Below are 52,292 nucleotides of genomic sequence, written 5' to 3' on the forward strand. Positions count from 1 at the left end.
TCATCTGTAGGACCGCGGCCGGAATAATTGAGAGGATGCCTTTGGGTGTGGATCAGAGGAAAAGTGTCGGGAACACCAACAGTGATAACTTTTGGGCTGCTTCCGGGAACTGTGACGGAACCGGGAGCAGGTCCGTAGTTGCCGGCAGAGACAACTACGACGAGCCCAAGATCCCAGAGGGATTCTACAGCATTCAATAAAAGAAGTTTTTGATGAATGGAAAGATCCGGTCGTGTACCTACAGAAATGTTAATGATCCGGATATGGAATTGCGTGTAGATATCACGGATCCATTGAATTCCATTTATGACATTTTTGATAGATCCGTTTCCATTCTGATCCAATACTTTCCCAATAATAAGATTGCAGAAGGGAGCGATTCCGGCATAAGTTCCGGAAGAGAGAAGTCCGCTTCCCGCAAGAATTCCGGCTACATGGGTTCCGTGTCCACTATTGTCGATGAGAGGGGAGAAATGAGAGAAAGAAAAAAGAACTTTTTCGGAAGAACCAGTGGTACTGGAAAAATCCCGAAAAGAAAGGATACGACCTTTAAAATCAGGATGAGGAGAAATTCCGGTATCAAGAATAGCAACAGTGACATTTTGTCCGAGAAATTTGTGTTCCTTTGTGTCCGGACACCAGTAGTGAATGGATTGTTTTACCCATTTCATGAAGGAAAAGCCTTTGTTTTTTCTTTATTATATGCCTGATACTAAATTAGTGATAAAGATGTCTACACTGAGATGACAAAACATCCGTTTGCCATGTGGTAAGCTCAAGAGCAAGCTCTTTCGCTTAAGGGCGTCCGCCCTATGATAAAAAAGTTGCCGGCTCTCTTATATAAGCGAGCTTATAACGTGAGCCATCAACTTTTTTATCGCATGGCAAACTGTAAAGAAAAAACACTTGACACCATCTTGCGTTTCGTGTATGATAGCAGAGGTGAAGATAATGAATAAGTTTTTAGAGCAGGCATTATTGTTTGATTTCTACGGGGAATTGCTTACAGATCATCAAAAGGAGATTTATGAGCAGTTCGCGCTGGAAGATCTTTCGCTCAGTGAGATTGCTGAAATGAAGGGGATCAGCCGCCAGGGTGTACATGATCTTGTGAAGCGGTGTCAGAAGACACTGGAAGGATATGAGATGAAGCTTCATCTTGTAGAGAAGTTCCTTTCCGTGAAGGAGAAGGTCAGTAAGATTGATGATACACTTGCAGAGTGGGAATGCGAGAAGAATGACCCGGAAGAGATGGTGAAGCGGATCCGTAAGATTGCGGATGCGATCATAGAGGAGTTATAGAATGGCATTTGACAGCTTAAGTGAAAAACTTCAGAATGTATTTAAGAACCTGCGAAGCAAGGGAAGACTGACAGAGGATGATGTTAAGGCAGCTCTGAAGGAAGTTAAGATGGCGCTTCTTGAAGCAGATGTAAACTTCAAGGTTGTTAAGGGCTTCATAAAGGATGTTCAGGAGAGGGCTGTTGGTCAGGATGTGATGAACGGACTGAATCCGGGACAGATGGTGATCAAGATCGTTAATGAAGAGCTGGTTAAGCTTATGGGATCTGAGACAACAGAGATCAAGCTTCAACCGGGCAGTGCGATCACAGTGATCATGATGGCAGGTCTTCAGGGAGCAGGTAAGACAACAACAACTGCAAAGCTTGCAGGAAAGTTTAAGTTAAAAGGTAAGAAACCACTTCTGGTAGCATGTGATGTTTACCGTCCGGCTGCAATTAAGCAGTTGGAGATCAACGCAGAGAAGCAGGGCGTAGAGATGTTCTCCATGGGAGACAAGAATAAGCCGGCGGATATTGCGAAGGCAGCAGTTGAGCATGCATCAAAGAATGGTAACAATATTGTGATCCTTGATACTGCAGGACGTCTTCATGTAGATGAAGATATGATGGCAGAGCTTCAGGAGATCAAGGAAGCTGTGGAAGTTCATCAGACCATCCTGGTTGTCGATGCGATGACCGGACAGGATGCGGTGAATGTAGCAAGTTCCTTTAACGATAAGATTGGAATCGACGGTGTGATCGTCACAAAGCTTGACGGAGATACACGAGGCGGTGCTGCGCTGTCTATCAAGGCAGTGACAGGAAGACCGATCCTTTATGTCGGCATGGGAGAGAAGCTTTCAGATCTGGAGCAGTTTTATCCGGACAGAATGGCATCTCGAATTCTGGGAATGGGAGATGTCCTTTCCCTGATTGAGAAGGCAGGCGCTGAGCTTGATGAAGAGAAAGCCAAGAAGATGGCTGATAAGATGAAGAAAGCTCAGTTTGACTTTGAAGATTATCTTGACAGTATGGAACAGATGCGTAAGATGGGCGGTTTGTCCAGCATCATGGGAATGCTGCCTGGAATGGGTAATCTCGGAGGTAAGATGCCTGATCTTGATTCCGAAGAGAATGAGAAGAAGATGGCTCAGATGGAAGCAATCATCTACTCCATGACTTTGGAAGAGAGAAGAAACCCGGATCTGCTGAATCCATCCAGAAAGCACAGAATTGCCAAGGGTGCAGGTGTGGATATTGCAGATGTGAACCGTATGGTAAAACAGTTCAACGAATCCAGAAAGATGATGAAGAAACTTCCTGGAATGATGGGTGGCAAAGGTGGAAAAAGGGGCAAATTCAAGCTTCCCTTTTGACATATAAATGAAACAATAACAAAAAATTAAGAAAAATTATGAGGTGAAAAAAATGGCAGTAAAGATCAGATTAAAGAGAATGGGACAGAAGAAGGCTCCTTTTTACAGAATCGTAGTAGCAGATTCTAGATCTCCAAGAGACGGAAGATTCATCGAGGAAATCGGAACATACGATCCGAACCTTGAGCCAAGCGCAATCAAAGTAGACGAGGAAGCAGCTAAGAAATGGCTCAACAATGGTGCTCAGCCAACAGAAGTTGTTGGAAAGATCTTCAAAGCAGCAGGAATCGAGAAATAATCGAATCTGTATGAGTAATGTCTGTAGCTGAGTGATCAGCTACAGATAAATAACGATGTCTCCGCGGAGGGCGAGTATCATGAAAGAATTAGTTGAAGTTATTGCAAAGGCACTGGTAGATCAGCCGGATGAAGTCTCAGTTACTGAGAAAAAGGAAGGCAGAACTACTGTACTGGAACTTCATGTAGCAGATGGCGACATGGGTAAAGTGATCGGTAAGCAGGGTCGTATTGCAAAAGCAATCCGTTCTGTTGTTAAGGCAGCAGCAACAAAGGAAGACAAGAAAGTCGTTGTCGATATTGTTTAAGAACAGTATCAGGACGAAAGAAAAAAGTAACAGAGTCATTGCTTGGTAAAGCAGGGCTTAAAAAAGGGACAGCCTTCATAAAGAAGAGACTGCCCCTTTCTTTTTACGTGAGCAACGAGTCAAAGTCCGTGCTTGCACGAGACCTTGGCGACTGCCGCGATAACTTGAGAAACTCGCGAAGTGTGTTTCTCATAGTTTCATAAGAAAGGAATCAGGAATGGAACAATTTCTTCAGGTGGGAGTGATTTCTTCCACACATGGTCTGCGTGGTGAAGTTAAGGTATTCCCGACAACGGATGATGCTGCGCGTTTTCAGACATTGAAAAATGTTGTCCTTGATACAGGAAGGGAAAAGTTGGATCTTGAGATTCAGTCTGTTCGTTTTTTCAAGCAATTTGTAATTGTGAAATTCAAGGGCATTGATAATATCAATGATATTGAGAAATATAAAGGAAAAAGTCTCTTTGTAACAAGAGAAAATGCTGTCGAACTGGAAGAGGACGAGTATTATATCGGTGATCTGATCGGTATGGAGGTCTATACAGATGACAGTGAGGAACGCTTTGGAGTACTCAAAGACGTGATGGAGACAGGAGCAAACGAAGTGTATATCATTACTTCAGAGAATCATGGAGAAGTGCTGCTTCCTGCAATTCACGAGTGTATTCTGGATATTGATGTAGAAGCGAAGAAGATGAAAGTGCATCTGATGGAGGGATTACTGTAATGAATTTCCATGTATTGACTTTATTTCCGGAGATGATCGAGCAAGGTGTGAATACAAGTATTACAGGCCGTGCAATCAACAATGGACTTCTTTCGATCAATGCAGTGAATATCCGTGATTATGCATTTAATAAGCATAACAGTGTGGATGATTATCCATATGGCGGCGGTGCAGGCATGTTGATGCAGGCAGAACCGGTGTATCTGGCTTATGAGGCTGTGAAAGAGCAGATCGACAAGAGAAAGCAGGAGAACATCAAGTCGGAAGAAGTCACGTCAACGGAACCAGCGGATTGTTCTGAAGTGCGCAACAGTGATTTGCAGGATGAAAATTCGAAGAAGCGTCCACTGCGTGTAGTCTATCTCTCTCCACAGGGAGATGTATTTAACCAGAAGATGGCAGAGGAGATGGCTCAGGAGGAAGACCTTGTGTTGCTTTGCGGTCATTATGAAGGAATCGACGAACGCGTTCTGGAAGAAATCGTGACAGATTATGTTTCCATCGGAGATTATGTACTGACCGGAGGCGAGCTTCCGGCAATGGTCATGATCGATACGATCTCAAGACTGGTTCCGGGAGTGCTTCACAATGATGTCTCAGCAGAATTTGAGTCATTTCAGGATAATCTTCTGGAGTATCCGCAGTATTCCAGACCGGAAGAGTGGAGAGGGAAGAAAGTTCCGCCCATCCTTCTGTCCGGACATCATGCGAATATTGAAAAATGGAGAAGAGAGCAGTCAATCCTTCGTACAATGGAGCGGCGCCCGGATCTTCTCAAGGAGAGCAATCTGACGGATAAAGAGAAGAAATGGATTCGCCAGGTGAAACGGGAACGCAAAGAAGCAGAAAAAATGAAATAGGGACTTGAAAAAATCCCGGAGATATGGTAAACTACAAAAGTTGTGAAAAGAAGCGCGATGGTCCTCTGGCACAAAAGTGAAGTGTTAAGAACGTCAAATATTAAGGAGGTCACACAAAATGAACGAAATCATTAGAAAAATCGAAGCAGAACAGTTAAAGGAGAACGCACCTGAATTTCATGTTGGTGATACAGTAAAAGTATATGCCAAGATCAAAGAGGGTAACCGCGAAAGAATCCAGGTTTTCGAAGGAACAGTCCTGAAAAGACAGGGTGGCGGAGCAAGAGAGACTTTCACAGTAAGAAAGACATCTAACGGAATCGGTGTTGAGAAGACATGGCCGGTACATTCTCCACATGTTGAGAGAGTAGAAGTTGTTCGCAGAGGTAAAGTAAGAAGAGCGAAACTGAACTACTTAAGACAGCGTGTTGGTAAAGCTGCTAAGGTAAAAGAATTAGTAAAATAGTAACTATGAGAGGGACAATTACAGAACTTGTATATTGTCCCTTTTCTTATAGCTTACGCGAGCAACGAGCCAAAGTCCGTGCTTGCACGAGACCTTGGTGACTGCCGCGATAATTTGAGAAACTCGCGGAGCGTGTTTCTTATAGTTGGGAAGGAAAATAAGGAACCTATGGGGCAGAATCTGAGTTTTCGAAAGAATAACAGAAGAAAGAAAAAGAAGAAGCCGCAGATGAAGAAGAAAAATCATCTGAAATTTACAAACCGAAGTAAGAAATTAAAGTTTGAAAAGAAGAATTATCATATAACAAAGAATTCTTTGATTCTTGCAGGAGAGATACTGTGTGTTTGTCTGGTGGCAGTACTTTTGATTGCATTTTTCGGGCATCGTGTAAGCAATGCGGGCGATGCCATGAGTCCGACAATTGAAAATGGAGAGGTTGTTCTTGTAGATCGTCTGATCGTGGATATGAAGACACCTTCCAGAGGAACTGTGGTGGCATTTCGACCAGACGGAAACCGCGAAGTTCATCTTTTAATTAGAAGGATTGTCGGTCTTCCGGGAGAGACTATCCAAATCAAGGATGGAACTGTTTATATTAATGGAAAAGAGCAGAAGAAACATATTCATGTATCAGAGATAAAAGATGCGGGGATAGCTTCTGATGAGATAAAGCTTGGCAAAGACGAGTACTTTGTGCTCGGAGATAATGAAGAGTCAGGCGAAGACAGCAGATCTGAGACGGTCGGAGTGGTAAAGGCAGATGAGATCTATGGAAAGGTCTGGTTCAATGTAAGCTCCGGGGAACATTTCGGATTTGTAAAAAGATAAAATAGAATGAAAAAATAACAGGAGGAATGCAATGCATTTTCAGTGGTATCCTGGCCATATGACAAAGGCCAGAAGAATGATGCAGGAGAATATTAAGCTGATCGATCTGATTATTGAGTTGGTTGACGCAAGAGTGCCGCTCAGCAGTCGTAATCCGGACATTGATGAGCTTGGAAAGAATAAGGCGAGACTGATTCTTTTGAATAAGGCAGATCTTGCGGAAGACAGAAGAAATGATGAGTGGATGGAATATTTCAAGAAGCAGGGATATTCTGTCGTGAAAGTGAATTCTAAGAAAGGCGGCGGAATCAAGTCGATCCAGTCTGTGATCCAGGAAGCATGTAAGGAGAAGATGGAACGTGACAGAAAGCGTGGAATCCTGAACCGTCCGGTACGTGCCATGGTGGTAGGAATTCCGAACGTAGGAAAATCTACCTTTATCAATGCGCTGGCAGGAAAAGCCTGTGCAAAAACAGGAAATAAGCCTGGAGTGACAAAGGGAAAACAGTGGATCCGTCTGAATAAGAATGTAGAACTTTTGGATACACCGGGAATTCTCTGGCCGAAGTTTGAAGACCAGACAGTAGGTTTGCGTCTTGCGTTTATCGGTTCGATTAAAGACGAGATTCTTCAGACAGAAGAACTGGCAAGTGAGCTTGTGAAATTTTTAAATCAGTCATATCCGGGAGTTCTTGAAGAGAAGTACACGATAGAATCTTCAGAAGATAATTATGAAGTATTAAGAAGAATTGCAGAAAGCAGACACTGTCTGGTCAGAGGAAGCGAATTAGATGTGGAAAAAGCAGCGGCAATTCTTTTGGATGATTTTCGTAATGGCCGCCTTGGAAGGCTTACACTGGAGCTTCCAGAGGAGAACTGATGCGATATGAAAGAAATTATAAAAGAACTGGCTGGATGGCTTCTGTATATTGTACTGATCATTGCTCTTACCTGGACCGTGGTTACCTTTGTGGGGCAGAGAACAGAAGTCAGTGGTTCTTCTATGGAAACTACACTGTCAGATAAGGATCAGCTGATTGTTGATAAAATGACTTACCGCTTCAGAGATCCGAAACGATATGACATCGTAGTATTTCCATATCAATATCAGGACAATACCTATTATATTAAGCGGATCATCGGGCTGCCGGGAGAGACAGTACAGATTTTATCCGGAATGGTTTACATTGATGGGATGCGTCTGGATGAACATTATGGGAATGAAATAATGGAGAATCCAGGCATTGCAGAAGAACCATTAACACTGGGTGAGGATGAATATTTTGTACTTGGAGATAATCGGAATAACAGCAGCGACAGCAGAGCATCCGATGTTGGTTTAATCCATAGAAAAGATCTGATCGGAAGGGCATGGATTCGCGTGTGGCCATTGAGTCAAATTGGGGTGATACATCATGAGTAAAAGTATTAGCGAGATCAAGATAGAATTTGAACAGGCAGGAGAACAACAGTGGGAAGCACTTTGTCAGGAATACGAGACGGATTCCAGAACAGGTGTAAAAAATCTGACAGCAAGATATCGGAAGAAGCAGCAGGCACTTGTTCAGGAGAGAGAACGCCTCGAGGTAATGAAAACATTCGAGAGAAAATATGCGGATTATAGTTTTATCTGTGGAATTGACGAGGCAGGAAGAGGTCCTCTGGCAGGACCGGTAGTAGCCGGTGCAGTGATTCTCCCAAAGGATTGTGAGATTCTCTATCTGAATGATTCAAAAAAACTGTCTGCTGCGAAGAGAGAAGAGTTGTATGATGAGATTATGGAGAAAGCGGTTGCAGCGGCAGTAGGTATGGCAAGTCCGGCGAGAATCGATGAAATTAATATTCTACAGGCAACTTATGAGGCAATGCGTGAAGCAATTTCAAAGCTGGCAGTAGAACCAGGGATTCTTTTGAATGATGCTGTGACGATTCCGGAGATGGTCATTCCGCAGGTTCCGATTATTAAAGGAGATGCGAAGAGTGTGTCTATTGCAGCGGCAAGTATTCTTGCAAAAGTGACAAGGGATCGGCTGATGGTAGAATATGATAAAGTGATGCCAGAGTATGGATTTGCAGGCCATAAAGGATATGGATCCAAAGAACATATTGAGGCAATCAAGAAATATGGACCGACACCGATACATAGAAAGACATTTATCAAGAAGTTTATTTAATGATATCAGGGTTGTATAAAAGAAAGAGCTGCCAATGGCAGCTCTTCTTAAATCCGAAAGTTTGACGGATTAGAAGTGGGGAATCAGGTAGATGAAGGATCCGAAAAAAGAAAAGAATAACCGCAAGACAGGTGGAAACTATGAGCAGGCAGCAGGTTTTTATCTGGAACAGCATGGCTATCAGATACTACAGTACAATTATCGCTGTCGCATAGGAGAGATTGATATTGTTGCAAAAGAGGGGGAGAATCTGGTATTCTGTGAAGTGAAGTACAGGACGGGTCCTGGCAAGGGGAGTCCGCTGGAAGCTGTAGATGCAAGAAAGCAGAGAAAGATATTTCAGGCAGCAATGTATTATCTGACGGAATATCATATTAGTGATGTCCCATGCAGATTTGATGTGATCGGTATTGAAGGGACAAGGATCCAGCTGGTGAAGAATGCATTTTGCGGATAGAGAAGAAAGGACAGAATATGAGTTTAGGATTGATTTATAAGAACGCGGCACATATTTTTGATGAAGTAGAAAAGAAAACTCCTTATCTGGAATATCCATTGTTTCAGGAGACGGGCATTGTAACGAGTGCTTTTTCTACACGACTTGGAGGAGTCAGTGAGGGCTATTATTCTTCTCTGAATCTAAGCTTTGATCGTGGAGATGACCCGGAAAGGGTATTAGAGAATTTTAAAAGGATTGGAGCATCAATGGGTGTTAATGTCGAAGATATGGTTCTGTCGAAGCAGACACATACAACGAATGTACGTGTAGTTACAGCGGAAGATAAGGGAAAAGGTGTTATGCGGGAACGCAATTATACAGATGTGGATGGGATGATCACGAATGTTCCGGGAATCTGTCTTGTGACTTCCTATGCAGATTGTGTACCACTTTACTTTGTAGATCCGGTGAAAAAGGCGATCGGGCTGAGTCATTCCGGCTGGAGAGGAACTGTTGGAAAGATTGGAAAAAATACTGTTCAGCTGATGCAGGAGAATTTTGGATCCAAACCGGAAGATCTGCTTGCAGCAGTAGGACCATCAGTATGTATGGATTGTTATGAAGTCAGTGAGGACGTAATTGAGCAGTTTAAAGAAGCTTTTGAAAAAAAGTACTGGGAGGATCTTTTCTATAAGAAAGAGAACGGAAAATATCAGTTGAATTTATGGAAGGCAAATGAGCTGATCTTCCTGGAAAGTGGAATTCTGCCGGAGCATATGGCAATCACAAATGTTTGTACACATTGCAATAGTAAGATCCTATATTCTCACCGGACGATGGGGAACAACAGGGGAAATCTGTGTGCATTTCTTGCATTAAAATAAGGAGGTTAAAAGTATGTATCTGACAACAGTGAAAGAACTTGGAACAGCATTACTGACAAAGGGGACAGCCTTTGCACTGGCCCAAACAGCAACGCAGACGAATAACAGCTCCGTCAATGATGTGCTTGATTCTGCACAGGAAGTAACAGCAAGCACAGCAGATGAAGTGAATCGCTTTGTACAATATTTTAATGATAATATTCCGAATCTGATTGCCTTTGGGTTGAAGGTGATTTTCGCGATAGTATTTTACCTGATCGGATCTAAGGTGATATCTGTTATACGTAAAGTGGTAGGCAAATCAATGGAGAGATCCAATGCGGATGTTGGAGTTCGTCAGTTTGTTGATTCTATGTTGAAATTTGGGTTATACGCACTTCTGATCTTTATGATCGCAACAAAATTTGGCGTAGAATCTTCTTCTGTAGCAGCGATCATCGCTTCCGCCGGTGTGGCAATTGGTCTGGCATTACAAGGGAGTCTGTCGAACTTTGCAGGAGGTATCTTGATTCTTCTTCTCAGACCATTTGCAGTTGGAGATTATATTATTGTGAATTCAGAGGGAATCGAAGGAACTGTAAAGGTAATTCAGATCTTCTATACAAAGATGACAACAATCGATAATAAGACGATCGTTGTGCCAAACAGTATTCTGACAAGTAACAGTCTGACAAATGTAACAGCAAGACCGGAACGTCAGCTGGATCTTAAAGTAGGAATTTCTTATGAATCTGATCTGAAGAAAGCAAAAGAGATCGTAGAGAATCTTCTACTGAAGGATGAAGATGTTATTCAGGATGAAGAGATTAAAGTGTTCATATCAGAACTTGCAGACAGCAGTGTTGTGATCGGACTTAGAGCCTGGGTGAAGACAGAAGCTTACTGGACAACGCGCTGGAGAATCCTTGAGGAGATTAAAATGTCTTTTGATGAGGAAGACATTGACATCCCATATAATCAGTTGACAGTTCATATGGCAAATCATTAGTTATTATTTATTAGAATGATAAAAGTCTATAGAAGTTGATTAAAAAAGAGGTTGAAATTTATATCCAAACGCGATATAATAACAAAGGTCGTCAGAATTGACGACCATATGCCGAAATAGCTCAGTTGGTAGAGCACTTCACTCGTAATGAAGGGGTCGTCGGTTCGAGTCCGATTTTCGGCTGAAGAGTAAAGACCGTTGTTGATTTCAGTTGTATCTGGAATCAGCAGCGGTTTTTTATATATTAGGAAAGTTCTTTCCTAATATATAAAAAACGCTCCGCTCAGGATGCGCACTTATAACGAACTTAGAACGGATACGAAAAAGCATCTTGACGAAGGAAATGAAAATGGATACAATATTGTTACGAGTTTATAAAAAAAGATGAAAAATTTTCTCTAATAAAGTAAAAAGAAATAAAATTAATTCTTTTAAAACAAGATTAGATAGAAGCAGAGAAATAGAAAAAATACAGAGGGTGAAAATATGGCATCAGTACAGACAAAAGATTACATTGTGCAGTTAATTAAAGAGGAGATTCTTTCAGGAGTTATGAAACCGGGAGAAGAGCTGGCGCAGGAAGCACTTGCAGAGCGTCTTGGTGTTTCAAGAATGCCGATCCGTGAGGCATTACAGAATCTTGTTCAGGAGGGATTTGCGGTACGTCTTCCAAACCGTCATATCCAGGCAGTAGTTTTGAGCGCACAGCAGATTCATGATGTATTTCATGTGATTGCAGCGATGGCAGCAGAGAATACGATCTTAGTTGCAAAGAAAGAGCAGATGCTTCGAAGGAAAAATGTGGAACAAACGAGTCAGACAGAATTCGAAGAAGATGGACAGAGCAAGCTTTTCCTTGAGCAAGAGAATGAGAAAACTCCAAGCGAGCAGCTTTTTCAGATACTTTCCGGCATGGAGAATGCATTGAGACCAGAGAAGAAGGCAGAGTGGGAGATGGTTTATCAGGAGAGACTCATCAGTTTGTTTGAGAATCCATATCTGTCACAGCTTCAGGGGAAGACGATGGATGGTTATGTAGCTTATGCAATTGAGAAGATGGGAGATAAGCAGCAGAAGTTAGAGCAGCTTCGCCGTATCACAGAAGGTATTGCAGAGAATAATGAGCAGAAGATCCGAATGGGACTTCGAGAATACTATCTTTCTTATGCTGATGCTTTTGTAGAAAGATGGGAGAAGAAGGCAGAAGAAACAGAAAAATAGGTTGAATTGTTATAGGGGTGATTACATACATATGTAGGTTGTAATCACCCCTTTTTCTATAAACAAAGTCTTATCTAGATTTGTTAGTGAGCGATTGCTATGGTGGCAAAGGCACCTCATGTTCGTCATTTTGTACAAGCTGTGTTAAAAAAACACTGGATTATATCGCAAATATGATGATAAAATATAAATCAGATGATGGGTTAGAAAATTGGAAAGGGAGGACGATGGAAAAAGCACGACAAGTAAAAAGAGTCCTGCTGCAGGCAATTAAGATCGCGGTGGGCAGCAGTGTAGCAATTTATCTAGCGCATATACTGGGATTGGAGTATGAGGCATCTGCCGGAAGTATCACACTGCTTACGTTGGTAACAACAAAATGGGAGACGGTGAAATTATCTTTTTATCGTATGGCGACATTTGTTTTGGCGGTAGTTCTGGCGGCGTTGACATTTGGACATATGACGAGTTCCTGGCTTGCGTATGGAATCTATGTATTTCTGATCGTTGCGGTCAGTCATAGTCTTGGATGGTCGGCAACAATTTCGGTAAATGCCGTTATCGGCACACATTTTCTTATGACAAGAGATTTTAGTCCGGAGTTTATTCGCAATGAGCTGTTTTTAGTAATGATTGGAATCACAATCGCGATTGTACTGAATTTGTTCTATGATTATGAAGGACAGAGACAGGATTTGATTCGTTATATGAGGGAGACAGAGAATCAGCTACAGATTCTTTTGTGTGAACTTGCAGCGTATCTTTATAATAAAGATATGGAGATCAATGTCTGGGATCGGATCATCGCCTTTGAGGGGAGAATGCATGAATTTATCAAGGCAGCGTATGATTACCAGGATAATACATTTCATTCGCATCCGGGATACTATATAGATTACTTTGAAATGCGTCTGGCGCAGCTGCAGGTACTTCATAACCTGCATTATGAGATCAAGAAGATCCGTAAGATGCCGAAGCAGGCACTTGTGATCGCAGATTATATCATGTATATGGCAGATTATGTTGTTGAGATGAATATTCCAGATCAGCAGATCGAGAAGTTGGAAGAGATTTCGGAGCAAATGAAGCAAGAAGAACTTCCAAAGACGCGCGAAGAGTTCGAAGGACGAGCACTTCTGTATCATATTTTGATGGATCTGGAGGAATTTCTTGTATATAAGAAGCGATTTGTGAATGGATTGGATGAGAAGAAGCTTCGTATCTACTGGAAACAGGAGATGGAGCAAAAAGATAGTGCAAACGAGTTGCAAAAATGATGAAAAGAAACGGATTAAAGTCAGAAGAAACAAAAACAAAGCATTTTCTGATTTTAATCCGTTTTTATTAATTATAATATGTTACTGAAAGAATCAGATTTTTCCCGGGAATAATGTGCCGGCTCTTCCGCCTTTTACAATATCATAAAGGACTTCCGGACGCTTTCCGTTTGTAACAATTGTGTTTGTTCCCTGGGAAGTGGCAAGGGATGCGGCCTGAAGTTTTGTACGCATTCCGCCTGTTCCACGTCGGGAACCTGCGCCACCGGCTAAAGCATAGACGCTGTCATCAATTGTATCAATCTGATCGATTAGCTGTGCATTTGGATACAATCTTGGATCGTGGTCATAAAATCCATCAATGTCGGAGAAAATGACCAGATGCTTTGCGCGGCAGAGTACTGCAACGACAGCTGAGAGCATGTCGTTATCACCGAAGAGACGATCTTCGGATTCGATTTCTTTATAGCTTACGGAGTCATTTTCGTTTACAATCGGAATTACACCCATCTCGAGAAGCGCATTGAATGTATTGATCAGATTTTCCTTTTTTTCTTCTTCTTCAATATCATCTGCATTGAGCAGGATCTGGGCAACTGTCTTGTCATAGTCACCGAAGAACTTGTCATACAGATACATCAGACTACACTGTCCAACTGCAGCAGCAGCCTGTTTCATACGCATACTGTCTGGTTTAGCAGTCATGTTCAGTTTATTTCTTCCGACTGCGATCGCTCCGGAGGAAACGAGTACAACTTCATATCCCATGTTCTGGATATCAGAAAGTACACAGGCAAGACGGTCTGTTGTACGAAGATCGCTCTTTCCGGCGTCATTGGTAAGTGTAGATGTTCCAACTTTTACTACGATTCGATTATTATAAAGTCCCATAATACATAACTCCTTGCTGAATATCTTTTAAAATAATTTCCGGATGTCGGTTTAACAACCAGCCTTGTCTCATCGACTGTTTTATAGTATCATACAGTTATCAATTACAAAAGCGAATGTTTCTCATGGATTACATGATAAAATCAAATATAAAGTAAGTGAAGAGATTTTTCGTAGCGAAAACAGATGGGAAAATGTAAAGCGAAAGGAGTGTTAAATTCATGGATGGAAGTATTCAGAAATACATGGCATTTGTTAAGACAGTAGAGTGTGGAAGTTTTACAAAGGCAGCGGAACAGTTGAGTTATTCCCAGTCCGGGATCAGCCGAATGATCAATGATCTGGAAAAGGAATGGAAGGTAGTTCTGCTTGAACGAAGCAAGTCAGGAGTAAAGCTTACAAGCAGCGGGATGAAGTTACTTCCTTATGCGGAACGGGTTTGCAGAGAATACGAGAAACTTCAATTGGAAGTTGATGAGCTTCAAGGGTTAAAGTCAGGATTGATCCGTATCGGTACATTTTCCAGCGTAGCAACACATTGGCTGCCGAATATTATCAAGGAATTTCAGAAAAATTATCCAAACATTGATTACGAGATGCTTTTGGGTGATTATACGGATATTGAAGAATGGATCATGGAAGGGCGAATTGACTGTGGATTCACAAGATTGCCGGTAAGGGATGAGATGGATACAATTTTCCTGGAGCAGGACAGGCTGCTTGTCGTGCTTCCGGAAGGACATCCGCTGACAGAACTTCAGAAGATTCCGGTCAGTGCGCTTTGTGAGGAACCGTTTATGCTATTGGAGAAAGGTGCTAAGGCAGAAGTTTCTGAGATCTTTGAAAGAAGTAATTTAAAGCCGAAAGTACATTTCACAACATGGGATGACTACGCGATCATGGCGATGGTTGAGAGTGGGCTTGGAATCAGTGTTTTGCCGGAACTGATTTTGAAACGGATTCCGTATCGAATTGTTACACGAGAACTGGAAATCCCGGCGTATCGTAATATAGGACTTGCCATGCGTAACAGAAAAGGTGCAACTCCGGCGGTGAAGCGGTTCCTGGAGTATCTGCAGTATAGATAATAAGAAATGTGAAACTTTTAGTTACTGTTCACTCCCGTGTCAATCACTACGCTGATTGGCACGGAGGATGCACGTTTTATCTTGAATGGCATCTCGCCCATCGCCAAAGGCGATTTTAAATGGCGAGATGCGTTGCTGGTCACAGGTACTGTGAACAGTAACAACTTTTATGAAGTGGCATGTTCTGAATGATAATTTGCTTGATAGAAGGAAATATATGAGAGTATAATGTTACTATTATGATAAAAAGGGCTTATTCTATGACCGACATTATAAGAGTCATCAGCAATCAGAGAAGAGCACAAAGATTGAAAGAAGGAGAAAAAGATGGCGATTAAACATATTTTATTTGACTTAGACGGAACACTTTTACCGATGGTACAGGACGAATTTGTCCGTTTTTATATGCCGCTTCTTGCAAAGGCATATTTGAAGAAAGGCGTGGAAATGGATCCAAAAGGATTCATTGGTGCAGTATGGAAAGGCTATGAGGCGATGGTGAAAAATGATGGTTCCAGAACAAACCGAGAGGCATTCTGGAGTTATATTGATGAATTCCTGCCGCTTTCTGTAGAAGAATCAGAGGCAATCGCAGATGCATTTTATGAGGATGAATTCAATCAGGCCAAGTGTACGACACAGCCGACACCACTTTCAGATATGGTTATAAAAGAGGCGAAGAAGAAAGGCATTGAAGTTTATCTTGCAACGAACCCGATCTTTCCAAGATGTGCAACAATGAATCGTATCGACTGGGCGGGACTGGATCCGGAAGATTTTAAGATTATTACAACATATGAAGATCATGTATATTGTAAGCCAAATCCGGAATATTTCCGTCAAATTTTGGAACAGTTTGAGCTTGATCCGTCAGAGTGTCTGATGGTTGGAAATGACGTGGAGGAAGATCTTGCGATCCGTGCGCTTGGAGTTCCTGTATTTCTTATCACAGATACGATGGAGAATAAGAAAAACCTTCCGATCGACTCCGAATATCAGGGCTCGATGGAAGAGTTACTGGAATTTGTAAAAGAATTGCCGGAAGTGTAAGAGCGCGGTGAGAATGTAAAATAAGAATGAAAGATAATCGTTTAATATTGCGAAACACCTTGAGGAGGTATTAGTAAAAAATCTCTTCAAGGTGTTTTGTGTTTATAGGAAGCTGAAAACAAGCGTAAGAAAGGCGCAATAGAGAAATTTGTTTTACATGGATTTAACATAAATCATATCAGAATGTAAAGCAGCATTTGTAAAATAGAACGGAAAAATGGAAAAGAATGTTGTCAGCTTTGTATTTAAGATGACAACAAAGACTCAGAGAGGGCATTATTATATGATTAAAATTTATGTGATGGATACCAATGTTCTGATTCAGTCCCCAAATGCGCTTTTTAGTTTTGAGGATAATCTGGTCGTTCTCCCGATGGTTGTATTGGAAGAACTTGATCATTTGAAAAAAGCAGATGGCGAGACAGGAGCCAATGCAAGAAAATGTATCCGTCTGCTTGAAGAACTGCGTCAGAAGGGGAATCTTCTGGAGGGTGTATCCCTTGAGAATGGAGGAATCTGCTGGGTTGAAAAGAATTTTGTAGATGTTGAACTTCCGGTAGATTTATCTCTGGAGGTCGCAGATAACAGAATCTTAAAGGTTTGCCTTGGATTAAAGAAATCAAGAAAAGAACAGGTTGTTCTTGTGACGAAAGATATCCTGCTTCGAATTAAAGCACAGGTGTTGGATCTGTGTGCAGAAGATTTTATTTCCGAGCAAGTGATAGCTCATGACAGACAGTATACCGGAAGATGTGAAGTTTATGCACCGGATGAATTGTTTAAGGATTTTAAGAAAAAGGGAATACCGGTGGATGAAGTTTATCAATTAGATGAGAATGAGAAAGCATTTTGTCCTAATCTTTTGGAAAATCAGTTCGTGATCATTAAATCAGATCAGGCAAGAAAGAAGACACATCTTGGAAGAGTGGAGCATGGAATCCTTCGGAAACTGGAATTTAAAAAGAGTTCTCCGTATGGAATTTCTCCAAGAAATGCAGGACAGTATTTCTTACAGGAAGCTTTGATGCAGCCAGCAGAGAAAGCACCGCTTGTTATTGTCAAAGGAATGGCCGGAACAAGCAAGACATTTTATTCTCTTGCAGTAGGTCTGGAAAAATTGATGAATCATCCGACAGGCGAATACAGAAAGATTCTTGTCTGTAGACCGAATGCGCAGTTTGACGAAGGAATCGGATTCCTTCCGGGAGATGAACAGGAAAAGATTTCTCCGTTGATGCGCCCGGTCCTTGATAACCTGGAGCAGTTGCTTGATTCGAATGAGGACGAGCGTTATAAAGACGAAGAGGTATTGCGGGATAAAGTGGAGGAAATTTATTCCAGAGGTTTCATTCAGGCAGAGGCACTAAATTTTATCCGTGGCCGGTCGATCGTCAAGACGTATCTGATCATTGATGAAGCGCAGAATACAACGCCGGATCAGATCAAAGGCATTATCACAAGAGCAGGAAAGGATACGAAGATCATTCTTTTAGGAGATCCGAATCAGATAGACCGTCCGTTCCTGGATGAGAGAACCAATGGTCTGAGTTATGCGGCAGAACATATGAAAGGAAGTCCATTGTGCTGGCAACTGACGATGACAGCAGAAGAATGCGAACGTTCAGAACTTGCAATGGAGGCAGTAAAAAGACTTTGAAAACAACATATAAAGAGATTCGGGAGATAGAAGAAATAAATCTGTTGATCGAACAGGGAAATGCTACTTTAAAAGAGCTTGGATATACAGAACATTCCAAAAAACATGCCGCAAAAGTATCAGATACTGCAGGCAAGATTCTGACAGAGCTCGGATATGGAAAACATAAGATTGAACTTGCAAGAATCGCAGGTTATATGCATGACATCGGAAATAGTATTAACAGGCATGATCATGCACACAGCGGTGCACTGCTGGCATATCAGATATTAAAGGATACAGAGATGTCATTGAAAGATGTTCTGGTAATTATGACAGCAATCGGTCACCATGACGAGGCAACCGGAGATGCTGTGGATCCGGTATCAGCTGCACTGATACTGGCAGATAAGACAGATGTAAGACGAAACCGTGTACAGAATCCGGTTCCGGCAACATTTGACATACATGACAGGGTAAATTATGCAGCCCTGTCAACGAAGTTGACAATTCAAAAAGAGAAGAAAGTAATTCAGATGGAACTGGAGCTAGATGATGAAATCTGCACCGTTATGGATTATTTTGAAATCTTTCTGGAGCGTATGATCATGTGCAGAAGAGCGGCAGAACGCCTTGACTGTAAATTTAAGCTAATTGCAAATGGCAACAAAATGTGTTAAAGGATGGAGAAAATTAAAATGAGTAATGTATACATGAACCGTGAATTATCCTGGTTGAAGTTCAATGAAAGAGTATTGGAGGAAGCAGAAAACCCGGAAGTACCGCTGTGCGAGCGTATGACATTTGTGTCAATCTATCAGAGTAATCTGGATGAATTCTTCCGTGTGCGTGTCGGATCACTTCAGGATCAGATGCTGATCAGTACAGAGATCAGAGAGAATAAGACAAAGATGACTTCAGCAGAACAGATCCGTGCAATCATTAAAGAAGTTAAGAAGCTGAATCAGAGAAAAGATAAGGCTTATGAGAAGCTGATGAAGAAGATTGAAGAGTACGGAATTACATTGATTAATCATGCTTCTGCAAAATCAGAGGAGAAAAAATTTCTTGAGAAGTATTTTATGAAGGAGATCATGCCTTTAAGTTCACCGACAATCGTCGGCAAGAGACAACCATTTCCTTTCTTAAAAAATGGAGAAATTTACGCAGTCGTTGTTCTTGAGACGAGAAATAAGAAGGAAAGAATCGGAATCATTCCATGCTCCAACAATATGCTGACAAGAATGGTTGAACTTCCCGGTGGAAAAGGAAGATATATGCTCATTGAAGATCTGATTCTTCATTATATTGGCAAAGTCTTTAAGGGATACAAGGTAAAGGGGAAATCTTTATTGAAGGTCGTAAGAAATGCGGATATCGATGCCGATGCGGCTTATGATGAGGATCTTGATTATCGTGAGTTTATGGAAGATCTGATGAAGCAGAGAAAGAAACTCTCTCCGGTGCGTATTGATCTTTCCAGAGAGATGGATGAAACTGTTGTAGACGCATTGTGCAGATACCTGGATGTAACTCCGGATAGAGTATTCCGTAGTGAAGCACCACTGGATGTTTCTTTCGTGTTCCAGCTTCAGGATCTTCTGCGCAGAAATACAGAGCTCTTCTATGAAAAGCGCGTGCCGCAGAAGAGTCCGGAATTCAAGGATGGACAGAGCATTTTACAGCAGATCACACAGGAAGACAAGCTGTTATCCTATCCTTATGATTCTATCAGACCTTTCCTGAAAATGCTGACAGAAGCAGCAGAGGATGACAGTGTCATTTCCATTAAGATGACATTGTACCGACTGGCAAAACAGAGTAAGGTCATCGAGGCACTTTGCGAGGCGGCAGAGAATGGAAAAGAAGTAGTTGTTCTCGTAGAGCTTCGTGCACGTTTTGATGAGGAGAATAATATCCGCTGGTCCAGAATGCTCGAAGAGGCCGGATGCCAGATCATCTACGGACTGGAGCATTATAAAGTACACTCCAAGCTGTGCCTGATCACACGCAGAGGGGAAAATGGAATCCAGTACATCACACAGATCGGAACAGGAAACTACAACGAGAAGACCGCAAGACTTTATACAGACTTCTCTCTTATGACAGCGAATGAGCAGATTGGAATGGATGCCGCAAGAGTTTTCCAGGCACTGGCTAAAGGTGAAGTAGTTGAAGATATGGAACATTTACTCGTTGCACCAAAATGCCTTCAGTCTAAAGTGATCGAGAAAATCGAGGAACAGATCCAGAAACAGAAAAATGGAGAGACTGCATACATCGGCCTGAAAATGAATTCTCTGACAGATAAGCGTATCATTGATAAATTAATCGATGCGTCTAAGGCTGGTGTGAAGATTGACATGATCGTCAGAGGTATCTGCTGTCTGATCCCAGGTGTGGAAGGTGAGACAGAGAATATTCATGTGATCAGTGTTGTCGGAAGATTCCTGGAACATTCCAGAATCTATATCTTCGGAAATGGAGAAGAGGCACAGTATTATATCGGATCTGCTGATTTCATGACACGAAATACAGTGAAGCGTGTAGAGGTTGCAGCGCCGGTTTATTCTGAACGATTAAAGAAACGTCTGCAGGATTTTTTTGATCTGATGTTAAGTGATAACAAAAAAGCACGAAAGGAGGATGCAAAAGGAGCCTATTCTGTGGTAGAATGTAAGGGACAGCCAATTAACTCACAGGAACTTCTTTACCAGGAAGCCTATGCGAAAGCAGCAGTGAACAGTAGTAATCAGTTGGAGGCGGCTGTACAACAGACAGAAAATAAGGTGATAGAATGATCTATAAATTCGGGGAACGTCTGACAGAGATCAGTCAGGAAGAATGGGAGAAAGAAAAGTGTCCTGCTGTGTTCCTCACAGATTCCAATCATGCGGAGGAGACATTGGCAACAGCAGGGATCATATATGAAAGTGAGATCCAGATTGCAAAGATCGGATTCTGTAAGATTGAGAATCAGCAGGAATGTATGGTAGGAACTTTCTGCATTCCAAAGCTTCTTGATGTATTAGGAAGCAGATACCGAATGTACATGTTTGTAAATGAAAATAATGTTGTTATCGTAGATGACGAGACATTTTCAGAGCGGCTTATTAGTAGGATTAAGAGGAAACGAATGCATCAGGGTGAGACGAAAGAGAGATTCCTCTATAATTACATAGCAGAATTCATGAGTAGGGATCTGGAGATCCTTGTGGCCTATGAGCGTAGACTTCTTCGTATGGAAGAGGATGTGTCCCAGGATCATACAGATACGATCCAGAACCGACTGATGCCGATCCGGAGGGAACTTCTGAATCTGAGAAGCTATTATGATGAGATGATGGACTTGACAAAAGAGCTTGAAGAGAACGAGAATGGATTGTTTTTGAATGATCAATTGAAATACTTCGGAACACTTACTGACCGTGCAGACCGTCTGATGAGCCGTACTTCTCATCTGTTGGAATATGCCCGTCAGGTAAAGGAGGCTTACCAGTCTCAGATTGATAATAGACAGAATAACAACATGCAGTTTTTAACAGTGATTTCTACGATTTTCTTCCCACTGACATTGATCACGGGATGGTTTGGAATGAACTTCAAAGATATGCCTGGACTTGAAAATGGATATCCGGCGGTAATGGCACTTAGTATTGTCATTATCGTGATCTGTATTTTGATCTTCAAGAAAAAGAAGATCATCTAAAAAACTGAAAAAACTGTAAAAATAGCGTTGACAATCCTCGATTGAATGCTATAATGATGGTCAGAAGAAGTTAAGGATTATAAAGCAACATAGTTCTTAGCCGATAACACGATGACGAGACGAGTAGGATGTGGAATGTTACAGAGAGAGATACATTTGCTGGAAGTATCTTAGCAGGAATCATTTGAAGACTACCTCTGAGTGGCCCCAATCCGGTCCGGTGATTCCGTTATAATCATGAATGAAGTGGTTTTAAAGCAGTACATTTACTGTGATCTTGAAAACAAAAAGGGTGGAACCGCGGATAGTAAAGTAATTGATAATCAGACTTTATCCGTCCCTTGCATGTGAGTGCAGGGGATAGATAGAGTCTTTTCTTTTTCCATAGAATCCCCGAATGAAAGCATGCATAGTTACTTGAAGAAAATAGGAGGAAGCGAAAATGATTATTACATTAAAAGATGGATCAAAAAAAGAATATTCAGAAGCAAAGTCAGTGATCGACGTTGCATTTGACATCAGTGAAGGACTTGCACGCGCAGCCTGTGCAGGAGAAGTAGATGGAGAGGTTGTAGACCTTCGTACAGTTCTTGATAAAGACTGTGAACTGAACATCCTTACAGCAAGAGATGAGAAGGGACTGGCAGTACTTCGTCACACAGCATCCCACGTAATGGCAGAAGCAGTTCAGACACTTTTCCCAGAGGCAAAGGTTGCAATCGGACCTTCTATTGATACAGGATTTTACTATGATTTCGAATGTCAGTCATTTTCAAGAGATGACCTTGACGCTATCGAAAAAGAAATGAAGAAGATTATCAAAAAAGGCGCAAAGATCGAAAGATTTACAAAATCAAGAGAGGATGCGATTGCATTTTTCAAAGAGAAAAATGAGCCATACAAGGTTGAACTGATCGAGGATCTTCCGGAAGGAGAAGAGATTTCCTTCTATTCTCAGGGAGACTGGGTTGACTTATGTGCAGGCCCGCACCTGATGAGCACAAAGGGAATCAAAGCATTCAAGCTGTTATCATCTTCAGGAGCTTACTGGAGAGGTGATGAGAACAAGCATATGCTGACACGTATTTACGGTACAGCTTATGCAACAAAGGATGAACTGAAAGAGCATCTGACACAGTTAGAGGAAGCAAAGAAACGTGACCATAATAAACTTGGTCGTGAGATGAAGCTTTTCACAACGGTAGATGTAATCGGACAGGGACTTCCGCTGATCATGCCAAACGGTGTTATTATCATGCAGGAACTGCAGCGCTGGATTGAAGATGAAGAGGCAAAACGTGGATATATCCGTACAAAGACACCACTTATGGCAAAGAGCGATCTTTATAAAATTTCCGGACACTGGGATCACTATAAAGAAGGAATGTTCGTTTTAGGAGATGAGGAGAAAGATAAAGAAGTATTTGCTCTTCGTCCGATGACATGTCCATTCCAGTATTATGTATACAAAGCAGAGCAGCACAGCTACCGTGATCTGCCACTTCGCTACGGTGAGACATCTACACTGTTCCGTAACGAGGATTCCGGAGAGATGCATGGTCTGACACGTGTTCGTCAGTTCACGATCTCTGAGGGACATTTAGTAGTAAGACCAGATCAGATGGTAAAAGAGTTCAAAGATTGTATCGCACTTGCACAGTATTGTCTGCAGGTTCTCGGAGTAGAAGAGGATGTAACATATCACCTTTCTAAATGGGATCCAACAGATACTAAGAAATATATTGGAGCACCGGAAGTATGGGAAGAGACAGAAGGTCATATCCGTACAATGCTTCAGGAACTCAACATTCCATTCGCAGAGGATGTCGGAGAAGCAGCATTCTACGGACCGAAGGTTGATATCAATGCGAAGAACGTATATGGTAAGGAAGACACAATGATCACAATCCAGTGGGATGCGCTTCTTGCTGAGCAGTTTGATATGTACTATATCGATGAGAATGGTGACAAACAGCGTCCGTACATCATCCACCGTACATCTGTGGGATGCTACGAGAGAACACTGGCATGGCTGATCGAGAAATATGCAGGAATGTTCCCAACATGGCTGTGTCCGGAGCAGGTTCGTGTGATTCCGATTTCTGATAAATACAATGATTATGCAGCGAAAGTGGAAGCACAGCTTAAAGAAGCTAATATCCGCTGCTCAGTAGATGGACGTTCCGAGAAGATGGGATACAAGATCCGTGAGGCTCGTCTGAACAGAGTTCCATATCTCTTAATTGTTGGAGCGAAGGAAGAGGAAGAGCAGAAAGTATCTGTAAGAAGCAGATATCTTGGAGATGAAGGTTCTAAGGATCTTGGAGAATTCATCGAAGCAATCAAGGATGAGATTGCAAAGAAAACAATCCGTAAGATTGAAGTAGAAGAGTAAGAATAGTTACCCGAAACAACAAAAATAAGAATCTCCCGAAGAAGTTCAAGTATGAAAATACTGATTTCTACGGGAGATTCTTATTTTATGCCATGTTGTAATATCCGGCATAAATACCATTTTTCTCAAGCAGAGTTTCATGTGTTCCGCGCTCTGCGATACCATTTTCTGTAATAACAATAATCTCATCTGCATTTTTGATCGTGGACAGACGGTGTGCGATTGTGATGGTCGTTCTGTTCTTGGACAGTTCTTCCAGACTGTGCTGGATCCAGCGTTCACTCTCGTTATCAAGAGCACTGGTTGCTTCATCAAGGATCAGGATCGGTGGATTCTTTAAGAAGACACGGGCAATCGAGATACGCTGTTTCTGACCACCGGAAAGTCTTGCGCCGCGCTCGCCGACGAATGTATCGTACTGATCAGGCAGTTCCATGATAAAGTCATGGATGTTTGCACATTTTGCTGCTTCGATGATTTCTTCTTCTGTCGCATCCGGCTTGCCATAGGCAATGTTGTCGCGGATGGAACCGGAGAAGAGGTAGACATCCTGCTGAACGACACCAATCTGGCTTCTAAGACTCTTCAATGTAAGAGAGCGGATATCCTGTCCGTCTACTGTGACGCGTCCGCCAGTTACGTCGTAGAAGCGAGGCAACAGGGAACAGATTGTTGTCTTTCCACCGCCGGATGGACCGACCAATGCAACTGACTTCCCAGCAGGAATCTCGATCGATACGTGAGAGAGAACAGTCGTTTCATCGTCGCTGTAATGGAAGGAGACATCTTCGTAGCAGACACGGCCTTTCACATCTTTGAGTTCTACTGCATCCGGTGCATCCTGAATCTCAGGTTCGGTTTCCATAACATCAAGGAAACGGCGGAAACCGGAAAGCCCTTTCTGCATCATTTCCATCAGCTCTACGAGAATCTGGATCGGGCTGATAAAGATTCCGATATAAAGAGCATACATCGCAAGATCAGCAGCTGACATTTCATTGTTGGCAATCAGATAGCCGCCGTATACAAGTGTGACTAGATACATCATTCCCTGGAAAAAGAGATTGGAGCTCATGAATTCGCCCATGCATCTGTAATTGTCTTTCTTGGAGACAAGGAAGGCGTGATTGCTCTTCTGGAATTTTTCCTTTTCGATCTCTTCATTTGTAAAAGACTGGACAACGCGGATCCCGGATAAAGTATCTTGAAGGCTCGCATTGACATCACCGATTTTTTTTCTGTTTTCCATAAAGGTGCGCTGCATCTTCTGATTCTGTCGGAAAGAGAAGAGGAACATCAAGATCACAAGTACGATCAGCGGAAGAGCCAGCTTCTTATTAATTAAGAAAAGGAAAATAAAGGATCCGACGATCTTAACTAATGAGATAAATAAGTTCTCCGGGCCATGGTGTGCAAACTCGGAAATGTCGAACAGGTCACTGACCAGCTTACTCATCATCTGACCGGAGTTGTTCTGACTGTAATAGGAAAAGGACAGCTCTTCATAGTGTTCGAAGAGTTCCTGACGCATATCCCGCTCCATCTTAGCGCCCATGATATGTCCCTGACAGCTGACATAATATTTGCAGAAGCTTTGGATGACATACATCATAAAGAGTCCGATCGCAATCCACGGAAGCGCCTGCAGGATAATTGCTTTATCCTGAGTAAAAAGTGTCTTGGTCGCACTTCGTAGAATCTGCGGATAAGCAAGATCCACAAGACTGATAATGGCTGCACAGAGAAGGTCAATAAAAAAGACCGTTTTGTATGGGCCATAGTAGTGGATGAATTTTTTTAGTGTATTCATAAACAAATAAATCCTCCTTCGTATTTTTTCTTATATACATTAGTTTAGCATAAGTAAATATTCTTGACAAGAAAGTCGGGGTATGATAAAAATGTTATTACTGTTAAAAACAATGCAAAGAAGTGGAAAAAGTCAGGAGAACGATCAATGAATTTATATCTTGCCCCATTGGAGGGGATCACAGGACATATTTATAGAAATGCATTACATCAGTGCTTTGACGGATTCGATAAGTATTTTATTCCGTTTATCAGTCCGAATCAGAAAGGACATTTCAGCACAAGAGAGAAGAAGGATGTGATGCCGGAGCATAATCAGGGAATGTATGCAGTGCCGCAGATTCTTACGAATAACGTGGAAGATTTCTTGTGCACAGCTCAGAAACTTGGAGATTACGGATATAAAGAAGTGAACCTGAATCTTGGATGTCCGTCTCGAACTGTTGTGACGAAGGGAAGAGGAGCGGGATTTTTGGATGAGCCACAGAAGCTGGATCGATTTCTGGATGCGGTTTTTGAGAAATGTAATCTGGAAATCTCAATCAAAACAAGAATCGGAATGGAAGATCCGGAGGAGTTTGAGACAATCCTTCCTATCTATAATAAATATCCGCTGAAGGAGCTGATCATTCATCCGCGTGTGCAGAAGGAGTTCTATAAGAACACACCAAAGCTTGATACATATGCATGGGCAGTGGAACATAGCGAACATCCGCTTTGCTATAATGGGGATATCTGTTCTGTGGAGGACATGGAACAGTTGAAAATAAGATTTCCACAGACAGATACTGTGATGATGGGGCGCGGCGTGCTGGCTGATCCGGCACTTGGAAGAAAGCTAAAAGGCGGAAGTGCCGCAACGATAGAAGAGCTAAAGAAATTCCATGATGTTCTCTATGCGGCATATTGTGAAGAAATGTCAGGAGACCGAACGATTCTTTATAAGATGAAAGAAATGTGGTTCTATCTTCATCCCATCTTTACAGATGGAAGGAAGTATTTCAAGAAGATTAAGAAATGTGAGAAATGTGTAGTATATGAATCTGTAGTGAAGGAATTGTTTTTGAAAGAAACCGTTCTGGGAAAATGATTTGAAAGAGGTGAAAAAAGGAAATGGACACTATTTTACAATTAGATCAGAACATTCTGCTTTTTATTCAAGAATATATCCGTCATGACTGGATGGACTGGTTCTGGAAAGGGATCACGCATCTTGGAGATTTTGGAATCTTCTGGATTCTTCTAACGATTGTTCTACTGATTCCTAAGAAGACGAGGAAGGCAGGGCTTGCATCAGCGCTTGCACTTATTATAGGAACACTGATCACAAATGTGGCGATAAAGAATGTGGTTGCCAGAATAAGACCGTATGAAGTGATACAGGAATTAGATCTTATGATTGAGAAACAGAAGGATTTTTCCTTCCCTTCCGGTCATACATGTGCATCTTTTGCATCAGCATTTGCAATCTACAAGTGCAAGGAAGTGTTTCCGAAGAAATGGAGAACTGCGGCAATGGTATTGGCTACTTTGATCGCATTATCGAGATTATATGTAGGGGTACATTATCCGACCGACGTTCTCGGCGGATTGATCGTCGGACTATTCTCGGGCTGGGCAGGATGGAAGATTGAAGAGCTGATCATGAAAAAGAGAGCAGAGAAAAAGAAATCTGCTGATAATAAGTGAAGGACAGGAATTTAAGAATCTGTCGTCAGATAGAAAAAGGATTTGATTCATCTGGGTTTTGCCAGATACGATCAAATCCTTTTTTGAGTCCACTTTAGAGTGTGACTTTTAAAATTTTGCTATTTATTTTTCTCTTTCTGATTCTCCAGTGCAGCTTCAACGAATCCCTTGAACAGTGGATGCGGTCTGTTTGGTCTGGATTTCAGCTCCGGATGCGCCTGAGTTGCGATAAACCATGGATGAGAAGGAATCTCAACCATCTCTACAATACGGCTGTCCGGTGAAAGTCCGCAAAGGGACATTCCGTTTTCTTCAAGAACTTCACGGTAGTCATTGTTTACTTCATAACGATGACGATGACGCTCTTCAATCTCTTTCTTTCCATACAGTTTATAAGCAAGGGAGTTGTCTTTAAGTACACATGGATAAGAACCAAGTCTTAAAGTACCACCAATATCTTCAATACCAATCTGATCGGACATGATGTGGATGACCGGATGAGTTGTATCTGGATTGAGTTCCATGCTGTGTGCGTCTTTGTAACCGATGACATTTCTTGCAAATTCAACGATAGACAGCTGCATACCAAGGCAGAGACCAAGGAACGGAACGTTGTGTGTACGGGCGTATTTGATCGCTGTGATCTTACCTTCTACACCACGATGGCCAAATCCACCAGGAACAAGAATACCGCTTACGTCAGAGAAGAGTTCTTCAGCATTTTCTTCTGTTACAGTTTCGGAATCGATCCATTTGATATTTACTGTTGTGTGTGTGTAAATTCCTCCGTGCTTTAACGCTTCTACAACACTGATGTATGCGTCATGAAGCTGGATATATTTTCCAACCAGTGCTACAGTCACTTCCTGTGTTGGATGACGAAGGTTTTCAACCATCTCAGTCCAGTCTGTAAGATCCGGTTCCGGGCAGTCAAGATGCAGAGACTCGCATACAACCTGTGCCAGATGTTCTTTCTCCATGGCAAGTGGTGCCTCGTAGAGATATTCTACGTCCAGGTTCTGAAGTACATGGTCAGCCGGGAGATTACAGAACAGAGAAATTTTGTTTCTCATTGCATCATCCAGTGGATATTCGGAACGGCAGACAATGATATCCGGCTGGATTCCCATTCCCTGAAGTTCTTTTACACTTGCCTGTGTCGGTTTTGTCTTCATTTCCTGAGATGCTCTTAAATAAGGAATCAGCGTAACATGGATCAGGATAACATTTTCTGCTCCGCGTTCATGCTGAAACTGACGGATGGATTCAAGGAAAGGCTGGCTTTCAATATCACCAACAGTTCCACCGACCTCAATGATAGCAATCTCAGTATCTGTTGCAGCCGGATTACGGTAGAAACGGCTCTTGATCTCATTTGTAATATGAGGGATTACCTGAACAGTTCCTCCACCGAAATCTCCGCGGCGTTCTTTCTGAAGAACGGACCAATAGATCTTTCCTGTTGTAACATTGGAATTCTTTGTCAGGCTTTCATCGATAAATCTTTCGTAATGACCAAGGTCAAGGTCAGTTTCTGCACCGTCATCTGTAACAAAAACTTCTCCGTGCTGTACTGGGTTCATTGTACCAGGGTCAATATTGATGTAAGGATCGAATTTCTGCATAGTTACAGTGTAACCACGCGCTTTCAAAAGTCGTCCCAAAGATGCAGCTGTAATTCCTTTTCCAAGACCGGATACAACTCCGCCTGTAACAAATACATATTTTACTGCCATAGTGTCTTTCCTCCTCCGTGAATAGTTGTTATCAAAAAAAATACTTTCCAAGTATACACCTATTCAGAAAAAAATTACAATACTTTTTTGATAAAAACATAGAAAAAAGATGGGATGAAGTGATTTTGACGAAGTAATGTAAAGAAGGAAGGCGAAAAAGCTTTGTAAAATGGGAGAAATGCAGAAAAAAACCTCTCAGACAGCAGGTGGTTATACCTGAAACCGCAGAGAGGTTTTTGTGATATCTTTCTGTATTGGTAAGGATTTGTCTTTAGCTTAAAATCTGACGTTCGTTCACAGCTTCACTTGTGAGCTGTACACCAAGTTTTTTAAATGTCTTGATATCAACACTTGAAAGCATTACGGAAGTATGAGCCTGGCATCCTTTCAGTTTTGGAAGCTGGGAGAGTGCAAGCTCAGCGATCGGATTGACAGCAGCACTTGCGGAAAGTGCAATCAGGATCTCGTCTGTGTGAAGACGAGGGTTCTTGCTGTTCAGGTAATCCACTTTCAATTTCTGAATCGGTTCAATTGCTTCCGGAGAGATGATATGGACATTGTGGTCGATGCCGGCAAGTTCCTTCAGTACGTTTACAAGAAGGGCAGCGCTCGCACCGAGCAGGTTGGAAGTTTTTCCGGAGATGATGCGTCCATCTTCAAGCTCCAGTGCGGCAGCAGGTCCGCCTGTCTGCTGAGCACGCTCCAGTGCTTTGACAGCAACTTTTCGGTCAGAAACAGTAATTCCTTCCATATTCATAAGAAGCTCGATCTTCTCAGCTTCCTTCTCAGAAGCATCACCTTTCAGAAGCGCATTGAGTGCTGCATAGTAGCGTCGGATGATCTCCTGGCGGGAAGCTTCACGGCAGGCTTCATCATCACAGATACAATTTCCGGCCATATTTACCCCCATGTCTGTAGGTGATTTGTATGGGCTGGAACCGTAGATCTTCTCGAAGATTGTATTTAAAACAGGGAAGATCTCTACGTCACGGTTGTAGTTTACAGTTGTTATACCATAAGCTTCAAGATGATATGGGTCGATCATATTTACATCGTTAAGGTCAGCTGTAGCAGCCTCATAAGCGAGGTTTACCGGGTGCTTCAGCGGCAGATTCCAGATAGGGAATGTCTCGAACTTCGCATATCCGGCTTCGATTCCGCGCTGGTGCTCCTGATATAACTGAGACAGGCAGACAGCCATCTTTCCACTTCCAGGTCCCGGAGCTGTTACAATAACAAGCGGATGTGAAGTCTCGATATAATCGTTCTTTCCGTAACCATTCTCACTGACAATCAGTGGAATGTTGGATGGATATCCCGGAATGTTGTAATGAATGTATACAGAGATTCCAAGGTTCTCAAGACGGTTCTTGAACAGAAGTGCACTTTCCTGTCCGGAGAACTGTGTGATTACTACACTTCCAACGAAAAGTCCCTGCTCACGGTAAGTACCGATCAGGCGGATCACGTCTGAATCATAAGTGATACCAAGATCCCCACGAATCTTATTCTTTTCAATGTCTTTTGCACTGATTGCAAAGACAATCTCAGCCTGGTCGCTGAGCTCCTTTAAGAGACGCAGCTTGCTGTCAGGTTCAAATCCCGGAAGTACACGGGAAGCGTGATAGTCATCAAAAAGCTTTCCACCGAATTCAAGATAGAGTTTGCCACCGAATTTTCCGATACGCTCGCGGATATGTTCGGACTGCATTTTCAGATATTTGTCATTGTCAAATCCAATTTTCATCATTTTATCTTCCTTACTATAAATTTTGCCGAACTGTTATTACTATTATTAACAGATAAATCTGTTATAAACAGGCATTACTTTTCTAGTATACTATGAAACGGCACGTTTTTACAATATTTTCATAATCTTTTTATTGATTTATGGAAAACCACTATTTATAATGGTAGGAAGTAGTTGTTTTTTTACAAATAAGGTAAAAGATTTGCTGGAAAATAACCACTATTTAAGTTTTGGAGGAAAAAAATGGAGAATAACAATAAAAACAAAGGCCCGAACAAGAACCGACAGGGTTGGGGAATTATTTTGTTCACTACCTTGGTGGTTACTTTTGTTGTTATGGGCCTATATTCTATGATGCAGGGCGGAAGCGCTTCTGAGATCAGCTATGATAAATTTCTGAAATTAGTTGATAATGGAAAAGTAGAGTCTGTCACATTTACCAATTCAAGGATCAATATCGTTTTGACAGATGACGCCAGAAAGGAAAAGGCAGAGGGAAAACTTACAGAAGTAAAGGATAATGAGAAAGCTTCTGCAGACCAGAGTGATAGTTCAGATTCTAAGGAAAGCGAAGATCAGGAAAATGTTATGGACAGTCTGCTTGGCCAGATCAGTCAGATGCAGGGTAGCTCCAAGAGCAAGGAACCGGATTATTACACAGGAAATGTATCAGATGACACACTTGTAAAGCGTTTAGATAAGGCAGGGGTAGAGTTTAAATCCCAGATTCCGGATACGGCAAGTTCACTGATCATGGATATCTTCATCACAGTGATCCTTCCGATCGTACTTCTTGTATTCATGTTTAATTTCCTTATGAAGAAGATGTCTAAGGGCGGCGGCATGATGGGAATCGGCAAGAGCAATGCCAAGATGTATATGGAGAAGCAGACAGGTGTGACATTCTTAGATGTTGCAGGTGAAGATGAAGCGAAGGAGTCCTTACAGGAAGTTGTTGATTTCCTGCACAATCCTGGAAAATATACAGGTATCGGAGCGAAGCTTCCGAAGGGAGCACTTCTTGTAGGACCTCCGGGAACAGGTAAGACACTTCTTGCGAAAGCAGTTGCAGGAGAGGCGAAGGTTCCGTTCTTCTCTTTGTCAGGATCTGCATTCGTAGAGATGTATGTCGGTGTAGGTGCTTCCCGTGTGCGTGACCTGTTCAAACAGGCACAGCAGATGGCTCCATGTATTGTATTTATCGATGAGATCGATGCAATCGGTAAGAGCCGTGACAGCGCACTTGGCGGTGGCGGTAATGACGAGCGTGAGCAGACATTAAACCAGCTTCTTGCAGAGATGGATGGATTCGATACGAATAAGGGACTACTTGTTCTTGCAGCAACAAACCGTCCGGAGGTACTTGATCCGGCGCTGTTGAGACCGGGACGTTTTGATCGCCGTATCATAGTAGATAAGCCGGATCTGAAAGGTCGTGTCGAGATTCTTAAGGTTCATGCGAAGGATGTTAAGATGGATGAGACAGTCAATCTGGAAGAGATCGCGCTTGCAACTTCAGGAGCAGTTGGATCAGATCTTGCCAATATGATCAATGAGGCTGCAATCACTGCAGTTAAGCATGGCAGACAAGTTGTCAGCCAGAAAGACCTCTTTGAGGCAGTGGAAGTTGTACTTGTAGGTAAAGAGAAGAAAGACCGTATCATGAGTGCAGAAGAGCGAAGAATCGTATCTTACCATGAAGTTGGACATGCGCTTGTCACAGCACTTCAGAAGAATACAGAACCGGTACAGAAGATCACAATCGTTCCTAGAACAATGGGAGCACTCGGTTATGTAATGCAGACACCGGAGGAAGAGAAGTTCTTAAATACGAAGAAAGAACTTGAAGCAATGATCGTTGTTGCACTCGGTGGACGTGCAGCAGAAGAGATTGTATTTGACACTGTTACGACAGGTGCATCGAACGATATCGAGCAGGCAACGAAGATCGCCAGAGCGATGATCACACAGTATGGTATGTCAGAGCGCTTTGGTCTGATGGGACTTGAATCTGTTCAGAGCCGGTACTTAGACGGTCGTGCAGTTCGTAACTGTGGAGAAGCGACAGCAGCGGAGATCGATGAAGAGATCATGAAGATGCTCAAAGCTTCCTATGAAGAAGCAAAACGCCTCTTAAGTGCGAACAGAGATGCTCTTGATAAGATTGCAGCCTTCCTGATCGAGAAAGAGACGATCACAGGTAAGGAATTCATGAAGATCTTCCGTGAAGTGAAGGGAATCCCTGAACCGGAAGAAGCAGATGGAGAAAAGAAAGAAGAGCAGGAGTCCGGAAGAATCCTGATGAAGCCGACAGAGGCACAAGCAGCAGAGCCAGAAACAGTGAAAGAACCGGAAACAGAAAAAGAGCCGGAAACACAGGCAACAGAAATACAGTCACAAGAAACGGTGGCAGAAGAAAAGTCAGAGTAAGAGCTGATGATCAATATTAAGAGTTTCGCAGATGGAGAGGAAAAGTCATTTGCGAAACTCTTTTTCTTTGATGAAAACATGTTATAATGAAATGAGGCAAAATGTGCCAGGGTATATCAGATGTGAGATGACTCCCATCTGATATAGCCTCCGGCAGGATTGCAGAGATGCGCAGAAGAAGTATGTCATGCATTGCATGACGCGCATCTCGCAGCAAGAATGCAGAGGCATTCTTGAATGCAAGGCACAGAAGATGCAAAACATCAATCAAGACAGTAGCAAAAAAACAGGAGACATTGGGATGACAAAAGCAGTATTTTTTGATATAGATGACACCATTTATGATTACATTGGAGCGCATAATAATACGATGCCGGTGATGAAAGAATGGGCATATGAGAATTTAGGCATAGCAAAAGAAGACTTGGAGAAATATGTTGCCGAGGCAAGAGTGAAGGCAGATGACAGAGCTGGAAGAGATTATGCGGTGAACCATAATCGCCTGGTGAGATTTCAGTGTATGCTGGAGACACTTGGAAAGCCGGTTTTCCCATATGCGTATGAGATGTATAATCTGTACTGGGATACATTGATCGATCAGATTATTCCATCTCCTGGAATTGAAGAGTTGATGAAAGAATTGAAACAGCGAGGCATTTATATCGGTATAGGATCCAATATGACTTCAGACGTCCAGTATCGGAAGATATTAAAGCTTGGATTAGGTAAGTATATTGATGGAATTGTGACAAGTGAAGAGGCTGGCGAGGAAAAACCGCATCGAAAACTTTTTGATCTCTGTGTTGAAAAAGCAGGAGTGATGGTGGAAGAAAGTATCTTTATCGGAGACAGCATCGCACATGATGTGACAGGAGCACAGAATATAGGAATGCCGGTGATCTTGTATCGGCCGAAGGAAAATGTGAATGAGATCGAGTGGCTTCAGACAGAGAAGGGAAAATGTCCGGTCATTGCACATTTTTCTCAGTTTTTTGAAGCAGAGAAGATGTTATAAGAAATGAAAAAGATGTAAAAGAAACTTTAATAGGAATAAAAAGGAGACATAAGAAAAAACATGAAACTGGTCGAAAAAGTTCCAAAGGATCTATATAAAATATTTGGAAGTAAATATATGGAATTCTATATGCAGTTTCTGGTAGCGCTTTATGAGGAGAGCAGTCAGTCTTATTCTCTTCTCGGGCTTACGGAACGAGAGTGTCAGATGATCATGAATGAACGACTGGCGAAGATGGCACTGGACTGGAGTGAGGCAAGAGTCGATGAAGAAGGAGAACTGATCACCAGAGCCAACATGGCATCAGTCAGTCTGAAGCATTTTGAAGACTGGGGATGGCTTAGAAGGGATTATGATGAAACGTTGAACAGTTATGTCGTTTCATTTCCGGAATACAGTCAGCTGTTTGTAGAATTATTTCAGAAATTATACAGTGAAAATGACGGTAAGGAACGAGAGAGTGTGCTTACGGTATACAGTCATCTCTATACCTACAGTTTAGACAAAGAGAAGAATAATGAGATTTTAAAAAGTGCGCTTCATACATCAAGAGCACTTCTGCAGATGCTCGCGAACATGCAGGAGGGAATGCGAGGTTATTTCGATGAACTGTCAAAGCAGAGAAGTTTTCGAGGAATCCAGGAAGTACTTGTGAAAGAGATCAATAACAGTGACAGCAAAAAATATGCGATACTGACTACAACAGACAGTTTTTATCGATATAAGGAAGCTGTAAAAGAGTTGATAGAGGAAAATCTGGAAAAGACAGAAGCAAGAAAATACTCATTTGAAACCGAGCTCTTAAGCGAAGAGGAAAATACGAGAAAATCTTATCGTCTGCGAAGAATGATTGAGATCTGTGAAGAGGCGACAGATATGCTCTATAAGATTTCGAGAGAGTTTGATGCGATTGAGCGAAGATATAATAAGCTGATTGAACAAAAGACAGTATTTGCAAGCCGTGCCGCAGCAAGAATCCGGTACATTATGATGGAAGGTGTAATGGAAGAAGATCAGACAGTCGCACTGATTAATCTGATCAATGAAAGTGGCAAGTCGGAAGAGATTCTGGATAAGTTATCTTCAAAACTTAGGTTTTCGGAGCCATATAAGATTATGACAGAGAAGAGTCTGTATCAAAGACGTGAAAATCAGAAGGAAAAGTTCACTCCACAGGCGGTAACACCTGAGAAATCACAGGAAGAGAATATGACAGAATTTGTCCTGGAACCACTGTATACGCAGAAAGAGATCAGAGATTTCCGAAAGAAAAATGAACAGAATGGAAAATTCACAGTGACAAAAGATACTGTAAAATCAATAGAAGATTTGGAGAAGTTATTTATGGTATGGCAGCATGCAACAGAATCTGCGGACAGTAAGGCACAGATTGAAGTGGCGCAGGAGATGGAGAATGAGGCTGGTTTCCGATTTTCAAAACTTACGATAGAGGGAGTAGAATCAGATGGTTAATTATATGGAAGAATTGTCAGTGACAGAAGCTGATAACCTGAAGAAAACAATTGCTGCATTATTCAGACAGACATGTATTTTACAGATGAAATATGATCCTGTAACACTTGTCCCAAGAGACAATATGCATTATGAGATCTGTACAAGACACAGAAAGTTTATTGAAGACTATCTGTCTGTTTTAAGCTGTGAATTAGTGCATGACCCACAGGAACACATTTACCGTTTACATGGAGATGGAATCGCGATAGAAAAGATAAATGCCACCGTTACAAAAGTAATCTTACTGGTTAAATTAATTTACAGAGATAAGATTTTAGGAGAAGGCTTGAAAGCTACAGTGACGAATCTGGCGGAGATTCGTGAATATGGAAAGAATACGAATCTGATTAATTATAAGCTTACGATGGGTGAGTGGAAAGAAGCTTTATATGTGATGAGCAAGCATCAGATCATTGAAGTGCCGGGAGCAATCCAGAATGTTGAGGATGAGACTCCGATTTATATCTACAGCACGATCAATCTATATTGTGGAAGTATGGATATTACTGCGTTGATCAAAGAATATCAGGAAGATCAGTACGCAGAGGAAGAGATTACAGAAGAAGTTTTTGAACAGGAAATCCAGGAAGAAGCAGAGGGAGGTGTGGAAGATGAAAGAGAAGCAGTCGAAGAAAATATTTACTAGAATGTTAATGAATAACTGGGGCGGTATCAGTCACAAAGTGATGGAGTTCCATGAGTATGTGAATCTTTTCAGTGGGAAAAGTGGATCTGGTAAGTCTACTGTTATGGATGCGATCCAGGTTGTTTTATATGGAAGTATATCTTCCACATTCTTGAATAAAGCGGCAGATGACGCGAAGAACAGGCGTAGTGTTCTAAGTTATCTTAGAGGAGCGCAGAAAGACGGTTCCTTTAACCGAGAAGACCAGGACTTCTGTTCCCAGATCGTCTTGGAGATTAAGGATACAGGAAAGAATATACATACTTGTATTGGTGTTTCATTTGAGGTTGGAAAGGCAGATACAGACATCAGGAAATATTGTTTCTTCAGTCATTCCGGAAAGATTCCGGAGGATGAATATTTGACAGAAGAAGGTGTTCCGTATACAATCGCGAAACTTAAAAAATTGGTAGAAGCAAGGATAGAATCGGCTGACAACAGAGGTCGCGGAGATGTGAACCGTGTATATCCATCGAAAGAAGCGTATTTGAAAACGGTTTATGATGCAATCTTTGGTTATGTAGAGCCGGGTCGTATGATGACAATGGAGAAAAGCGCGATTGCACTTCGTATGACGAACGGAACGGGACAGTTTATCAAAGATTATATGTTCCCAAAGAGCAAGGAAGACACAGTTGCAACAATCAGTGATCAGCTTGGCGCTTACCGTGAGATCAAGGAACGCGTAGAAGACCTGGAACAGAGAATTAAAATGCTTGACGAGATCAGTCAGCATAATCTAGCCTTGCAGAAAGCAAGAGCTGATAAGATCTATGTGGAACAGATCTTAAAATATATTGAAATAGAAAATTGTAAGGCACATTTGCAATCGAAAGAGGATGATCTGCAGGATATTCTCAAGAAGATTGAGGAAAAAGAAGAAAAGAGAAAATCTTATTTGGCAGAGAAAGATGCTTATACGAAAGAACAGGTAGAAGTCGAGGCAGAACTCAAAGCCAGCGATTATGGACAGAAAGAGAAGGAGCTAAAGGAGATTGAAAATACGATTCAGCTCCTGGCAACAAATTCAGAACAATGGAGAGATATCGTAAAAGGTCTTTCAGCCTGGGAGGAAGACGATGAAGTCAGTGCTTATGTGAGCAATCAGGCGCTGCATAGAATTGATGATATCCGAGATGGTGTTGTGAGTGAAGATTCGATTGAAAAGCTAAAGCAATATTTAAGTGATGCGCTTGACAATATTAATACAGAATTAGGCGATGTTCGCGAAAGAATTCGTGAGAATCAGAAAGAACTTCAAGAGAAGCGGGAGATGGTAGAAGACCTTAAAAATGACAGAAAACCATATCGTGCGGAATTGAAGCGTGCAAGACAGGAATTGCAGAATATACTTAGTACTCAGTATGGAAGAACGATCCATGTAAATATCTTTGCGGACTTGTTTGATATTACGGATGAAGAGTGGAAAAATGCAATCGAAGGACGTATGGGACGTGTGAAACACAGTCTGGTGACAGCACCTGAATATACGTTAGATGCTGCGAAAGCATTTCGCAAAATGAAGCAGATGAAGGGGATCGAGGATGTCGAACTCATGGATACTGCGGCAATCGTGAGAGACAAGCCGAAGGCAGATGAGAATACACTGTACGAGTGTGTGCGCGCAGAGGAAGCTTATGTAGATACTTGTCTGAAGCGATACTTAGGCCGCATTAAGAAATGTGAGACGGTGGAAGAACTTCATGAGACGAGAGATGGTGTCACAAAGGACTGTTATTCCTACAGCAATTACATTTTCAGACATTTAAGAAAGAATGATTATGAGAAATATGCCTGTATCGGAACGAAAGTGTCAAAGGCGAAACTTCTTGAGTTGGAAGAAGAAGCAGCGAAGCTGAAACAGGAAGTGGAAGAGGACTGCCGTGTTGAGATGGCACTGCGTGCAGCACAGAAATTCGAGTGTCTGAACCAGAGCACAGAACAGATCTTACATCTTTCAAAAGCAGCGGAACAGCTTCAGGATTATTACGAGAAACAGGAAAAATTACGTCTGGAAGTAGAAGAATTGAAACGAGGCGACCGGACAGTCGAACTGAAGAAGAAAAAGCAGGAATTACTGGAGTTGCTTAAGAAAAATGCAGAGATTCTTGATAGCATTCAAAGTGAAGTAGTACAGTATGCGAAGACACAGGGACAAATCGAGAGCAATATCAAATCATTTTCAGAAAAGATAAACTTCCTGACAGAGGGATTTGTTGTCAACGAACAGCTTCAGAGTGAAGTAACAGATGCGTTAAAAGTACAGAGTGAAGCAGCTTATAAGAGAGATAAGACAAAAGAAAAAGATGCTTTGGAATCATTGGAAGAGACGGAGAGAGAAGAATTGCAAAGAAGCAGAAATAAGTTCAATAATGCTTATCCGGCCTATGGTTTTACAGGAATAGAACATGAAAATGATGTGTATGACAAAGTGCTGAATCAGTGTAGGAAAGATTTTGAACCGAAGTATAAGGAAGAATTCGATAAGCAGTATAATCTGGTTTACTATACATTGCGTGAAAATGTGATTGCTTCCATTCATGGTGAAATCAAGGCAGCTTACAGACATAAAAAAGAGATCAACCGTCTGCTTGCGAAGATCAAGTTTTCAGATAGTATTTACCAGATTGATATCATACCGGCTCAGAATGAAAACGGACAGTTCTATGAGATGCTTACAGCACCTGAACTAGACAGTAAAGTGTTCGATGACTACGGATTTGAAGGTCAGTTAAGTCTTGGTGAGGATGAGTTCTATCAGAAGTATGAAGAAGATATCAAGCGTCTGACTGAGAAGTTCATGCCTCCGAAGGAGGAAGATGCAAGATCCTTAAGCCAGTATCGTCAGCAGATGGAACAGTATGTGGATTATCGTAATTATCTGACTTTCAGTATGTATGAAAAGGTGGAAGATGAGAATGGAAATATCCGCAAAAATGCAGTCGATGATATGGCGGGCCGTGACTCCGGAGGAGAGGGACAGAACCCGAAATATGTCGCACTGCTTGCAGGCTTTGCGATGCTCTATATGCAGCAGACAAACCGTGATTCTAAGATCCGTCTGGTGCTTCTTGATGAAGCATTTTCCAAGATGGATAAGGAGCGAAGCGAAGTATGTCTGCATTATGCGAGAGAGCTGGAGCTTCAGCTGATCGTATGTGTACCGGATGAACGTCTGCAGTCGCTGATACGAAATGTAGATTGTGTCTATGGATTCCGAAGACATCAGAATCAGGTGTCTATGATGCACATTGATAAAGGTGATTACCTTGATATGGTTGAGGGAAATGAATAAGGAAAGAGTATGGAATTGAATAAAAAGAATCTGCCGTTGGCAAAATGGCTGATCGATAAGACGAATACAAAGGACTATCGCATAGGAAATCTCTCAGGAATGAAACATCCAAAGGTGGATGGGAATCTTTTGAAAACAGTAGGTGGCAGAGATGAACTGGTCAGACAGGCAAAAGTTCTGGAACGGATCCCAGCATTGGGTGGAGAAAAGTATCTGCATTTTGACTGGAGAGAAATGAATACAGATATTACGAGGATTGATTATCGGGTAGAAGTGATTCCAAGATTATGTGAGCTGATTGGAATCATGGATCCAAGAGAGCGTCAGTTACAGGCAATTTCAAGAATATGCAAACTGCAGGTGGATGTATCTGAAAGCTGTCTGTGCGCTTATTGCGATCATGTGTTAGAACAGCTGAATAAAGGAAATACAAAAGAGTTATCCAAAGCGGAGGATGAAGAATTTCTTAAATGCCTGAAAGCATTAGCTGCTCTGAAAGAACCGGAATGGAAGCGTGTGTTCAGCTCCAAAGTATTTGAAAAGAAAAATGATATCACACCATCTAAAGTTTTCGAACGTATTTATCAAGGTGCAGTTATTGAAACTTTGAAATACTCTCCGCAATATGAAGAGGGCATGTCAGATGATGAGATACTGGCAGTACATGGAATATTGAGTTATTCTCAGACATTAGAATGGAAAGGTGCTGTGGAGTATTGTCTGACAGATCAAAATGGCATAGCGAGCGAGGAGAAAATTGACACTTCTTCGAATTATTATGGAACAGTAATTAATGCACAGACATTAGAGCATGCTATTCCAACTTTACGAAATGGTGTTGAAAAAATCATTGTGATTGAGAATAAAGCGAATTACGAAAGCATGGAATATGATCCAAAAGTTTTATATATCTTTTGTCATGGCTACTTTTCGCCCAAAGAAGTTCGTTTTTTGCAAATGTTAATGAAGACAGCACCGGAAGAAATCCAGTATTATCACTGGGGAGATATGGATTACGGTGGAATACAGATCTTTTTATACAATGAGAAAAATATTTTCCCAAATCTGACTCCATGGAAGATGGATGTTCTTTCTTATGAGGATGCTTTGAAAAATGGAAAAGGCATTAAACTAAACAGTGAGAAGAAGAAAAAATTAGAGGCATTAAATGCTGGACAATTGGAAGCGTTGAAGCAATGTATCCTGGAAAGTGAAATGGAGATTGAACAGGAGATGTTAATAGGATAACTTGAGAAACTCGCAGAGCGTGTTTCTCATAGTTCTATTTTATTTTCAGTTCTCCAATTTCTTGGTGACATCCCATAGACATTTTTGAATGCACGTGAAAAATGCAACTGATTCGGATACCCTACGGCATTCCCAATATCTGCAATTGACAGTGAAGTGATCTTCAAAAGCTCTGCAGCCTTAGTCATACGATAACTGATCAGGAATTCCTGTGGAGAACGTCCAATCGTATCGTGAAAAATCTTTCCGAAATAACTTCGATTCAATCCGCAGAATGCGGAAATATCTTCTACAGAAATATCATTCTGAAAATTCTGTTCAATGTACGAAAGAGCTTCTTTAATATAAAAATCCCGGATACTTCCGTTTTGCTTCACATGAACTGTCGCAGCAGAACGCATGAAATAATCTAAAAATAAATAGAGATGTCCAATTAGATGAAACGGAGATTCTTCGGGATGACGGCTCAGATAAAGCATTTCTTCCATCATCTGGTTGCGAAGTTCCTTTGAACTTGCATGATAAACGGGGTGATTCAGGCTCAGACCTGCGGTTGTGACAATCTCGCGGGCCCGAAGACCGTCGAATTCTACCCACGTATATTCCCACGGAAGCTTAGAATCAGCAATATAAGTATTGACCTGTCCCGGAAAAAGCATGAAGCCTTGTCCACTTTTTACCTGCCAAGTGATGGTGTTTCCGTTTTCATCATCTGCAAGTAATGTTCCTGTTCCGGAAATTACATAATGGAAAATGTAATGATTTCTTGCTGCAGGACCGAACGAGTGAGCCGGTGCACATTGTTCCCATCCATATTGATATAATCCTAGATCAACAAAATTTTCATTTGGAAATACAGAAAAAAGTAAGTCGCTCATATAAATCACCTCTGATAGCATTATATATCAAAATGCTAGATGACTTCAATATATGAATGAAAAAATTGCATTTTGCTATAAAACTAAAAAAACTCTGATATTTATAGTGGCATAAAGATATGTTAGAATTTGATTATCAAATAGATAACCTGAATAAAAGGACAGAAATATTCCGGAATGTGTCAAAATGAAAGGTGTATGGTAAAGGAAGGAGTAAGGAAATGTATAAAAAAAGCAATCGAATCATTTGCATGGGATTGATGCTTTGTATGACTTCGGCAATGGTACTCGGAGGTTGCGGACAGAAGAGTGAAAATAGCGGAAAGATAGAAATCGAGCTTGTACAGTATAAACCTGAGGCAGTGAAAACATTTGAAAAGATTGAAGAAGAATTCAATGCAACTCATGATGATATTCATTTGACGATCGAATCTCCAAATGATGCAATGACAGTACTTAAAACACGTTTTATCAGAGAAGACGCTCCAGATATTATCGGAATCGGTGGAGATGTCAATTTCTCTAACTTTATAGATTCTGATATGCTTATGGATATTTCAGATTATGAAGGCCTGGACTCTATTAAACAGGCTTACCTGGATATAGACAAAGCGCTTGAATTTGTACCGGAGGATGGCGTGTATGCCGTTCCATATGTGGCAAATGCAGCAGGAGTTCTGTACAACAGAGCAATGTTTGAGGAATATGGCTGGGAAATTCCGGAAACCTGGGATGAATTTATAGCCCTCTGTGAACAGATCCAGAGTGAAGGAATCCAGCCATTGTATTTTGGATTTAAAGATACATGGACTTGTCTTGCACCGTGGAATGCGATCGCCGTTGATCTTGCACCGGCAGATGTCTGCAGCCAGGTGAACAAAGGAGAGACAACATTTTCAAATGAATATAGAGAAGTAGCAGAAAAGACAAAGGCACTGCTTGCATATGGACCGAAAGATCCTTTCGCTTATGATTACAATGGAGCTTGTACAGCATTTGCAAACGGAGAATCTGCAATGTACACGATCGGAAGTTATGCAATCCCACAGATTCAGACAGTAAATCCAGATATGGATATCGATTCTTTTGTAATGCCGGCTAATAATGATGCATCAGAGAACAAGCTGAACTCTGGTGTGGATCTTCAGTTCAGTGTTATGAAAGATTGCGAGAACAAAGAGGCAGCGTATGAAGTGCTTAATTTCCTTTTGAAAGATGAAAATGTACAGAGTTATCTGGATGAACAGAAAGCGGTTCCTTGTAAGGAAGGAGATTTTGAACTTGCTTCAACACTTGATGGAGTGAAATCTTTCATAGAAGAAGGAAGAATGGCAGATTACCAGGATCATTACTATCCTTCAGAGATGTCAGTAGATGCACAGATCCAGACATTTCTTATGAAAGGGGATGTGGATGCATTCTTAACAAAGTTTGATACAGACTGGAAGAGATATAACCGTGATATCATCCGCAAAGTGGAAGATTACGAGAAAGAGCATGCGGACGAAGATTAAGGAAGGGGAATTCAAGCATGGGAAAGAAATCAATGAGTGGAAGAAAAATGACCTTTCTTCTGATAACAATTCCGATCGTGGCACTGTTTTTCTGTTTTAATACATTGCCACTGATCAAAGGTGTGATTTACAGTTTTACGAATTTCAAAGGTTATGGAAGCTTTGACTGGGTAGGACTTAGAAATTATCAGGATCTTTTTACAGACAGCAGAGTCGGAGGTTCTTATCTGTTTACATTTAAACTTGCAATTGTAGCTACGATTGTGACAAATGTAATCAGTTTGATCCTTGCACTTGGACTGAATAGTAAGATTAAATTCAAGAGTGCGTTTCGTGGTGCCTACTTTATTCCAAATGTTCTCGGAGCGTTGGTTGTAGGATACATTTTCAATTACTTTTTTACATACATTCTTCCGGCTTTCGGAGAAATGCTTGGAAGCAAGCCCCTTTCTTCCAGTATGCTGTCTAGTACAAAACTGGCATGGATCGCAGTTGTAATCGTGTGTGCATGGCAGTCGATTGCGATGAATACAATTATTTATATTTCAGGACTGCAGACAGTTCCGGAGGATGTTTACGAAGCAGGAGCGATTGACGGTGCAACAGGATGGAATAAGTTCAGACATCTGACATTCCCTCTCATTATTCCATTCTTTAGCATAAATATGGTACTCTGTGTAAAAAACTTCCTGATGGTATTTGATCAGATCATGGCGTTGACCAAAGGAGGTCCGGCACAGAGTACAGAATCCATTTCTTATCTGATTTATAACAATGGTATGAGTGGCGGTCAGTTTGGATTCCAGAGTGCAAACGCAGTGATATTCTTTATCGTTATTGTTGTAATTTCTGTATTACAGATGACAATCACAGGGAAAAAGGAGGAACAGCTGTAATGGAAAAAATGAAAATAAAAGAACGAGTAAACTGGCCTGTAACGATTTTACTTTTACTTGGTCTGATTACGGTTGCTTTTCCACTGTATATGACAATTGTAATTGCACTGAAGAAGCCTTCTGAGATGACGAATAGTATCAGCGGAATCCTTTCCTTGCCAAGTCATTTGAGCCTTGACAATTTTGCTGAGGCAATGAGAGTGACAGATTTCTGGCATTCTCTCGGAAACAGTGTATTTATTACACTTGTAACAGTTGTCCTTTCAATTCTGATTCATTCACTGTTGGGGTATGCAATCGGAAGAAATAAGAAGAGTAAATTTTACAAATTCATTTATTTCTATGTTGTCAGCGGAATGTTTGTGCCATTTGCAATTCTGATGATGCCTGTTGTAAAACAGACGGCGCAGATGGGACTGGCAAACAGAGCAGGAGTTATTATTCTGTACGTTGTATTTTATATGCCTATGAATGTATTGCTTTATTCCGGATATTTGACAAATATCCCGATTGCATTGGAAGAAGCAGCCTGTGTGGATGGTGCGAGTACATGGAAAACATATTGGAAGATTGTTTTCCCAATCATGAAACCAATGCATGCGACAGTTGCAGTTCTGACAGCACTTGGTACATGGAACGATGTTATGACACCGCTTGTGATCATGTCCGGTTCAGGAAGCGGGAATACACTTCCACTGGCACAGTTAAACTTCCAGACACAGTTTGGAACAAATTATAATCTGGCATTTGCCTCCTATCTGTTGGCATTGCTTCCGATTCTGATCTTCTATCTGATCTGTCAGAAGCATATCCTCAACGGAGTTGTTAATGGAGCAGTGAAATAATAAAAAGTAAAAGATAGCGAAGCGAGAACAGACAGTAATGCAGATCTTGCTTCGCTAAAATGGAAAACAGGAGTATTTAGATATGGGAATTATATATTGCGAGAAAGACAGAACATTTACTTTACAGACAAAAAATACAACATATCAGATGCAGGTGGATCGCTATGGATTTTTGTTACATCTATATTACGGGAAGAAAACCGATGGATGTATGGACTATCTTCTGACATATTATGACAGGGGATTTTCGGGAAATCCATATGATGCAGGAGAAGATCGTACGTATTCAATGGATACACTTCCACAGGAATTTCCTTGTTACGGGAACGGGGATTTCAGAAGTACAGCATTTGCAGTAGAAAATGCAGATGGAAGTATGAGCTGCGACCTTCGTTACAAGAGTCATAAAATCTTTGATGGAAAATATAATCTGGAAGGACTTCCGGCAGTTTATGCAAGTGAGGAGGAAGCGCAGACACTGGAAATCTTAATGGAAGATCCGGTGACGGGAGTTAAGGTGGTGCTTCTTTATGGAGTGCTTCCCGCACAGGATATTATTACAAGAAGTGTGTGTGTGAAAAATGAAAGCAGTGGCAAAATCTATTTAAACAAAATTGAGTCAGCGAGTCTGGATTTCCTTTACGGAGATTATGAGCTTCTAACATTTTATGGTAGACATGCGATGGAGCGAAATGTTCAGAGAGTTCCGGTTGTGCATGGAACACAGAAAATCGGAAGTGTCAGAGGAACCTCCAGTCATCAGTACAATCCGATGATGATCCTTGCAGAAAAAGAAACGACAGAAGACAAAGGAAATTGTTATGCAATGTCCTTTGTATACAGTGGATGTTTCCAGGGAGAAGTGTTGAAAGATCAGTTAAACCAGACAAGAATGATGCTGGGACTTCAGGAAGAAGCTTTTCGCTATCCGTTGGAAACAGGAGAAATGTTCCAGGCTCCGGAAGTGATTTTATCCTATTCCTCAGAAGGAATGAATCGCTTGTCTCAGAATCTGCATCATTGTATCAGACAACATATCTGCAGAGGCAAATATAAAGAAGAAATTCGTCCAATCTTGATCAATAGCTGGGAAGCAGCTTATTTCGATTTTACCGGAGATACAATCTATGAGCTTGCTAAAGCGGCGAAGGAAGTCAATATTGACATGCTTGTTATGGATGACGGCTGGTTTGGAAAACGTGATGATGATAACAGCGGACTGGGTGACTGGTTTGTGAATGAGAAGAAACTTGGTGGCACACTTGGAAATCTGATTAAGAGGATTAATGATCTGGGTGTGAAGTTTGGTATCTGGATCGAGCCGGAAATGGTTTCAGAAGACAGTGATCTTTATCGGAAACACCCAGACTGGGCATTGACGGTTCCGGGCAGAAATCCGGTCAGAAGCAGAAATCAGCTTGTATTGGATTTTTCAAGAAAAGAAGTTGTAGATGAAATTTATGATCAGATTTGCAAGGTGTTGGATCAGGGTAATATCGAATATGTAAAATGGGATATGAACCGAAGCCTGATGGATGTTTATTCTTCTGTAACAAGAGATCAGGGAAGAGTGTTACATGATTATGTATTGGGACTATATGATTTTCTGGAACGTCTTGTGCAGAGATATCCGAATCTGCTGATCGAAGGCTGCAGCGGTGGAGGTGGAAGATTTGATGCCGGTATGATGTATTACACTCCGCAGATCTGGTGTAGTGATAATACGGATGCAATTGACAGATTACGGATCCAGTATGGAACATCTTTCGGTTATCCGGTATCGGTAGTAGGTTCTCACGTGTCAGCAGTGCCGAATCATCAGACAGGAAGAAAGACCCCACTTCATACAAGAGGTGTTGTTGCAATGTCCGGAACTTTTGGGTATGAGCTGAATCTTATGAAACTTTCTGAAGAAGAAAAGCAGGAGATCAGAGAGCAAATCGCAGAATATAAGAGCTATGCGTCGATCATTCAGAACGGATTGTACTATCGTCTCTCAAATCCGACAACAGAAGAAATCTGTGCATGGGAGTTTGTGCATACAGATGAGAAAGAACAAAGTAAAGTTCTTTTAAATATAGTTATGCAGGTGATTCATGGAAATATGACAGTAAATTATGTAAAACTTCAAGGGCTTGAAGAAACAGCTGTATATCGAGAAGAAAAGAGTGGAAAAAGATACACCGGAGCTGCACTTATGTATGGTGGCATGCCGCTTCCGATAGAGCCGGGCGAATATCAGGCATATCAGTATTGTTTTGTGAAAGAGTAAAATAAATCGGTTGACGATGGAACAGAAAATGGTGAGGAATGTGAATAATACAGAAAAAATCTTTGCACAGCGTATGGAAAAACATCAGGATGAATTACGCTGGCTTTACATGGAGTTGTATGGAAATGATGCAATGTATGCAGAACTTTGTGAGCAGATGCATGATTACTACTTGAAGCGTAGCACGGAGTTGAAAAAAAGAGATATTAAGAAAGAAAAGAATCCTGACTGGTTTAAGGAAAAAGAAATGCTTGGCATGATGTTGTACATTGACAACTTTGCCGGTAATCTGAAAGGTGTAGAAAAAAAGTTAGCTTATCTGAAAGAGTGTAATGTAAATTGTCTTCATCTTATGCCTTTTCTGGATACTCCGAAAGGAAAATCAGACGGTGGATATGCAGTGGCAGATTTTCGGAAAGTAAGACCAGATCTCGGTACAATGAAAGATCTTGCCAGATTGACAGAAAAATGTCATGAAAATGGTATGAATGTATGCATGGATTTCGTGATGAATCATACTTCTGAGGAACATGAGTGGGCAAAACGTGCACGAGCAGGTGAAGGAGAATACATGAGCCGTTATTTCTTCTATGATAACGGTGAAATTCCGGCGAGATACGAAGAAACTGTTCCACAGGTATTTCCTACAACTGCACCGGGAAATTTCACATGGCTTCCGGAAATCGGGCATTATGTGCTTACGACGTTTTATCCATATCAGTGGGATTTAAATTACCGTAATCCAAGAGTATTTAATGAAATGATGTATAACTTTCTTTTTCTTGCGAATCAGGGAATGGATATTATCCGTATCGATGCAGTTCCTTACATCTGGAAAGAGTTAGGAACAAGCTGCAGGAATCTGAAAGAAGTACATACGATTGTCAGAATGATGCGTATGATTGCGGAAATTGTCTGTCCGAGCGTGATACTTCTTGGCGAAGTGGTTATGGAGCCGGAAAAGGTGGTGCCGTACTTTGGTACAGTTGAAAAACCGGAATGTCATATGCTCTATAATGTGACAACAATGGCGACGACCTGGAATAGTATTGCGACAAGAGACATCCGGCTTTTGAAGAAACAGATGGATATAGTTAGCCGTCTGCCAAAGCAATATACATTTTTGAATTACCTTCGTTGTCACGATGATATCGGGTGGGGGCTTGATTTTGATACAATGAAACAATGGGGAATGGAAGAGCCTTCTCATAAGCGTTATCTGAATGATTATTTCACCGGAAAGATAGCAGGCAGCATCAGCCGTGGAGAGTTATATAACGATGATCCTGTAACTCAAGATGCACGATTTTGTGGAACAACAGCATCCATGTGCGGAATTGAAGCAGCGGGATTTGAAGGAAATGCAGAAAAAATGCAGACGGCAATTCAAGAAGATCTCATGCTCCACGCTTACATGTTGACACAGTCGGGAATTCCGATGCTTTACAGCGGGGATGAGTTAGGACAGGTAAATGATTATAGTTATAAAGATGATGCTGAAAAAGCATCTGATTCACGTTATCTCCACAGAGGAGCATTCCTGTGGGAACTCGCGGATAAGAGAAAAGATCTTTCTACTGTACAGGGACAATTGTTCCAGATGTTGAACCGATTGGAACAGATCCGAAGACAGGAAAATGTCTTTTCCCAGGAAGCAGAAGTATATACATATGATGTTCACAATGACAGTATTTTAGGAATCCTCAGAGAGTATAAGGGAGAACGATTTATTGCACTGTTTAATTTCAGCGAAAGTGAACAGACTGCGTGGATGCAGGAAGAAGGCATTTTCAGAAATCTGGTGAATGGTGAAATTGTAGAAGTGAAAGATCCAGTTTTGAAAGGCTATGAATTTGTTTGGATGAAATATAAAGCATAAAACAAAATGTAAAATATAGATAAATAGATTGAAATACTGAAAGAAGAATTGTATAATTTTACCTATAACAACAAAGGAGGATCTTTGAAATGGATCGTTTGAAAGGTAAAGTAGCTATTATTACAGGTGGTAACTCAGGAGTTGGAGAAGCAACAGCAAAGATGTTCGCCAAAGAGGGCGCAACTGTTGTTATCACAGCGAGAAGAGAGGCTGCACTGGAGAAAGTAGCAGAAGAGATTAAGGCAGCAGGAGGAGAAGTTTTCGCTGTTTCAACAGATATCTCAAAGAAGGGAGATCCGGAGCGACTGATGGATCTCGTGATCGAGAAATATGGCAAGGTAGACATTCTTGTGAATAATGCAGGAATTCTTGAGGAAGGACTGAAACCAATCGATCGATTCTCAGACGAAGATCTTGATCGTATCGTAGAGACGAACGAAAAAGGAACTATGCGTTGCATGCGTGCTGCATCACAGAAGATGCAGGCAGGAGCATCTATCGTAAATGTTGCTTCTATCGCTGGAGTGAAAGGATGTGGCGGAGCTGCTTATGTAGCATCTAAAGCAGCAATCGTAGGAGTGACAAAGCATACAGCACTTCGTTTCCAGGCAACAGGAATCCGTTGCAATGCAATCTGCCCGGGAAATATCATTACACCAATGACATCAGGAACAAATCCGGCAGCACTTGACCCGGATATGATCGGTGCAATGTCAACACACAGTAATCTTAGAACACCATCTTGTACAGCAGAAGATGTAGCAAATGTAATCCTGTTCTTTGCAAGCGATGAATCAAAGGCAATTACAGGACAGGCAATCGTAACAGATTTCGGAGCTATGCTGTAAGGAAAATAAGATAGCAACTATTTAAAAAGGACAGAAAGGTTAACAAAACGAAATCTTTCTGTCCTTCTTTGTATATAAATAAAAAAGAATGTTGCAAAATGAAACATAAAAGCGTATACTAAAAGAAAAAAAGCGGTGATTCTATGAAAACAAAATTTAACGAGTATTTGACAAAATTGCGTAAATCCCGGGTCTACACTCAGGCGCAGATGGCAGAAAAACTGGGGATTTCCAGATCGACTTATACCAATTATGAGAATGGAAACCGGACACCGGACTTTGAAGTACTGGAACGAATAAGTGAGGTGTTAGCCTGTTCCTTAGATGAATTATTTGGAAGAAAACCAACTTATGTTGCAAGTTGTGACGTGGTAAAGGAAGACAGCATTCTGTACAATGTATCTGGGATACAAGAGGAAAAACCTAAACTTGCAATAGGAGTACAGGACTTTCGCGATTTGCGTGAAAAACAAGCCTATTATGTGGACAAAACACAGTTTATTGAACAGTTTTTAGAATCCTGGTATCAGATTACATTAATTACAAGACCGAGAAGGTTCGGTAAGACACTTAATATGTCAATGTTGGCAGAATTTCTTGACTGCACAAAAGATTCCTCCGATTTATTTTGTGGAACAAAGATTACAAAATCTGTCCACTACAAGGAGCTCAATCGATATCCTGTTGTATTTTTGTCTTTCCTTAACGTGAAAGCGGGGGATGCAGAATCTTTGTGTTATGCATTGAAAGATACTGTACGTGCGGAGTATGAGCGCTTTTATCAGATGGTTAATGATGGAAGACTGTCAGAATTCCAGGTGAAAGAATTCAATATGATTTATAATAGTTTATGTCAGGAAAGCATCGGAAAAGAAATAGAAAATCATGTAATTCGTTCAATTGCTGTTCTTTGTCAGGCACTGAGTACGTATTATGGAGAAAAAGTATTTTTGCTGTTAGATGAATATGATACTCCGTTTATGTCTGCAAATTCCGAAGGATATTATGATGAAGTAAGAGCCATGTTGAATCGTTTTCTGGCAACGTCCCTGAAAGGCAACGATTATCTTCAAAAGGCAATTCTGACAGGGATTCAGAGAATTGCGAAGGAAAATATATTTTCGGGTCTCAATAATTTAGTTGTCTGCACAGTGCAGGACGAAGATTATGATGACTGTTTTGGTTTTACAGAGCAAGAAGTAAAAGAGCTGCTTGCTTATTGTAAAGCAGAATTTTCAGATGAGCTGAAAAAGATGTACGATGGATATCATTTTGGCAGTACAGATGTATATAATCCATGGTCAATATCGTGTTATGCGGCAAGAAGAAGGATGGATTCTTATTGGGTTAATACAAGCGAAAACAGTATTTTACGTAATGCACTTGAAGTACAGGGAAGGTCTTTTGAGAAAGAATATGAGGCCTTGGTCACAGAAGGTGAAGTAGAAGTGATAGTAGATTTTTCAATGGCTTATTATGAAAAAATGGACGAAGCAAATCTATGGGGACTTCTTGTAAATGCCGGAATTGTAACAATTACAAAAGAAATCGAAGAGGACTATTACCGACTTCGGGTTCCTAATCTGGAAGTGTGGAAAGTGTTCAAGGAATTAACAGCATGTCATCTGAAAATCGATGAGAGACATATGGAAAAGATGTTAAATGCTCTTAAAAGAAAGGATATGGAACGTTTTGCAGAAGAGTATCAGAGAGTTCTTTTGGAATTGCCATCTTATCATGATTTGAAAGATGAGAATAGTTACCATATGATGACGCTTGGAATGTGTGCATTTCTTAGAAAGGATTATGATATCAAAAGCAATCGGGAAACCGGAGAAGGCAGAAGTGATATCTGTCTTTATGCAAAACATGACAGATATCCAAATTTAATTTTGGAATTCAAGTATACCAAAGATGAAAAAGACGATTTAGAAAAGCTTGCAGAAAAGGCACTGGAACAGATAAAGGAAAAACAATATGACGCAGAGATGACCGGAGAAGTGTGTTATGTTGGACTGGCACATTGTGGGAAAAGAGTTACTGTTCACTCCCGTGTCAATCACTCCGCTGATTGACACGGAGGATGCATGT

Annotated in this window: 44 protein-coding genes and 1 tRNA gene (1 of these 45 only partly in view); 39 read left to right on the forward strand and 6 right to left on the reverse strand. The window is 41.3% G+C overall.

Translation table 11 applies throughout. The features are described 5' to 3' along the window. Positions 1 to 671, reverse strand: the 5' portion of a protein-coding gene (locus tag LI162_RS07050) for a S8 family peptidase (RefSeq protein WP_155204645.1). The gene continues 274 nt to the left of window position 1, outside the view; only the first 671 of its 945 coding nucleotides appear in the window; it begins with the start codon at positions 669 to 671; the stop codon falls past the left edge of the window. A gap of 280 nt (positions 672 to 951) precedes the next feature. Between LI162_RS07050 and ylxM the strand changes: the two genes are divergently transcribed. From ylxM to LI162_RS07135, 17 genes are all read left to right on the forward strand, one after another. Continuing rightward, positions 952 to 1,302, forward strand: coding sequence for a YlxM family DNA-binding protein (ylxM, locus tag LI162_RS07055; RefSeq protein ID WP_055147382.1), 351 nt, complete (start codon positions 952 to 954; stop codon positions 1,300 to 1,302). 1 nt (position 1,303) lies between these two features. Then, a complete protein-coding gene (ffh, locus tag LI162_RS07060; RefSeq protein WP_227156150.1) occupies positions 1,304 to 2,659 on the forward strand; it encodes a signal recognition particle protein in 1,356 nt (451 codons plus the stop codon). A 52-nt stretch (positions 2,660 to 2,711) separates the two neighbouring features. Continuing rightward, the gene (gene rpsP / locus LI162_RS07065; protein ID WP_015529518.1) at positions 2,712 to 2,957 is read left to right on the forward strand and encodes a 30S ribosomal protein S16; all 246 of its coding nucleotides are present in this window, start codon (positions 2,712 to 2,714) and stop codon (positions 2,955 to 2,957) included. A 79-nt stretch (positions 2,958 to 3,036) separates the two neighbouring features. Beyond that, positions 3,037 to 3,264: a KH domain-containing protein gene (locus tag LI162_RS07070; protein WP_020436868.1), complete on the forward strand. Its 228-nt coding sequence runs from the start codon at positions 3,037 to 3,039 to the stop codon at positions 3,262 to 3,264. Positions 3,265 to 3,481: 217 nt separating this feature from the next. Beyond that, complete coding sequence (rimM, locus tag LI162_RS07075; protein WP_015529520.1) at positions 3,482 to 3,991, forward strand: ribosome maturation factor RimM; 510 nt, start codon at positions 3,482 to 3,484, stop codon at positions 3,989 to 3,991. Continuing rightward, the gene (gene trmD / locus LI162_RS07080) at positions 3,991 to 4,851 is read left to right on the forward strand and encodes a tRNA (guanosine(37)-N1)-methyltransferase TrmD (protein ID WP_020436869.1); all 861 of its coding nucleotides are present in this window, start codon (positions 3,991 to 3,993) and stop codon (positions 4,849 to 4,851) included. The genes rimM and trmD overlap by 1 nt, the downstream gene beginning before the upstream one ends. Before the next feature lie 118 nt (positions 4,852 to 4,969). Continuing rightward, positions 4,970 to 5,317: a 50S ribosomal protein L19 gene (rplS, locus tag LI162_RS07085; protein WP_020436870.1), complete on the forward strand. Its 348-nt coding sequence runs from the start codon at positions 4,970 to 4,972 to the stop codon at positions 5,315 to 5,317. 168 nt (positions 5,318 to 5,485) lie between these two features. Beyond that, positions 5,486 to 6,145, forward strand: coding sequence for a signal peptidase I (gene lepB / locus LI162_RS07090; protein ID WP_020436871.1), 660 nt, complete (start codon positions 5,486 to 5,488; stop codon positions 6,143 to 6,145). 31 nt (positions 6,146 to 6,176) lie between these two features. Continuing rightward, positions 6,177 to 7,025, forward strand: a complete 849-nt coding sequence (ylqF, locus tag LI162_RS07095) for a ribosome biogenesis GTPase YlqF (RefSeq protein ID WP_020436872.1) — start codon at positions 6,177 to 6,179, stop codon at positions 7,023 to 7,025. A gap of 6 nt (positions 7,026 to 7,031) precedes the next feature. Continuing rightward, the gene (gene lepB / locus LI162_RS07100) at positions 7,032 to 7,568 is read left to right on the forward strand and encodes a signal peptidase I (protein WP_117498159.1); all 537 of its coding nucleotides are present in this window, start codon (positions 7,032 to 7,034) and stop codon (positions 7,566 to 7,568) included. Next, positions 7,561 to 8,319: a ribonuclease HII gene (locus LI162_RS07105; RefSeq protein WP_227156152.1), complete on the forward strand. Its 759-nt coding sequence runs from the start codon at positions 7,561 to 7,563 to the stop codon at positions 8,317 to 8,319. Before lepB (LI162_RS07100) ends, LI162_RS07105 begins: the two co-directional genes overlap by 8 nt. 91 nt (positions 8,320 to 8,410) lie before the next feature. Beyond that, positions 8,411 to 8,776, forward strand: coding sequence for a YraN family protein (locus LI162_RS07110; RefSeq protein ID WP_015529527.1), 366 nt, complete (start codon positions 8,411 to 8,413; stop codon positions 8,774 to 8,776). Positions 8,777 to 8,793: 17 nt separating this feature from the next. Beyond that, positions 8,794 to 9,642, forward strand: a complete 849-nt coding sequence (gene pgeF / locus LI162_RS07115) for a peptidoglycan editing factor PgeF (protein WP_055147595.1) — start codon at positions 8,794 to 8,796, stop codon at positions 9,640 to 9,642. 13 nt (positions 9,643 to 9,655) lie between these two features. Beyond that, complete coding sequence (locus LI162_RS07120) at positions 9,656 to 10,630, forward strand: mechanosensitive ion channel family protein (RefSeq protein ID WP_227156154.1); 975 nt, start codon at positions 9,656 to 9,658, stop codon at positions 10,628 to 10,630. Between the two features lie 110 nt (positions 10,631 to 10,740). Then, positions 10,741 to 10,813, forward strand: a tRNA-Thr gene (locus LI162_RS07125). Between the two features lie 303 nt (positions 10,814 to 11,116). Next, positions 11,117 to 11,851 (forward strand): GntR family transcriptional regulator, encoded by a 735-nt coding sequence (locus LI162_RS07130; RefSeq protein ID WP_227156156.1) that lies wholly within the window; start codon positions 11,117 to 11,119, stop codon positions 11,849 to 11,851. 173 nt (positions 11,852 to 12,024) lie between these two features. Next, positions 12,025 to 13,128 carry an aromatic acid exporter family protein gene (locus LI162_RS07135; RefSeq protein ID WP_331470802.1) on the forward strand — a complete coding sequence of 368 codons (1,104 nt, stop codon included), beginning with the start codon at positions 12,025 to 12,027 and terminating at the stop codon, positions 13,126 to 13,128. Positions 13,129 to 13,221: 93 nt separating this feature from the next. Here LI162_RS07135 and proB read toward each other — a convergent pair whose 3' ends face one another. Beyond that, positions 13,222 to 14,019: a glutamate 5-kinase gene (proB, locus tag LI162_RS07140; RefSeq protein WP_015529532.1), complete on the reverse strand. Its 798-nt coding sequence runs from the start codon at positions 14,017 to 14,019 to the stop codon at positions 13,222 to 13,224. A gap of 221 nt (positions 14,020 to 14,240) precedes the next feature. Between proB and LI162_RS07145 the strand changes: the two genes are divergently transcribed. From LI162_RS07145 to thrS, 7 genes are all read left to right on the forward strand, one after another. Beyond that, positions 14,241 to 15,107: a LysR family transcriptional regulator gene (locus tag LI162_RS07145; RefSeq protein WP_054752272.1), complete on the forward strand. Its 867-nt coding sequence runs from the start codon at positions 14,241 to 14,243 to the stop codon at positions 15,105 to 15,107. A gap of 327 nt (positions 15,108 to 15,434) precedes the next feature. Continuing rightward, positions 15,435 to 16,157 carry an HAD family hydrolase gene (locus tag LI162_RS07150; protein ID WP_054752274.1) on the forward strand — a complete coding sequence of 241 codons (723 nt, stop codon included), beginning with the start codon at positions 15,435 to 15,437 and terminating at the stop codon, positions 16,155 to 16,157. A 283-nt stretch (positions 16,158 to 16,440) separates the two neighbouring features. Next, entirely contained in the window at positions 16,441 to 17,814 is a 1,374-nt protein-coding gene (locus LI162_RS07155) for a PhoH family protein (protein WP_055147592.1), read from the forward strand. Beyond that, positions 17,769 to 18,473 (forward strand): HD domain-containing protein, encoded by a 705-nt coding sequence (locus LI162_RS07160; protein ID WP_054752276.1) that lies wholly within the window; start codon positions 17,769 to 17,771, stop codon positions 18,471 to 18,473. Before LI162_RS07155 ends, LI162_RS07160 begins: the two co-directional genes overlap by 46 nt. Before the next feature lie 18 nt (positions 18,474 to 18,491). Continuing rightward, positions 18,492 to 20,594, forward strand: a complete 2,103-nt coding sequence (gene ppk1, locus LI162_RS07165) for a polyphosphate kinase 1 (protein WP_055166534.1) — start codon at positions 18,492 to 18,494, stop codon at positions 20,592 to 20,594. Continuing rightward, complete coding sequence (locus LI162_RS07170) at positions 20,591 to 21,502, forward strand: magnesium transporter CorA family protein (protein WP_020436887.1); 912 nt, start codon at positions 20,591 to 20,593, stop codon at positions 21,500 to 21,502. Before ppk1 ends, LI162_RS07170 begins: the two co-directional genes overlap by 4 nt. Before the next feature lie 442 nt (positions 21,503 to 21,944). Further along, complete coding sequence (gene thrS / locus LI162_RS07175) at positions 21,945 to 23,897, forward strand: threonine--tRNA ligase (protein WP_020436888.1); 1,953 nt, start codon at positions 21,945 to 21,947, stop codon at positions 23,895 to 23,897. A gap of 85 nt (positions 23,898 to 23,982) precedes the next feature. Here thrS and LI162_RS07180 read toward each other — a convergent pair whose 3' ends face one another. Beyond that, complete coding sequence (locus LI162_RS07180; RefSeq protein ID WP_015529540.1) at positions 23,983 to 25,707, reverse strand: ABC transporter ATP-binding protein; 1,725 nt, start codon at positions 25,705 to 25,707, stop codon at positions 23,983 to 23,985. A gap of 147 nt (positions 25,708 to 25,854) precedes the next feature. On the opposite strand from LI162_RS07180, the gene LI162_RS07185 reads away from it, so the two are divergent. After that, positions 25,855 to 26,796, forward strand: a complete 942-nt coding sequence (locus tag LI162_RS07185) for a tRNA dihydrouridine synthase (protein WP_020436889.1) — start codon at positions 25,855 to 25,857, stop codon at positions 26,794 to 26,796. A 23-nt stretch (positions 26,797 to 26,819) separates the two neighbouring features. Next, positions 26,820 to 27,395, forward strand: coding sequence for a phosphatase PAP2 family protein (locus LI162_RS07190; protein ID WP_020436890.1), 576 nt, complete (start codon positions 26,820 to 26,822; stop codon positions 27,393 to 27,395). A 119-nt stretch (positions 27,396 to 27,514) separates the two neighbouring features. Here LI162_RS07190 and LI162_RS07195 read toward each other — a convergent pair whose 3' ends face one another. Continuing rightward, positions 27,515 to 29,131: a CTP synthase gene (locus LI162_RS07195; protein WP_015529543.1), complete on the reverse strand. Its 1,617-nt coding sequence runs from the start codon at positions 29,129 to 29,131 to the stop codon at positions 27,515 to 27,517. Positions 29,132 to 29,402: 271 nt separating this feature from the next. Continuing rightward, positions 29,403 to 30,878, reverse strand: coding sequence for a DUF1846 domain-containing protein (locus tag LI162_RS07200; RefSeq protein ID WP_227156171.1), 1,476 nt, complete (start codon positions 30,876 to 30,878; stop codon positions 29,403 to 29,405). A gap of 246 nt (positions 30,879 to 31,124) precedes the next feature. Between LI162_RS07200 and ftsH the strand changes: the two genes are divergently transcribed. From ftsH to LI162_RS07230, 6 genes are all read left to right on the forward strand, one after another. Next, positions 31,125 to 33,311 carry an ATP-dependent zinc metalloprotease FtsH gene (ftsH, locus tag LI162_RS07205; protein ID WP_196019996.1) on the forward strand — a complete coding sequence of 729 codons (2,187 nt, stop codon included), beginning with the start codon at positions 31,125 to 31,127 and terminating at the stop codon, positions 33,309 to 33,311. 301 nt (positions 33,312 to 33,612) lie between these two features. Beyond that, the gene (locus LI162_RS07210; RefSeq protein ID WP_015529546.1) at positions 33,613 to 34,326 is read left to right on the forward strand and encodes an HAD family hydrolase; all 714 of its coding nucleotides are present in this window, start codon (positions 33,613 to 33,615) and stop codon (positions 34,324 to 34,326) included. 60 nt (positions 34,327 to 34,386) lie between these two features. Beyond that, positions 34,387 to 35,799, forward strand: a complete 1,413-nt coding sequence (locus LI162_RS07215) for a Wadjet anti-phage system protein JetA family protein (RefSeq protein ID WP_015529547.1) — start codon at positions 34,387 to 34,389, stop codon at positions 35,797 to 35,799. After that, complete coding sequence (locus tag LI162_RS07220; RefSeq protein WP_227156158.1) at positions 35,792 to 36,487, forward strand: DUF4194 domain-containing protein; 696 nt, start codon at positions 35,792 to 35,794, stop codon at positions 36,485 to 36,487. Before LI162_RS07215 ends, LI162_RS07220 begins: the two co-directional genes overlap by 8 nt. After that, complete coding sequence (locus tag LI162_RS07225; protein WP_227156160.1) at positions 36,453 to 39,821, forward strand: SbcC/MukB-like Walker B domain-containing protein; 3,369 nt, start codon at positions 36,453 to 36,455, stop codon at positions 39,819 to 39,821. The genes LI162_RS07220 and LI162_RS07225 overlap by 35 nt, the downstream gene beginning before the upstream one ends. Before the next feature lie 9 nt (positions 39,822 to 39,830). Then, positions 39,831 to 41,069: a Wadjet anti-phage system protein JetD domain-containing protein gene (locus LI162_RS07230; RefSeq protein ID WP_227156162.1), complete on the forward strand. Its 1,239-nt coding sequence runs from the start codon at positions 39,831 to 39,833 to the stop codon at positions 41,067 to 41,069. A 26-nt stretch (positions 41,070 to 41,095) separates the two neighbouring features. Here LI162_RS07230 and LI162_RS07235 read toward each other — a convergent pair whose 3' ends face one another. Beyond that, positions 41,096 to 41,947: an AraC family transcriptional regulator gene (locus LI162_RS07235; protein ID WP_055171984.1), complete on the reverse strand. Its 852-nt coding sequence runs from the start codon at positions 41,945 to 41,947 to the stop codon at positions 41,096 to 41,098. Between the two features lie 221 nt (positions 41,948 to 42,168). Here LI162_RS07235 and LI162_RS07240 point away from each other — a divergent pair, with 221 nt between their 5' ends. The 7 genes from LI162_RS07240 to LI162_RS07270 all read left to right on the forward strand — a co-directional run bounded on the left by LI162_RS07240 (position 42,169) and on the right by LI162_RS07270 (position 52,276). Beyond that, entirely contained in the window at positions 42,169 to 43,461 is a 1,293-nt protein-coding gene (locus LI162_RS07240) for an ABC transporter substrate-binding protein (RefSeq protein WP_015529570.1), read from the forward strand. 17 nt (positions 43,462 to 43,478) lie between these two features. Then, the gene (locus LI162_RS07245; protein WP_015529571.1) at positions 43,479 to 44,357 is read left to right on the forward strand and encodes a carbohydrate ABC transporter permease; all 879 of its coding nucleotides are present in this window, start codon (positions 43,479 to 43,481) and stop codon (positions 44,355 to 44,357) included. After that, on the forward strand, positions 44,357 to 45,202 hold the full coding sequence (locus LI162_RS07250; RefSeq protein WP_172790456.1) for a carbohydrate ABC transporter permease: 846 nt from the start codon (positions 44,357 to 44,359) through the stop codon (positions 45,200 to 45,202). Before LI162_RS07245 ends, LI162_RS07250 begins: the two co-directional genes overlap by 1 nt. Positions 45,203 to 45,284: 82 nt before the next feature. Then, complete coding sequence (locus tag LI162_RS07255; protein WP_227156164.1) at positions 45,285 to 47,474, forward strand: alpha-galactosidase; 2,190 nt, start codon at positions 45,285 to 45,287, stop codon at positions 47,472 to 47,474. A gap of 16 nt (positions 47,475 to 47,490) precedes the next feature. Then, positions 47,491 to 49,353 (forward strand): amylosucrase, encoded by a 1,863-nt coding sequence (locus tag LI162_RS07260; RefSeq protein WP_227156166.1) that lies wholly within the window; start codon positions 47,491 to 47,493, stop codon positions 49,351 to 49,353. Positions 49,354 to 49,442: 89 nt separating this feature from the next. Continuing rightward, on the forward strand, positions 49,443 to 50,201 hold the full coding sequence (locus tag LI162_RS07265) for an SDR family NAD(P)-dependent oxidoreductase (protein WP_020436695.1): 759 nt from the start codon (positions 49,443 to 49,445) through the stop codon (positions 50,199 to 50,201). A gap of 143 nt (positions 50,202 to 50,344) precedes the next feature. Further along, on the forward strand, positions 50,345 to 52,276 hold the full coding sequence (locus tag LI162_RS07270; RefSeq protein WP_055161766.1) for an AAA family ATPase: 1,932 nt from the start codon (positions 50,345 to 50,347) through the stop codon (positions 52,274 to 52,276). Positions 52,277 to 52,292 lie beyond the last annotated feature (16 nt).

This window comes from Mediterraneibacter sp. 210702-DFI.3.120 (assembly GCF_020561005.1).
Taxonomy (GTDB): domain Bacteria; phylum Bacillota; class Clostridia; order Lachnospirales; family Lachnospiraceae; genus Mediterraneibacter; species Mediterraneibacter faecis.

What these genes read in the sequence shown, in the direction of transcription:
- ylxM (WP_055147382.1), top strand. Translation starts at nt 952, where the DNA reads ATGAATAAGTTTTTAGAGCAGGCATTATTGTTTGATTTCTACGGGGAA.
- ffh (WP_227156150.1), top strand. Translation starts at nt 1,304, where the DNA reads ATGGCATTTGACAGCTTAAGTGAAAAACTTCAGAATGTATTTAAGAAC.
- rpsP (WP_015529518.1), top strand. Translation starts at nt 2,712, where the DNA reads ATGGCAGTAAAGATCAGATTAAAGAGAATGGGACAGAAGAAGGCTCCT.
- LI162_RS07070 (WP_020436868.1), top strand. Translation starts at nt 3,037, where the DNA reads ATGAAAGAATTAGTTGAAGTTATTGCAAAGGCACTGGTAGATCAGCCG.
- rimM (WP_015529520.1), top strand. Translation starts at nt 3,482, where the DNA reads ATGGAACAATTTCTTCAGGTGGGAGTGATTTCTTCCACACATGGTCTG.
- trmD (WP_020436869.1), top strand. Translation starts at nt 3,991, where the DNA reads ATGAATTTCCATGTATTGACTTTATTTCCGGAGATGATCGAGCAAGGT.
- rplS (WP_020436870.1), top strand. Translation starts at nt 4,970, where the DNA reads ATGAACGAAATCATTAGAAAAATCGAAGCAGAACAGTTAAAGGAGAAC.
- lepB (WP_020436871.1), top strand. Translation starts at nt 5,486, where the DNA reads ATGGGGCAGAATCTGAGTTTTCGAAAGAATAACAGAAGAAAGAAAAAG.
- ylqF (WP_020436872.1), top strand. Translation starts at nt 6,177, where the DNA reads ATGCATTTTCAGTGGTATCCTGGCCATATGACAAAGGCCAGAAGAATG.
- lepB (WP_117498159.1), top strand. Translation starts at nt 7,032, where the DNA reads ATGAAAGAAATTATAAAAGAACTGGCTGGATGGCTTCTGTATATTGTA.
- LI162_RS07105 (WP_227156152.1), top strand. Translation starts at nt 7,561, where the DNA reads ATGAGTAAAAGTATTAGCGAGATCAAGATAGAATTTGAACAGGCAGGA.
- LI162_RS07110 (WP_015529527.1), top strand. Translation starts at nt 8,411, where the DNA reads ATGAAGGATCCGAAAAAAGAAAAGAATAACCGCAAGACAGGTGGAAAC.
- pgeF (WP_055147595.1), top strand. Translation starts at nt 8,794, where the DNA reads ATGAGTTTAGGATTGATTTATAAGAACGCGGCACATATTTTTGATGAA.
- LI162_RS07120 (WP_227156154.1), top strand. Translation starts at nt 9,656, where the DNA reads ATGTATCTGACAACAGTGAAAGAACTTGGAACAGCATTACTGACAAAG.
- LI162_RS07130 (WP_227156156.1), top strand. Translation starts at nt 11,117, where the DNA reads ATGGCATCAGTACAGACAAAAGATTACATTGTGCAGTTAATTAAAGAG.
- LI162_RS07135 (WP_331470802.1), top strand. Translation starts at nt 12,025, where the DNA reads ATGATGATAAAATATAAATCAGATGATGGGTTAGAAAATTGGAAAGGG.
- proB (WP_015529532.1), bottom strand. Translation starts at nt 14,019, where the DNA reads ATGGGACTTTATAATAATCGAATCGTAGTAAAAGTTGGAACATCTACA.
- LI162_RS07145 (WP_054752272.1), top strand. Translation starts at nt 14,241, where the DNA reads ATGGATGGAAGTATTCAGAAATACATGGCATTTGTTAAGACAGTAGAG.
- LI162_RS07150 (WP_054752274.1), top strand. Translation starts at nt 15,435, where the DNA reads ATGGCGATTAAACATATTTTATTTGACTTAGACGGAACACTTTTACCG.
- LI162_RS07155 (WP_055147592.1), top strand. Translation starts at nt 16,441, where the DNA reads ATGATTAAAATTTATGTGATGGATACCAATGTTCTGATTCAGTCCCCA.
- LI162_RS07160 (WP_054752276.1), top strand. Translation starts at nt 17,769, where the DNA reads ATGCGAACGTTCAGAACTTGCAATGGAGGCAGTAAAAAGACTTTGAAA.
- ppk1 (WP_055166534.1), top strand. Translation starts at nt 18,492, where the DNA reads ATGAGTAATGTATACATGAACCGTGAATTATCCTGGTTGAAGTTCAAT.
- LI162_RS07170 (WP_020436887.1), top strand. Translation starts at nt 20,591, where the DNA reads ATGATCTATAAATTCGGGGAACGTCTGACAGAGATCAGTCAGGAAGAA.
- thrS (WP_020436888.1), top strand. Translation starts at nt 21,945, where the DNA reads ATGATTATTACATTAAAAGATGGATCAAAAAAAGAATATTCAGAAGCA.
- LI162_RS07180 (WP_015529540.1), bottom strand. Translation starts at nt 25,707, where the DNA reads ATGAATACACTAAAAAAATTCATCCACTACTATGGCCCATACAAAACG.
- LI162_RS07185 (WP_020436889.1), top strand. Translation starts at nt 25,855, where the DNA reads ATGAATTTATATCTTGCCCCATTGGAGGGGATCACAGGACATATTTAT.
- LI162_RS07190 (WP_020436890.1), top strand. Translation starts at nt 26,820, where the DNA reads ATGGACACTATTTTACAATTAGATCAGAACATTCTGCTTTTTATTCAA.
- LI162_RS07195 (WP_015529543.1), bottom strand. Translation starts at nt 29,131, where the DNA reads ATGGCAGTAAAATATGTATTTGTTACAGGCGGAGTTGTATCCGGTCTT.
- LI162_RS07200 (WP_227156171.1), bottom strand. Translation starts at nt 30,878, where the DNA reads ATGAAAATTGGATTTGACAATGACAAATATCTGAAAATGCAGTCCGAA.
- ftsH (WP_196019996.1), top strand. Translation starts at nt 31,125, where the DNA reads ATGGAGAATAACAATAAAAACAAAGGCCCGAACAAGAACCGACAGGGT.
- LI162_RS07210 (WP_015529546.1), top strand. Translation starts at nt 33,613, where the DNA reads ATGACAAAAGCAGTATTTTTTGATATAGATGACACCATTTATGATTAC.
- LI162_RS07215 (WP_015529547.1), top strand. Translation starts at nt 34,387, where the DNA reads ATGAAACTGGTCGAAAAAGTTCCAAAGGATCTATATAAAATATTTGGA.
- LI162_RS07220 (WP_227156158.1), top strand. Translation starts at nt 35,792, where the DNA reads ATGGTTAATTATATGGAAGAATTGTCAGTGACAGAAGCTGATAACCTG.
- LI162_RS07225 (WP_227156160.1), top strand. Translation starts at nt 36,453, where the DNA reads ATGAAAGAGAAGCAGTCGAAGAAAATATTTACTAGAATGTTAATGAAT.
- LI162_RS07230 (WP_227156162.1), top strand. Translation starts at nt 39,831, where the DNA reads ATGGAATTGAATAAAAAGAATCTGCCGTTGGCAAAATGGCTGATCGAT.
- LI162_RS07235 (WP_055171984.1), bottom strand. Translation starts at nt 41,947, where the DNA reads ATGAGCGACTTACTTTTTTCTGTATTTCCAAATGAAAATTTTGTTGAT.
- LI162_RS07240 (WP_015529570.1), top strand. Translation starts at nt 42,169, where the DNA reads ATGTATAAAAAAAGCAATCGAATCATTTGCATGGGATTGATGCTTTGT.
- LI162_RS07245 (WP_015529571.1), top strand. Translation starts at nt 43,479, where the DNA reads ATGGGAAAGAAATCAATGAGTGGAAGAAAAATGACCTTTCTTCTGATA.
- LI162_RS07250 (WP_172790456.1), top strand. Translation starts at nt 44,357, where the DNA reads ATGGAAAAAATGAAAATAAAAGAACGAGTAAACTGGCCTGTAACGATT.
- LI162_RS07255 (WP_227156164.1), top strand. Translation starts at nt 45,285, where the DNA reads ATGGGAATTATATATTGCGAGAAAGACAGAACATTTACTTTACAGACA.
- LI162_RS07260 (WP_227156166.1), top strand. Translation starts at nt 47,491, where the DNA reads ATGGAACAGAAAATGGTGAGGAATGTGAATAATACAGAAAAAATCTTT.
- LI162_RS07265 (WP_020436695.1), top strand. Translation starts at nt 49,443, where the DNA reads ATGGATCGTTTGAAAGGTAAAGTAGCTATTATTACAGGTGGTAACTCA.
- LI162_RS07270 (WP_055161766.1), top strand. Translation starts at nt 50,345, where the DNA reads ATGAAAACAAAATTTAACGAGTATTTGACAAAATTGCGTAAATCCCGG.